53 protein-coding genes, 1 tRNA gene and 1 pseudogene (2 of these 55 cut by a window edge) are annotated in these 55,518 nt (G+C 66.5%); 28 read left to right on the top strand and 27 right to left on the bottom strand.

Annotated features, from left to right (window positions below; genetic code table 11):
* The 4 genes from WFK98_RS09150 to galE all read left to right on the top strand — a co-directional run.
* On the top strand, positions 1 to 57 hold the 3' portion of the coding sequence (locus tag WFK98_RS09150) for a glycosyltransferase family 4 protein (protein ID WP_266337699.1). The gene continues 1,257 nt to the left of window position 1, outside the view; 57 of the gene's 1,314 nt are visible here — the last part of the coding sequence; its start codon lies beyond the left edge, outside the window; it ends in the stop codon at positions 55 to 57.
* A 66-nt stretch (positions 58 to 123) separates the two neighbouring features.
* Entirely contained in the window at positions 124 to 1,314 is a 1,191-nt protein-coding gene (locus WFK98_RS09145; protein ID WP_336800005.1) for a polysaccharide pyruvyl transferase family protein, read from the top strand.
* Between the two features lie 28 nt (positions 1,315 to 1,342).
* Complete coding sequence (locus WFK98_RS09140; protein ID WP_336800004.1) at positions 1,343 to 3,136, top strand: calcium-binding protein; 1,794 nt, start codon at positions 1,343 to 1,345, stop codon at positions 3,134 to 3,136.
* Positions 3,137 to 3,167: 31 nt separating this feature from the next.
* Entirely contained in the window at positions 3,168 to 4,187 is a 1,020-nt protein-coding gene (gene galE, locus WFK98_RS09135) for a UDP-glucose 4-epimerase GalE (protein ID WP_336800003.1), read from the top strand.
* Here galE and WFK98_RS09130 read toward each other — a convergent pair.
* Entirely contained in the window at positions 4,180 to 4,989 is an 810-nt protein-coding gene (locus WFK98_RS09130; RefSeq protein ID WP_336800002.1) for an endonuclease/exonuclease/phosphatase family protein, read from the bottom strand. The two genes, galE and WFK98_RS09130, sit on opposite strands and share 8 nt — an antisense overlap.
* A 159-nt stretch (positions 4,990 to 5,148) precedes the next feature.
* Here WFK98_RS09130 and dusA point away from each other — a divergent pair, with 159 nt between their 5' ends.
* Together dusA and WFK98_RS09120 are read left to right on the top strand one after the other, a co-directional pair.
* A complete protein-coding gene (gene dusA, locus WFK98_RS09125; RefSeq protein ID WP_336800001.1) occupies positions 5,149 to 6,156 on the top strand; it encodes a tRNA dihydrouridine(20/20a) synthase DusA in 1,008 nt (335 codons plus the stop codon).
* A gap of 110 nt (positions 6,157 to 6,266) precedes the next feature.
* Entirely contained in the window at positions 6,267 to 7,262 is a 996-nt protein-coding gene (locus WFK98_RS09120) for a bile acid:sodium symporter family protein (protein WP_266337693.1), read from the top strand.
* A gap of 86 nt (positions 7,263 to 7,348) precedes the next feature.
* Here WFK98_RS09120 and WFK98_RS09115 read toward each other — a convergent pair whose 3' ends face one another.
* A complete protein-coding gene (locus tag WFK98_RS09115; RefSeq protein WP_336800000.1) occupies positions 7,349 to 7,525 on the bottom strand; it encodes a DUF1289 domain-containing protein in 177 nt (58 codons plus the stop codon).
* The gene (cobS, locus tag WFK98_RS09110) at positions 7,522 to 8,325 is read right to left on the bottom strand and encodes an adenosylcobinamide-GDP ribazoletransferase (protein WP_336799999.1); all 804 of its coding nucleotides are present in this window, start codon (positions 8,323 to 8,325) and stop codon (positions 7,522 to 7,524) included. The genes WFK98_RS09115 and cobS overlap by 4 nt, the downstream gene beginning before the upstream one ends.
* Positions 8,326 to 8,499: 174 nt before the next feature.
* On the opposite strand from cobS, the gene cobT reads away from it, so the two are divergent.
* Complete coding sequence (cobT, locus tag WFK98_RS09105; protein WP_336799998.1) at positions 8,500 to 9,525, top strand: nicotinate-nucleotide--dimethylbenzimidazole phosphoribosyltransferase; 1,026 nt, start codon at positions 8,500 to 8,502, stop codon at positions 9,523 to 9,525.
* Between the two features lie 3 nt (positions 9,526 to 9,528).
* Here the strand turns inward: cobT and WFK98_RS09100 are convergent, their stop codons facing one another.
* A complete protein-coding gene (locus WFK98_RS09100; RefSeq protein ID WP_266337689.1) occupies positions 9,529 to 11,064 on the bottom strand; it encodes a sensor histidine kinase in 1,536 nt (511 codons plus the stop codon).
* 90 nt (positions 11,065 to 11,154) lie between these two features.
* Here WFK98_RS09100 and WFK98_RS09095 point away from each other — a divergent pair, with 90 nt between their 5' ends.
* Both WFK98_RS09095 and WFK98_RS09090 read left to right on the top strand, forming a co-directional pair.
* A complete protein-coding gene (locus WFK98_RS09095) occupies positions 11,155 to 11,802 on the top strand; it encodes a uracil-DNA glycosylase family protein (RefSeq protein ID WP_336799997.1) in 648 nt (215 codons plus the stop codon).
* Between the two features lie 117 nt (positions 11,803 to 11,919).
* Complete coding sequence (locus tag WFK98_RS09090; RefSeq protein WP_266337687.1) at positions 11,920 to 12,408, top strand: Lrp/AsnC family transcriptional regulator; 489 nt, start codon at positions 11,920 to 11,922, stop codon at positions 12,406 to 12,408.
* 64 nt (positions 12,409 to 12,472) lie between these two features.
* Here WFK98_RS09090 and WFK98_RS09085 read toward each other — a convergent pair whose 3' ends face one another.
* From WFK98_RS09085 to WFK98_RS09065, 5 genes are all read right to left on the bottom strand, one after another.
* Positions 12,473 to 13,159, bottom strand: coding sequence for an ABC transporter permease (locus WFK98_RS09085; RefSeq protein ID WP_336799996.1), 687 nt, complete (start codon positions 13,157 to 13,159; stop codon positions 12,473 to 12,475).
* Positions 13,156 to 13,866: an ABC transporter permease gene (locus WFK98_RS09080; RefSeq protein ID WP_336799995.1), complete on the bottom strand. Its 711-nt coding sequence runs from the start codon at positions 13,864 to 13,866 to the stop codon at positions 13,156 to 13,158. Before WFK98_RS09080 ends, WFK98_RS09085 begins: the two co-directional genes overlap by 4 nt.
* 75 nt (positions 13,867 to 13,941) lie before the next feature.
* On the bottom strand, positions 13,942 to 14,706 hold the full coding sequence (locus WFK98_RS09075) for a transporter substrate-binding domain-containing protein (RefSeq protein ID WP_266337684.1): 765 nt from the start codon (positions 14,704 to 14,706) through the stop codon (positions 13,942 to 13,944).
* Between the two features lie 133 nt (positions 14,707 to 14,839).
* The gene (gene mobA, locus WFK98_RS09070; protein WP_336799994.1) at positions 14,840 to 15,445 is read right to left on the bottom strand and encodes a molybdenum cofactor guanylyltransferase MobA; all 606 of its coding nucleotides are present in this window, start codon (positions 15,443 to 15,445) and stop codon (positions 14,840 to 14,842) included.
* Positions 15,442 to 16,608, bottom strand: coding sequence for a benzoate/H(+) symporter BenE family transporter (locus WFK98_RS09065; protein WP_336799993.1), 1,167 nt, complete (start codon positions 16,606 to 16,608; stop codon positions 15,442 to 15,444). The genes mobA and WFK98_RS09065 overlap by 4 nt, the downstream gene beginning before the upstream one ends.
* A gap of 165 nt (positions 16,609 to 16,773) precedes the next feature.
* Between WFK98_RS09065 and WFK98_RS09060 the strand changes: the two genes are divergently transcribed.
* Positions 16,774 to 17,460, top strand: coding sequence for a GntR family transcriptional regulator (locus tag WFK98_RS09060; protein WP_336799992.1), 687 nt, complete (start codon positions 16,774 to 16,776; stop codon positions 17,458 to 17,460).
* A gap of 228 nt (positions 17,461 to 17,688) precedes the next feature.
* Positions 17,689 to 18,660: a ribosome small subunit-dependent GTPase A gene (gene rsgA / locus WFK98_RS09055; protein ID WP_266338181.1), complete on the top strand. Its 972-nt coding sequence runs from the start codon at positions 17,689 to 17,691 to the stop codon at positions 18,658 to 18,660.
* Between the two features lie 16 nt (positions 18,661 to 18,676).
* On the opposite strand, the gene aspT is transcribed toward rsgA, so the two are convergent.
* The 4 genes from aspT to WFK98_RS09035 form a co-directional block, all read right to left on the bottom strand.
* Entirely contained in the window at positions 18,677 to 20,344 is a 1,668-nt protein-coding gene (aspT, locus tag WFK98_RS09050) for an aspartate-alanine antiporter (RefSeq protein ID WP_336799991.1), read from the bottom strand.
* Positions 20,345 to 20,422: 78 nt separating this feature from the next.
* Entirely contained in the window at positions 20,423 to 21,622 is a 1,200-nt protein-coding gene (locus WFK98_RS09045) for a TCR/Tet family MFS transporter (RefSeq protein WP_336799990.1), read from the bottom strand.
* A gap of 407 nt (positions 21,623 to 22,029) precedes the next feature.
* Positions 22,030 to 22,776 (bottom strand): SAM-dependent methyltransferase, encoded by a 747-nt coding sequence (locus tag WFK98_RS09040; protein ID WP_336799989.1) that lies wholly within the window; start codon positions 22,774 to 22,776, stop codon positions 22,030 to 22,032.
* Between the two features lie 172 nt (positions 22,777 to 22,948).
* Positions 22,949 to 23,428 carry a VOC family protein gene (locus WFK98_RS09035; RefSeq protein ID WP_266337677.1) on the bottom strand — a complete coding sequence of 160 codons (480 nt, stop codon included), beginning with the start codon at positions 23,426 to 23,428 and terminating at the stop codon, positions 22,949 to 22,951.
* Between the two features lie 344 nt (positions 23,429 to 23,772).
* Between WFK98_RS09035 and WFK98_RS09030 the strand changes: the two genes are divergently transcribed.
* Together WFK98_RS09030 and WFK98_RS09025 are read left to right on the top strand one after the other, a co-directional pair.
* Positions 23,773 to 24,354, top strand: coding sequence for a TetR/AcrR family transcriptional regulator (locus WFK98_RS09030; RefSeq protein ID WP_336799988.1), 582 nt, complete (start codon positions 23,773 to 23,775; stop codon positions 24,352 to 24,354).
* Positions 24,355 to 24,380: 26 nt separating this feature from the next.
* Positions 24,381 to 25,412, top strand: a complete 1,032-nt coding sequence (locus WFK98_RS09025; protein WP_336799987.1) for an NAD-dependent epimerase/dehydratase family protein — start codon at positions 24,381 to 24,383, stop codon at positions 25,410 to 25,412.
* On the opposite strand, the gene WFK98_RS09020 is transcribed toward WFK98_RS09025, so the two are convergent.
* A complete protein-coding gene (locus WFK98_RS09020) occupies positions 25,400 to 25,795 on the bottom strand; it encodes a MerR family transcriptional regulator (protein ID WP_266337674.1) in 396 nt (131 codons plus the stop codon). The two genes, WFK98_RS09025 and WFK98_RS09020, sit on opposite strands and share 13 nt — an antisense overlap.
* 56 nt (positions 25,796 to 25,851) lie before the next feature.
* On the opposite strand from WFK98_RS09020, the pseudogene WFK98_RS09015 reads away from it, so the two are divergent.
* Positions 25,852 to 26,847 (top strand): annotated as a pseudogene (locus WFK98_RS09015) (aldo/keto reductase).
* Positions 26,848 to 26,940: 93 nt separating this feature from the next.
* Here WFK98_RS09015 and yghX read toward each other — a convergent pair.
* On the bottom strand, positions 26,941 to 27,828 hold the full coding sequence (gene yghX / locus WFK98_RS09010) for a YghX family hydrolase (RefSeq protein ID WP_336799986.1): 888 nt from the start codon (positions 27,826 to 27,828) through the stop codon (positions 26,941 to 26,943).
* Positions 27,829 to 28,050: 222 nt separating this feature from the next.
* Here yghX and WFK98_RS09005 point away from each other — a divergent pair, with 222 nt between their 5' ends.
* The 4 genes from WFK98_RS09005 to WFK98_RS08990 all read left to right on the top strand — a co-directional run bounded on the left by WFK98_RS09005 (position 28,051) and on the right by WFK98_RS08990 (position 31,443).
* The gene (locus WFK98_RS09005; protein ID WP_266338180.1) at positions 28,051 to 29,031 is read left to right on the top strand and encodes a TIM barrel protein; all 981 of its coding nucleotides are present in this window, start codon (positions 28,051 to 28,053) and stop codon (positions 29,029 to 29,031) included.
* A gap of 36 nt (positions 29,032 to 29,067) precedes the next feature.
* Positions 29,068 to 29,943 carry a MurR/RpiR family transcriptional regulator gene (locus WFK98_RS09000; protein ID WP_266337671.1) on the top strand — a complete coding sequence of 292 codons (876 nt, stop codon included), beginning with the start codon at positions 29,068 to 29,070 and terminating at the stop codon, positions 29,941 to 29,943.
* Positions 29,940 to 30,839 (top strand): ribokinase, encoded by a 900-nt coding sequence (locus tag WFK98_RS08995; RefSeq protein WP_336799985.1) that lies wholly within the window; start codon positions 29,940 to 29,942, stop codon positions 30,837 to 30,839. The genes WFK98_RS09000 and WFK98_RS08995 overlap by 4 nt, the downstream gene beginning before the upstream one ends.
* A 151-nt stretch (positions 30,840 to 30,990) precedes the next feature.
* Complete coding sequence (locus WFK98_RS08990) at positions 30,991 to 31,443, top strand: YbaN family protein (RefSeq protein ID WP_442907392.1); 453 nt, start codon at positions 30,991 to 30,993, stop codon at positions 31,441 to 31,443.
* Between the two features lie 40 nt (positions 31,444 to 31,483).
* On the opposite strand, the gene WFK98_RS08985 is transcribed toward WFK98_RS08990, so the two are convergent.
* From WFK98_RS08985 to WFK98_RS08970, 4 genes are all read right to left on the bottom strand, one after another.
* Entirely contained in the window at positions 31,484 to 33,304 is a 1,821-nt protein-coding gene (locus WFK98_RS08985) for an ABC transporter ATP-binding protein (RefSeq protein WP_336799984.1), read from the bottom strand.
* 442 nt (positions 33,305 to 33,746) lie between these two features.
* Positions 33,747 to 34,793: a Gfo/Idh/MocA family protein gene (locus tag WFK98_RS08980; RefSeq protein ID WP_266337668.1), complete on the bottom strand. Its 1,047-nt coding sequence runs from the start codon at positions 34,791 to 34,793 to the stop codon at positions 33,747 to 33,749.
* A gap of 176 nt (positions 34,794 to 34,969) precedes the next feature.
* Entirely contained in the window at positions 34,970 to 35,758 is a 789-nt protein-coding gene (locus WFK98_RS08975) for a ThuA domain-containing protein (RefSeq protein ID WP_266337667.1), read from the bottom strand.
* Positions 35,759 to 35,976: 218 nt separating this feature from the next.
* Positions 35,977 to 37,428, bottom strand: coding sequence for a DHA2 family efflux MFS transporter permease subunit (locus WFK98_RS08970; protein WP_336799983.1), 1,452 nt, complete (start codon positions 37,426 to 37,428; stop codon positions 35,977 to 35,979).
* 154 nt (positions 37,429 to 37,582) lie between these two features.
* Here WFK98_RS08970 and WFK98_RS08965 point away from each other — a divergent pair.
* A tRNA-Val gene (locus tag WFK98_RS08965) sits at positions 37,583 to 37,657 on the top strand.
* Between the two features lie 90 nt (positions 37,658 to 37,747).
* On the opposite strand, the gene WFK98_RS08960 is transcribed toward WFK98_RS08965, so the two are convergent.
* The 5 genes from WFK98_RS08960 to WFK98_RS08940 all read right to left on the bottom strand — a co-directional run bounded on the left by WFK98_RS08960 (position 37,748) and on the right by WFK98_RS08940 (position 42,603).
* Positions 37,748 to 38,143 carry a cupredoxin domain-containing protein gene (locus WFK98_RS08960; RefSeq protein ID WP_336799982.1) on the bottom strand — a complete coding sequence of 132 codons (396 nt, stop codon included), beginning with the start codon at positions 38,141 to 38,143 and terminating at the stop codon, positions 37,748 to 37,750.
* 57 nt (positions 38,144 to 38,200) lie between these two features.
* Complete coding sequence (locus WFK98_RS08955) at positions 38,201 to 39,160, bottom strand: metallophosphoesterase family protein (RefSeq protein WP_336799981.1); 960 nt, start codon at positions 39,158 to 39,160, stop codon at positions 38,201 to 38,203.
* Between the two features lie 159 nt (positions 39,161 to 39,319).
* Positions 39,320 to 39,898: a hypothetical protein gene (locus WFK98_RS08950; RefSeq protein WP_336799980.1), complete on the bottom strand. Its 579-nt coding sequence runs from the start codon at positions 39,896 to 39,898 to the stop codon at positions 39,320 to 39,322.
* A gap of 139 nt (positions 39,899 to 40,037) precedes the next feature.
* The gene (locus WFK98_RS08945) at positions 40,038 to 42,323 is read right to left on the bottom strand and encodes an NADP-dependent malic enzyme (RefSeq protein ID WP_336799979.1); all 2,286 of its coding nucleotides are present in this window, start codon (positions 42,321 to 42,323) and stop codon (positions 40,038 to 40,040) included.
* Between the two features lie 91 nt (positions 42,324 to 42,414).
* On the bottom strand, positions 42,415 to 42,603 hold the full coding sequence (locus WFK98_RS08940) for a hypothetical protein (protein WP_266337661.1): 189 nt from the start codon (positions 42,601 to 42,603) through the stop codon (positions 42,415 to 42,417).
* A gap of 348 nt (positions 42,604 to 42,951) precedes the next feature.
* Here WFK98_RS08940 and cysS point away from each other — a divergent pair, with 348 nt between their 5' ends.
* Genes cysS through cimA form a run of 3 tightly spaced genes read left to right on the top strand, consistent with a single transcriptional unit; the run spans position 42,952 to position 46,322 of the window.
* Complete coding sequence (cysS, locus tag WFK98_RS08935) at positions 42,952 to 44,463, top strand: cysteine--tRNA ligase (RefSeq protein ID WP_336799978.1); 1,512 nt, start codon at positions 42,952 to 42,954, stop codon at positions 44,461 to 44,463.
* 45 nt (positions 44,464 to 44,508) lie between these two features.
* A complete protein-coding gene (locus WFK98_RS08930; protein ID WP_266337659.1) occupies positions 44,509 to 44,721 on the top strand; it encodes a CysS/YqeB C-terminal domain-containing protein in 213 nt (70 codons plus the stop codon).
* Entirely contained in the window at positions 44,718 to 46,322 is a 1,605-nt protein-coding gene (gene cimA, locus WFK98_RS08925; protein ID WP_336799977.1) for a citramalate synthase, read from the top strand. The genes WFK98_RS08930 and cimA overlap by 4 nt, the downstream gene beginning before the upstream one ends.
* 47 nt (positions 46,323 to 46,369) lie before the next feature.
* On the opposite strand, the gene WFK98_RS08920 is transcribed toward cimA, so the two are convergent.
* Positions 46,370 to 47,146 carry a TetR/AcrR family transcriptional regulator gene (locus WFK98_RS08920; protein WP_336799976.1) on the bottom strand — a complete coding sequence of 259 codons (777 nt, stop codon included), beginning with the start codon at positions 47,144 to 47,146 and terminating at the stop codon, positions 46,370 to 46,372.
* On the opposite strand from WFK98_RS08920, the gene WFK98_RS08915 reads away from it, so the two are divergent.
* Positions 47,130 to 48,275 (top strand): FAD-dependent oxidoreductase, encoded by a 1,146-nt coding sequence (locus WFK98_RS08915; RefSeq protein ID WP_442907391.1) that lies wholly within the window; start codon positions 47,130 to 47,132, stop codon positions 48,273 to 48,275. The genes WFK98_RS08920 and WFK98_RS08915 overlap by 17 nt on opposite strands.
* Positions 48,276 to 48,299: 24 nt before the next feature.
* Here WFK98_RS08915 and WFK98_RS08910 read toward each other — a convergent pair whose 3' ends face one another.
* The gene (locus WFK98_RS08910; RefSeq protein WP_266337656.1) at positions 48,300 to 48,905 is read right to left on the bottom strand and encodes a TIGR00730 family Rossman fold protein; all 606 of its coding nucleotides are present in this window, start codon (positions 48,903 to 48,905) and stop codon (positions 48,300 to 48,302) included.
* Positions 48,906 to 49,134: 229 nt separating this feature from the next.
* Between WFK98_RS08910 and WFK98_RS08905 the strand changes: the two genes are divergently transcribed.
* The 4 genes from WFK98_RS08905 to pssA all read left to right on the top strand — a co-directional run bounded on the left by WFK98_RS08905 (position 49,135) and on the right by pssA (position 54,555).
* Positions 49,135 to 50,787: a LysM peptidoglycan-binding domain-containing protein gene (locus WFK98_RS08905; protein ID WP_336799974.1), complete on the top strand. Its 1,653-nt coding sequence runs from the start codon at positions 49,135 to 49,137 to the stop codon at positions 50,785 to 50,787.
* 134 nt (positions 50,788 to 50,921) lie between these two features.
* A complete protein-coding gene (locus tag WFK98_RS08900) occupies positions 50,922 to 52,859 on the top strand; it encodes an ABCB family ABC transporter ATP-binding protein/permease (RefSeq protein ID WP_336799973.1) in 1,938 nt (645 codons plus the stop codon).
* A gap of 159 nt (positions 52,860 to 53,018) precedes the next feature.
* The gene (locus WFK98_RS08895) at positions 53,019 to 53,720 is read left to right on the top strand and encodes a phosphatidylserine decarboxylase (RefSeq protein WP_266337653.1); all 702 of its coding nucleotides are present in this window, start codon (positions 53,019 to 53,021) and stop codon (positions 53,718 to 53,720) included.
* 1 nt (position 53,721) lies between these two features.
* Complete coding sequence (pssA, locus tag WFK98_RS08890; protein WP_266337652.1) at positions 53,722 to 54,555, top strand: CDP-diacylglycerol--serine O-phosphatidyltransferase; 834 nt, start codon at positions 53,722 to 53,724, stop codon at positions 54,553 to 54,555.
* Between the two features lie 107 nt (positions 54,556 to 54,662).
* Here pssA and WFK98_RS08885 read toward each other — a convergent pair whose 3' ends face one another.
* Entirely contained in the window at positions 54,663 to 54,854 is a 192-nt protein-coding gene (locus tag WFK98_RS08885; protein ID WP_266337651.1) for a hypothetical protein, read from the bottom strand.
* A gap of 183 nt (positions 54,855 to 55,037) precedes the next feature.
* Here WFK98_RS08885 and puuE point away from each other — a divergent pair, with 183 nt between their 5' ends.
* On the top strand, positions 55,038 to 55,518 hold the 5' portion of the coding sequence (gene puuE / locus WFK98_RS08880; protein WP_336799972.1) for an allantoinase PuuE. 431 nt of this gene lie beyond the right edge of the window; 481 of the gene's 912 nt are visible here — the first part of the coding sequence; its start codon is at positions 55,038 to 55,040; its stop codon lies beyond the right edge, outside the window.

Below are 55,518 nucleotides of genomic sequence, written 5' to 3'. Positions count from 1 at the left end.
CTCGATCGCCATGCCCATGCGCATGACGCCGAGGCCGGCCAACTCGAACGCGCGTGAGCGATCGCGCGCAAACCGCCCGAGACAGGCGCGGAATATCCCTGGGGGGATAAGGAGGAGGCCGATATGGCACGATTGCTGGTAATGATCCCATCCGGTGAGATCTATGATCACGACTCGGTACGCTGGTACCAGTACCAGAACATACAGCGCTCCATCGATCGCTATCACAACATCGGAGACGCGTTCGTCTTCGATTCCTCGCTGAAGGTGCTGAGCTTCGACAAGATCGGCGTTCTCGAGATCGACAATCCGGACTGGTCCAGTCTTGATCGGCTGCGCGACGAATACGATTACGTCCTGCTGCGCGGCTCGAACTACATTCACGGCGAGATGGAATGGCACGATGCCGCCGCCGTGCTGAAGAAGCTGGGCCTGCCGGTCCTTGCTTTCGGCATCGGCGCACAGGCTCCGGTCAAGGGGCGGATGGAACTTTCCGAGGCGACCAAGGAGGTGCTGCGGGTCATTGCCGACCTGAGCACGTCGATCGGCGTGCGCGGTGCATTCTCTGCGGAAGTTCTCGGCGACCTCGGCATCGACAATGTCCGGATCGTCGGTTGCCCGACGGCCTTCCGACGGCTCGATCCGAACCTTAGCATCAAGCTGGGGCCGCTCGCCGACATCCAGAAGATCGGCATCACGCTCCGACGCGAGGTTTCGCCGGCCTATGCGCAGGATATCGAGCGCTATCTGACGTTCCATCGCGACCTGGTGAAGTCGCTCGCCGGCCGTTTCGATTCCGTGCTGATGGCGCAGGGCGAGGTGGAGGAGAAGAAGCTCGTCTTCGGGACGGACGCGCAGAAGGAGGAGGCGATCGCCTCGCTTCGCGCGGACGGCTGGGCGTCGCGATGGTATTTCGACGAGGCGATGGAGCGGCTCTATCGCGAGCGGCTGTTCTATTCGGATGTCGTCGCCGACTATGAAGCGCTCGTCCGCCAGCAGGACCTGGTGCTCGGCTACCGGCTGCACGGCAATTTGATGGCGCTCGCGAACGGCGTGCCGTCGATCTACTTCACCTATGACAGCCGTACCGCCGAGTTCGCCGAGACCTACCGGATCCCGAGTTACGACGTCTTCGGCAACAGCGCTTTCGTGCTCGAGGACTATTGGGAGCAATGGCGCTTCGATGCGTTCAACGCGGCCTGGGGCAACGTCTATGACGAAACACGCAAATTCCTGATCGAGAACAGGATCGACAACAAGCTGGTCGACCGGTCCGCGAAGAAGACGGACGCCGGCATGCTCAGGGTTGCCTGACGAGGACAGGCGAGGGGAGGATCTAGTCATGGTCGATGTTCACGGAACACCCGGCAACGATACGATCTACGGCACCGCCGGGGCCGACAGTCTATTCGGTGAGGACGGCGACGACATCATCCACGGCAATGGCGGGCTCGACCACATCGAGGGTGGCGCCGGCGACGATCGCATCGTCGTGTCGAGCGTCTCCTCCGCGCTCGGAGGCGGCGGCTTCGACACGCTCGTCGTCGACGCGACGGAATTTCGCGCCGATGCGGCCGACGGCCCCGGCTTCATCGTCTGGCATCAGCCGAATGGAGATCTGTCGCTCGTCGACGATGGCGACTATGTCGCGCTCGATGGCGAACTGGCTACCGGCTTCGAGCGGTTGGAGTTCATGGGCTCGATCCATGACGACATCGCCTTCGGAACGGCTGGCGACGACATCCTGATCGGCGGGGCGGGCAATGACGATCTCGGCGGCTTTGGTGGCGCGGACTTCATGGATGGTGGCGACGGCAACGACCATCTCTGGCAGGACGTCCTCTACAATCTGGCCGGGCCGGCCAACCCGGGCACCGTGATGCTCGGGGGCGCGGGGGACGACACCTTTTCGGCGCGGATCGATTTCGCCTGGATCGATGGTGGCGATGGTTACGACGCCGTTTCGATCGACGCCGTCGATTCCGACGGCGACGTGACCATCGATGTTCGGCCCTGGGGCGAGATCGGCAGCAAGATCGTCAATGTCGAGAAGTTCTACGTCTCGGGCGCCTCGGGCAACGACCTTCTGCTTGGCGGCAGCGGCGATGATGAGCTGCGCGGCTATGGCGGCAATGACGTTCTGCATGGCGGCAAGGGCGCCGACTGGCTGATGGGCGGCGACGGCAACGACGTGCTGGATGGCGGCGCGGGAGCCGATCGGCTGGATGGCGGCGAGGGGCGCGACCGCGTCGACTATGGCGGCTCGACCGCCGGCGTCGACGTCAGTCTCGAGCGGGCGAGCCAGGTCGGCGGCTTCGCCCATGGCGACGTGCTGGTCTCTATCGAAGACATCTGGGGCAGCAACTACAACGACGTGCTTGCCGGCGATTCCGGCTCGAATGTCATTCATGGTGGTGCCGGCGACGACCTCATCAATGGGCGCGGCGGCTATGACCGCATCAATGCCGGGGCCGGCAACGACACGATCTACATGAACGACATGAATCCGGACTGGATCGATGGCGGCGACGGCGTCGACACGCTGCAGATCAAGACGCCGAGCTCCGGATCGTATTGGATCGACATGCAGGCCGGCACGACCTCGACCGGGGGCACGTTCCAGAACATCGAGAAGCTGACGCTGTTTGGGCCGGATTACGGGCCCAACGGCACCCTGCACGTCGTTGATTTCGACATCGTCGGCGGCAGCGGCGACGACTATGTGCAGATGCTGTCGACGGCGGGCGTCGTCACCTTCCATGGCGGCACCGGCAACGACACGGTGCACGGCGGCCGCGCCAGCGACCAGCTGTTCGGCGACGATGGCGACGACCGGCTGCGCGGCGCGCGCGGCGATGACACGCTCACGGGCGGCGCCGGCGCGGATACCTTCATCTTCGACGGCCAGTATGACGAAGGGTTCGACCGCATCACCGACTTCAGCGTCGCCGAGGGCGACCACCTCTATTTCCAGCCGGTCTCGGGGCGCGCCTTCGCCAACTATTCCGGCTTCCTCGCCCATGCCTACGACACGGCTGAGGGCGTGCATGTCGATTTCGGCTTCGGCAGCGGCTTCCTGATCGAGAACGTCACCCTCGCCGAGATCGGGCCGGACCAGATGAGCTTCTATTCATGATCACCCTCAAGCCCAACAGCAGGAACACCGAATGACCGTTCTCGTCACCGGTGGCGCCGGATATATCGGCAGTCACATGGTCTTGGCGCTCGCCGACGCGGGGCGCGATACTCTTGTCCTCGATGATCTCTCGACCGGCTTCGTCGGCCAGGTGCCGGACGGCGTGCCGCTGGTGCGGGGCGATTGCGGCGACGAGGCGCTGCTGAAGCGCCTCATCCGCGAATTCGACGTCACCGCGATCGTGCATTTCGCCGGCTCGATCGTCGTGCCGGATTCTGTCACCAATCCGCTCGGCTACTACTTCAACAACACCGTCAAGTCGCGGGCCCTGATCGCGGCCGCCGTCGAAGGTGGGGTTCGCAACTTCATCTTCTCGTCGACTGCCGCGGTCTATGGCGAGCCGGCCGTGAGCCCGATCAGCGAGACGTCGGCGATGCAGCCGATCTCGCCCTATGGCGCCTCGAAGCTGATGACGGAATGGATGCTGCGCGACACGGTGGCGGCGCATGACATCCGCTCGATCGTGCTGCGCTATTTCAATGTCGCCGGCGCCGATCCGCAGGGCCGCTCGGGCCAGTCCTTCCCACGCGCCACGCATCTGATCAAGCTCGCCTGCCAGGCGGCGCTGGGCCAGCGCAGCCACCTCGACGTCTTCGGCCAGGACTACCCGACGCCGGACGGCACCTGCGTGCGCGACTACATCCATGTCAGCGATCTCGCCGCCGCCCACATGCTGGCGCTCGATCACCTGGAGGCGGGCGGTGAGAGCCTGACGCTGAACTGCGGCTATAGCCGCGGCTTCTCGGTGCTGGAGGTGATCGAGGCGGTCAAGCGTGTCTCGGGCGTCGAGTTCGACGTTCGCCTGGCGCCCCGCCGCGCGGGCGACCCGCCGTCGCTGGTGGCGGCGACGGACTTGATCCGCTCGCGTCTCGGCTTCAAGCCGGCGCGCGACCAGCTCGACCAGATCGTCGCCGACGCCCTGCGCTGGGAACTGGCCTTGCAGCAGAACGCCCAGACGGTTGCGCCGCGCAAGCTGGCGCTCGCTATCTGAAGTCGAGCCGCAGCGCGCAGTGGTCGGAGACTTCCGGTTCGGCGACGACGTCGAACCGGACTACCTCGACGTTCGGCGTCACCAGCATGTAGTCGGCGAAACGGCCGTCCTTCTCGTAGTGGGACGTGCGCGTGCTCGTGAAGCCCCGGCTCGTGACCAGGTCGACGAGCCCGAGCCGGCTCAGCACCTCGAAGGTGTTGCTGTCGGGGAGCAGGTTGAGGTCGCCGCAGACGATCAGCCTTTCGCCGCGGTGCCAGAGGCGTTCGATCAGCCGCAGCAACGCTTCGGCCTGTGCCGCCCGCGCCGGCGTGTCGCCCTTGCCGTTCCTGTCGCGCAGCCCGTGCAACTGGAAGACCGTCACCGGAAAGTCGTCGTCATAGCTGTAGAGCCGCACGCCATGCGCGTTGCGGCCCCTTGGATGCGGTCCCCAGCCATGGGGCGAGAAGGCGCCGTGGATGAAGTCCATTGCCTGGCCGATGATCGGCAGCGAGGCGCGGACGAAGGTCGCCAGCCCGAATTCCGACGGCACGGTGCCGGCGCCGTCGAACAGTTCGCCGCGCGCGGTCGGCGAGAACATGCCGTCATGATGCGGCAGGATCGCTTGGATTTCCTCGAACAGATGGGTTCGCTGCGGCAGGATGTGTTCGCCGTCGCGATATTCGAGCCAGTCGGAATGCGCGGCCGGCGTGCGGACTATCTCCTGCAGGCAGAATATGTCGGCCTCGACGTTCGCGAGATAGCGCATGAGCGGCGCATGCAACTTGCCGCCCCAGGCATTCAGCGAAACGACGCGCAGCGTCATAGTGGGAAACCTTCCTGATGCATGAATGTCGAGGCATAGCATCGGCGCCGGTCCGGGTCACGGCCGGGCAGGGCGACCGCTGCGCCAATTGGCCAAACGGTGCCGAGATCGCCTATAGAGAGGGACAAGCACGCCCGATTTTCGGCAAGACTCATAAACATGACGCAATATCAAAGACATAAGCTTTCCGTCGCGCCGATGCTGGATTGGACGGATCGGCATTGCCGCTATTTCCACCGGCTGCTGTCGAAGGAAGCGCTGCTCTATTCGGAGATGGTCGTCGCCGAGGCGATCCTGCATGGCGACCGGCAGAGGCTGCTCGAGTTCGATCCGGCCGAACAGCCGGTCGCGCTGCAGATCGGTGGCTCAGATCCGGCAAAGGTCGCGGACGCGGCGCGGATCGGCGCCGAATACGGCTATGCCGAGATCAACCTGAATGTCGGCTGCCCGTCGGACCGGGTCCAGTCCGGAACGTTCGGCGCCTGCCTCATGCGCGAGCCGCAGCGGGTCGCCGATTGCGTCGCCGCGATGAAGGCGGCCGTCTCAATCCCGGTTACCGTCAAGTGCCGCATCGGCGTGGACGATCAGGATCCGGAGATCGCGCTCGACACGCTCGCGGATCTCGTGGTCGCGGCCGGGGTCGATGCGCTCTGGGTGCACGCGCGCAAGGCCTGGCTGCAGGGCCTGTCGCCGAAGGAAAACCGCGATATCCCCCCGCTTGATTATGACCGGGTCTATCGGTTGAAGGCGCGGTTGCCGGATCTCTTCATCGGCATCAATGGCGGCATCAAGACGCTCGACGAGGCCGAGCGGCATCTCGTCCATGTCGACGGCGTCATGATCGGCCGCGCCGCCTATCAGGAACCCGAGATGCTCGCAGCCGCCGATCGCCGGATCTACGGCATCGATCGGGTCGATCCTGAGCCGCGCGCGATCCTGGAGGCGATGCTGCCCTATATCGAGGCGCAGATCGCGGCCGGGACGCCGGTCAGCCACATGGCCCGGCACATGCTTGGGCTCTATCACGGCCGGCCGGGTGCGCGGCGTTTCCGCCAGATCCTGACGGTCGAAGGTGCCGGGCGCCATGTCGGCATCGACGTGTTCCATCGCGCCATGGATGCGGTCGACGACATTGCTGCCTCGGTCGCGGCCAATGCGGCCGCCTGAGGCGAAAGTGCTGTGTCACCAAGTGTCTTTATCGCGGCGGCACGGCTCGGTATGGATGGCATACCCATCCGCTCCGGCGGATTCTCGCCTGCAATGAAAGCACTCCCGATATGACGATCCGCGGTTTCACGATCGACGGCTTTCTGATTGCGTTGGTCCTCGTGGTCCTCGCAGCGATCGCCGTTCCCGGGCCCGGCGAGTCCGGTGGCGTTCTGCACATGGATGCCATCGCGACCTACGGCGTGGCGGTGATCTTCTTCCTCTACGGCCTGACCCTTGCGCCCGAGCGCATGCACGCCGGCATCCGCCACTGGCGGGTCCACATCGCCGTCCAGCTCTGTACCTTCGTGCTGTTCCCGATCGTCGTCCTGGTGCTCGGTACGCCGCTCAAGGGCTTTGTTCCCGAGGAAGTGTGGATCGGCTTCTTCTATCTCGCGGCGCTGCCGTCGACCGTGTCGTCCTCCGTTGCCATGACGTCGCTGGCGCGCGGCAACGTCCCGGTCGCGATCTTCAACGCGACGCTGTCAAGCCTGATCGGCGTGTTCGCGACGCCGCTCCTGATGGCATGGTTCCTGTCGTCGACCGGCGTCGGCATGCCGCTTCTGCCGGTTATTGGCAAGATCGTGCTGCTGGTGCTGCTGCCGATTATCATTGGACAGATCGCCCGTCATTGGCTCTATGCTTGGGCGACGCGCAACATCAAGGCGATCCGTCTCGCCGACCGCGCCATCATCCTGGCGATCGTCTACAACTCCTTCTCCGACTCGATCGTTGAAGGGGTCTGGGCCGGCCATGACGTCAGCCTGATCGTTGCGATCATCGTCGGCGTGATTGCGCTGTTCTTCATCATCTACGGCCTGATGATGATCCCGTGCCGCATGATGGGCCTGAACCGCGCCGACACCATTGCCTGTCTCTACTGCGCCTCTAAGAAGTCACTGGCAACCGGCGTGCCTCTGGCCAAGCTGATGTTCTCCGGCTCGCCGGCGCTCGGCCTGATCATCGCGCCGATCATGCTCTATCACTTCTTCCAGCTGCTGATCGTCAGCGTGCTGGCCAATCGGGAAGGCCGCCGCGCCGCTGCCGAGGCGCACGCCACGGCTTGATGGCGCTCCTTTGGGGTTAGGAATACGAAACGGCCGCCATTGGCGGCCGTTTTCTTGGGGGCATCCTGAGGGGCAGGGCCTGCGCGTCAGGCGTCCGCCCTGGCGTGCCTTTCCGGCCTGTCGGCCAGCCGCTGCATCACAGCCCGGCGCTCATCCTCCGTCATCCGCGACCACTGGCTGATCTCGTCAAGCGAGCGGCCGCAGCCCTCGCAGAGCTCGGATTGCGGATCGAGAACGCAGACGCTGATGCAGGGCGAGATCATGTCGCCGCGACGATCGCTATCAGATAGGCGACGAGCGCGATCTGCTGCGCGGCGCCGAGCGTGTCGCCCGTCTGGCCGGCGATCTGCGAGGCGCAGAGGAACTGGAAGGCATAGGTCACGAGCCCGGCGACGACGAGAGCGACGACGACCGGAAAGATGCCGGTGCCGATGGCGCCGCAGACCAGAGCGGCTACCACGGCGATGGCGATTGCGGTCAGGCTGGTGTCGCGCGACGGCCTTCCGGTGGCGCTGGCGAGACCCTCGAAGCGTGCCGGTGGCAGCGCCGCCCAGAGGTGGACGATGGCTGCGCGGCTAACGATTTCGGCTCCAACGAGCGCGGTGGCGACGGGCCAGGCGCCGTAGGGAAGCAGATTGGCGAGCAGGGTGGCACGCAGCAGCAGCGACAGGACGAGGGCGACGGCGCCGAAGGTGCCGATCCGGCTGTCGCGCATGATCTCGAGCTTGCGGGTCGCCGTCGTGCCACCGCCGAAGCCGTCTGCCGTATCCGCGAGACCGTCCTCATGCAGCGCGCCGGTGAGCGCGATGGTCGCCGCCAGCGAGACCGCAGCCGATGCCAGGAGCGGCAGGCCGAGCGCGTGGGCGAGCAGCAGGGCAATGGCGCCGACCAGTCCGACGATGAGCCCGACACCGGGGAAGGCGCGGGCCGCGACCGTGAAATCGGGTCGACGGTCCGACGCTACCCCGAGCCAGGTCGCCGGCAGGCGCGTCAGGAAGGCTGTCGCCGCCGCGAGTTCGGAGAGGGACGCGCGAAACAGGGTCGGATACGGGTCGTCCGTCATGGGAATTGCCCTCGGGTCGGCGGATAGCCGCACCGACTCAGCCTCATCGGTGCTTGCGGTACGCTGGTGGAGGGTTATAGATCGCCGCGCGGCCGGCCGCCAAGAGTCTCACCCGGTGTGCGTCTCGCCAGGCGTGCCGCTTCCTCCCACCCCGCACCAAAAGCCGAGATACGCATGGCCCGCTCTGCCTCCGGACTTCCCTTCGACGACATCCGCGCTCTCTTCGACGAGATGCCGGGACGCGATGAAGCGGCGGTGCTCGCCATTCGAGCCCGTGACGCGCAGCTGACCAAGCCGGCGGGTTCGCTCGGCCGGCTCGAGGAACTGGCGGAATGGCTCGGCGGCTGGCAGGGCAGGGCGCGCCCCGCCGTCACGCGGCCGCTCGTGGCGATCTTCGCCGGCAATCATGGTGTCGCCGCGCGTGGCGTCTCCGCCTATCCCGCCAGCGTCACCCAGCAGATGGTCGAGAATTTCGCTGCCGGTGGCGCCGCGATCAACCAGATCTGCATCGTCTACGATCTCGGGCTGAAGGTGTTCGACCTCGCCCTCGACATCCCGACCCGCGACATCACGGTGGAGCCGGCGCTCGACGAGGCCGGATGCGCCGCCACCATGGCTTTCGGCATGGAGGCGACCGCCGGCGGCATCGACCTCCTGGCGATCGGCGAGATGGGCATCGGCAACACGACGGTCGCCGGCGCCGTTGCCGCCGGCCTGTTCGGCGGCACGGGCCGCGACTGGGTCGGACCGGGAACCGGCGTCGACTCCGAGGGACTGGCGCGCAAGGCCGCCGCGATCGACGCGGCTCTGGAACTGCATGCGTCCCATCTCGGCGATCCGCTCGAAGTGCTGCGCCGTCTCGGCGGCCGCGAGCTCGCCGCCATGGCCGGCGCCATCCTCGCCGCCCGCATGAGCCGCATCCCGGTGATCGTCGATGGCTATGTCGCGACGGCTGCTGCCGCGGTGCTCTACAAGATGGATCCGGCGTCGCTGGACCATTGCCAGTTCGGCCATGTCTCGGCGGAGCCGCCGCATGCGAAGCTTCTGGCGGCGATGGGCAAGACCCCGCTGCTCGATCTCGGCATGCGGCTCGGCGAGGGCACCGGCGCCGCGATGGCGGCTGGCCTGGTCAAGGCGGCGGCGGAGATCCACACCGGCATGGCGACCTTCGCCCAGGCCGGCGTATCCGAGAAGGGCTGAGGCTCAGCTCGCCGAGCGCCAGAGGAGCACATTGCCCTCGCGCTCGGCCGCTGCCATCGGTTCCGGCACGAGGACGCGCGAGCGTGGGAAGGTGGCAAGGGCCGTCGTGCCCTCGCCTAGGACCGAGCGGAGCTCGAACCTGCCGCCATGCAGCGCGGTGATCGCGGCGGCGATCGGCAGGCCCATCCCCAATCCCGGCGTTGCCATCCGCACCGGGTGGTCGCCCCGGCCGAACGGCGAGAGCACGGTGGCGAGCTCGGCTGCCGGGATGCCGGGGCCGTTATCGCTGACCGAAACATACTGGCCGCCGCCCGCCGTCCAGCCGACGCGAACGGTGATTTCGCCATCCGCCGGCGCGAACTTCACGGCGTTAGAAAGCAGGTGAAGCAGAATCTGTCGGAGGCCGCGCGGATCCGCGCGGAGCTTCGGCAGATCGGGTTCGGCCTCGACGGTGAGCCTCTGGCCTCGCTCGAGAGCGCGGGCCGCGACCGTCGCTTCGCAGGAGGCAGCGATTTCGGCGAGATCAACCGGGATCTCCTCCCGCTCGTAGCGACCGGCCTCGATCCCGGAAAAGTCGAGGACCTCGTCGATCAGCGCCAGCAGATGGCTGCCGCTTGCGTGGATGTCTGCGGCATAGTCGCGATAGGTGCCGTTCTGCATCGGCCCGAGCACTTCGTTCTTCATCACCTCGGAGAAGCCGAGAATGGCGTTGAGCGGCGTGCGTAGTTCGTGATTGACGGTCGCCAGGAAGCGGGATCGAACCCGGTTGGCCTCGTCGGCGATCCGCAGCGAATGCGCTGCGGCAGCCCGTGCCGCCGTCAGTTCGCCGGTCAGCCGCGCGCGTTCGGTGCGATCGGCGACGCCGTTGCGGAGCGAGCGATGCAGGCGCTGCGACAGCGACAGGAACAGGATTTCGGTGGCGATCGCGAGGAAGGCTAGCACCAGATAGAGCGGCGCCTGGCGCGCGGCGAACAGCACGACCATGGTGAGCGCCACCGGCGCCGTCGCAGCGGTCGCGGCGGCGGGAAGCGCCGCGGCGAACGTAGTTCCCGCCGATATCACCGCCAGCATGACGCCAAGCTGAAGGACGGCGGGGTCGACGCGCTGCTCGGGAACGAGCAGAACCAGCAGCCAGGCCCAGCTCAGGCCGCAGAGCCACTCGGCGAAGACGAACAGGCTCGTCCAGAGCCGCGACGAGAGCCCGTTCGGCTTGCGGAAGCACAGGCAGAGAACGGTCAGCAAAGTCTGGGCGCAGAGCGCGACTGCCGTCCAGACTACGGTGGAAGCCGGTGGTAGCCAGGCGGAGACAAGGAAACCGGCCAGCAGGGTGGCGCCGATGCCGACAAGGCCGCAGAGGAGCCGGGTGCGGGCATAGCCGGCGAGCAGGATTCGATTGATGGCGGACGAGTCTGGGGCCGGAGCACCGGTCTTGAATGCGACTTCCGGGCAGGCCGAAGCGGCCGCGCGCCGCCGCTCGTGGCAGCCGGACGGATGCGGCAGATCTTCCTGTTCGAATGTCGCTGTGGTCAGGCCCTGCATCTCTCGACTTCCTGGAAGGAAGCACTCTAGGTTGTTGTCGAATTTGGGTTTCGAATGCTTAATGCCGGCTTGATGAACATGGTTAAGCCGATGCTGAATTCTGCCGCCGCGTCGAAATCGGAACTCGATAGGCTGCTCGCGGATATCCGCGCCTGTCGCATCTGCGTCGACCATCCGCTCGGTCGGCCCCTGCCGCATGAGCCGCGGCCGGTCGTGCGCGCCTCGGCGACGGCGCGGATCCTGATCGCCGGCCAGGCGCCTGGTACGCGCGTCCATGCCTCCGGCATGCCGTTCACCGATCCGTCGGGTGATCGGCTTCGCGCCTGGATGGGGATCGGCTCCGCAGAATTCTATGACGGGAGCCGGATTGCCATTGCGCCGATGGGGTTCTGTTTTCCGGGGCTGGACGCCAAGGGCGGCGACCTGCCGCCGCGCCGCGAATGCGCGCCGGCCTGGCGCAGCGCGCTGCTGGCGGAACTGCCCGCGATCGATCTGGTGCTGGCCGTCGGGCTGCACGCCCAGAAGTTCCATCTCGGTAGCCGCGTGCGACGCGGCCTGACGGAGACCGTCGCCGACTGGCGTGCCATCCTCGACGAGACCTCGCCGCTGTCGGTCCTGCCGCTCCCGCATCCTTCGTGGCGCAACTCAGGCTGGATCAAGCGACATCCGTGGTTCGAAGCAGATCTGATCCCGACCTTGCGGCGCCTCGTGGCCGGGCGCCTGAGCGGCCACAGTTGACAAACTCGGCCGATCTGAGCATTGATCGAAGAATAATTTTCTCAATTCAGCAACGGTATCAGTCTTGGTTAGAAAAGATTGCCTCCGTCGCTGAGTTCCAAGGCAGAGGATTCCTGAATGATCGATCGGCTCGACCGAAAAATCCTGCAAATCCTGCAGGAAGACGCCACCATCCCTGTCGCGGAAATCGGTCGGCGAGTCGGACTTTCGACGACGCCCTGCTGGCGACGTATCCAGAAGCTGGAAGAAGACGGCGTCATCACCAAGCGGGTCGCGGTCCTCGACCCGAAGAAGGTGAATGCCAAGGTCACGGTGTTCGTCTCGATCACCACCAGCCAGCACAACGAGGAATGGCTCAAACGGTTCGCGGAGGTCATCCGCGACGTTCCCGAGGTGGTCGAATTCTATCGCATGAGCGGTCAGGTCGATTATCTGCTGCGCGTCGTCGTGCCTGATATCGAGGCCTATGACCTGTTCTACAAGCGGCTGATTTCGCGGATCGACATCGCCGACGTGTCGTCGGCCTTCGCAATGGAGCAGATCAAGTATGCGACCGCGCTGCCCTTGAACTACATCCCGCTCGAAAAGGACAAGGGCACGGCATAGGTCGCTGTCGACCGTCTTCGCGGGCCTTTCGAACGCGACGGGCGGCCTCCGCCTGTCGCGTTTTCTATGCGGAGCGCAGATGGCGGGTCAGCCGGTGCTCGAGCTTGTCCCAGATCCGGCGGATGGCCTCGACGACGATCAGATAGAGCACCGCCGCCCAGAGATAGACCTGGAAATCGAAGGTGCGGGAATAGGCGAGGCGGGTGACGCCCATCAGGTCGAACACCGTGACGATCGCCGCCACCGAGGAGCCCTTCACCATCAGGATCACTTCGTTGCCGAGCGGGCGCAGCGCGATCAGCAGCGCCTGCGGCACGATGATCTTGCGGAAAATGAGGCCCGGCGAAAGACCGAGCGACATCGCCGCTTCGCTCTGGCCGATCGGCACGGCGCGAATGGCGCCGCGCAGGATCTCGGCCTGATAGGCGCCGGTATTCAGCGTGAAGGTCAGCACGCAGCAGAAGAACGCGTCGCGGAACAGCCACCAGAGCCCGATCGCCTCGAGCTGCGGCCGGAACTGTCCGGCGCCGTAATAGACGAGGAAGGTCTGCGCCAGCAGCGGCGTGCCGCGGAAGAAATACATGTAGCCGAACGAGAGGCCGCGCAGGATGCGGCTGCGGCTCATCCGGGCCAGCGCCACCGGCCAGGCCAGCAGCGCGCCGAGCGTGATCGAGATCACGACCAGCTGCAGCGTGACGACGAGGCCCTGCAGCATGCGCGGGCCGTAGGTGGCGAGCGCGTCCCAGTTCATGACGCTCTCCTGACGCCGCGATTGGCCCAGCGCTCGATCGCCGCGATGCCGATCGACGACACCATGGAGAGCGCGAGATAGGTGAGGCAGGCGACGCCGAAGAACAGGAACGGCTCCTTGGTGACACGGACGGCGATCTGCGTCTTGCGCAGGAGATCCTCGAGCGCGATCACCGAGACCAGCGCCGTGTCCTTGAGCAGGATCAGCCAGAGATTGGCGAGGCCGGGCAGGGCGAGCCGCACGAGTTGCGGCACGATGACGAGGCGCAGCGTCGCGCCGGGCCGCAGGCCGAGCGCATAGGCCGCCTCGTACTGGCCGCGGGTGATATTGTTGAAGGCGCCGAGGAAGACCTCCGACGCATAGGCGGAAAACACGACGCCGAGCGCCACCATGCCGGCGACGAAGCCGTTGATCTCGACCGGCGCGTCGCTGAACAGGCTGACGAACTTCTGCAGGACGATCTGGCCGCCGAAATAGACGATGAAGATCGTCAGCAGTTCGGGCAGGCCGCGGAAGACCGTCGTGTAGGCATTGCCGAAGGCGCGCCACCAGCGGTTCCTGCTGCGCTTGGCGAGCGCCATCAGCAGGCCGAGCGCCAGTCCGAAGGGGAGAGTCGCCAGGGCGAGGCGAATGGTGAGCCACGTGCCCGCGAGCAACTGGTTGCCCCAGCCATCGGGCTCGAAACTAAGCAACTCCAGCAGATGCACGCGGCCCGTCCCCCAAGGGTGCAGCGAAGAATGCGCGGTCGCCGGACCTCAGCGAGGCCCGGCGAGGCGCGTGGCTCAGTCCTTCCAGATCGAGAAGGGGAAGTACTTGGCGTTGATCTTGTCGTAGGTGCCGTCCGCCTTGATGGCGAGGATGGCTGCCGAGATCTGGTCGCGCAGATCTGAGTCGGACTGGCGCACGCCGGCGCCGACGCCATCGGTGGGCAGGTCCGTGCCGACGAACTCGTAATTGGCGCCGTCGGCCGTCTTCAGCCAGTCGAGGCCCGGCAGCTTGTCGACGAACAGCATGTCGATGCGGCCGGCGACCAGATCGAGATTGACCTCGTCCTGGGTCGGATAGAGCTTGATGTCGGAATCCTTGTACTTCTGCTCGAGCTCGGCCGCCTGGACGGTCGAGGACTGCGCACCGATCGTCTTGCCCTTCAGGGCCTCGGGCGACGTGTCCTTGATGCCGGCGGTCTTCGGCGCGATGAAGGAGGACGGCGACTGGTAGTAGGGGCGCGAGAAGTCGATGACCTTCTTGCGCTCGTCGGTGATCGACATGGACGAGATGATGGTGTCGAACTTGCCGGCCTGCAGCGCGGGGATCAGCCCGTCCCAGTCTTGCACGGCGAAGGTGCATTCCGCCTTCATCTGAGCGCAGATCGCCTTGGCGATATCGACGTCGAAGCCGCCGAGCTGGTTGTCGGCGCCGACGAAATTGAACGGCGGGAAGGCGCCTTCGACGGCGACCCGGATGTTCTTCCATTCCTTGGCCTGAACGGCGCCGGTGACGGCCATCAGGGCCAGGGCCGCAATGGCGGCCTGCTTGACGATACGCATGTGCATTCCCTCTGAGGTACGCTTTTCTACTGCGTCCGGTTTGCCCGCCAGAGGCGAGCGTCCGTCCTCGGCGTATATCCCACCATTTCCGGGCGGGCTGCAACTGCTGGCCGTGCAGATGGGGGAACGGCCGTTATTCCGTGGGCAGCCAGCGGGTCGCCGCCTCGAGTTCCGAAGGCGTGTTCGCATTCAGGAACGGATCCGGACCGTCGGCCGGGATGTCGTAGCCGACGACGCTGAAGCCGCAGGCGGCGAGGAAGGCGCGCACGCCCTGGCTTCTGGCGGTCGCGCGCCATCCGGCCAGCGTGTCGGCGAGTGCAACCGGCCAGAGACCGAAAACCGGGTGGTCGCGGTCGCCCGAGGCGGCGATGGCGATCAGCGGCTGGCCGGATTGCGCCGCCAGCAGGCGCGCCACCAGGTCGCGCGGCAGGAAGGGCGAGTCGATCGGCACGGTGGCGACGAAATCCGGCCGCTCCGGCAGGGCCGCCGCCCAGCGCATGCCGGCGAGGATGCCGCCGAGCGGACCGGTATCCAGCCGGTCGTCGACGAGAACGGGAAGCGCGTAGGATGCGAAGCGATCGGCGTCGCCGTTGGCGTTGATCGCGAGCGGCGCGACCTGCGGGGCGAAGCGCTCCAGCACATGCTGGATCAACGGCTTGTCGCCGAGCCGGACGAATGCCTTTTCGCGGCCCATGCGGAGCGAATTGCCTCCGGCGAGAATGACACCTGCGACGCTCATCGGCTCCATTTTCTGTTGAGGAGCATGAATGCTCCGCCCGCGATCAGGCCCCAGAATGCAGCACCGATCCCGAAAAAGGAAAGTCCCGATGCGGCCGTCACGAAGGTCACCATTGCCGCATCCCTGTGGGCGGGGACGCTGATGGCGCCCGCGAGCGCGCCGGCGAAGGCGCCGAGCAGAGCGAGGCCGGTGGCGGCCTGGATCAGCACCGGCGGCGCCACCGCGAGGAGGGCGGCAGCGAGCGTCGCGCCGAGGCCGAGCACCAGATAGAACAGGCCGCCGGCGACAGGGGCGACCCAGCGCCGCGCCGGATCGGGATGGGCGTCGGGGCCCGCGCACATGGCGGCGGTGATTGCGGCGAAATTGATCGTGTGGCCGCCGAAGGGCGCGGCGAGGATGCTGGCGATGCCCGTCGAGACGAAGACGGTGTGCACGGGCGGCTCGTAGCCATTCGCCTTCATGACCGCGATGCCCGGCAGGTTCTGCGACGCCATGGTGACGATGAAGAGCGGGATCGCCAGCGACACCAGGCCCTGCAGCGTGAACACGGGCCAGACGAACGTGATGTCGGGCGTCATGTGGTCGATCGACCAGCCGCCGGTGGGCGCCGTCCAGATGATCAACGCGACCGCGGTGACGACGGCGGCCGGCACCGCCCAGATCTTGCGGATACGCCCGACGAAGGCCCAGGCGAGGACGACCGGGATCGCCAGCGCGGGCTCCAGGCCGACCGCCTTGGCCGGGGCGAGGCAGAGCCCGAGCAGGATGCCGGCCAGCATCGCGCTCGCCAGGACCGTCGGAATCGAGGAGACGAGCCGTCCGAACGGCTTGATCAGGCCGGCGGCGACGATTAGCGCGCCGGCGAGCACGAAGGCGCCGACGGCGGCCGGGAAGCCGCCCTCGATGATGCCGGTGGCGGCGAACAGAACGGAGCCCGGCGTCGACCAGGCGATGCTGAGCGGGATGCGATAGCGCCAGCTCAGCAGGATCGACAGAATCCCTTGCGCAAAGCAGATGGCGAGCAGGCCGGAGGCGGCCTGGGCCGGCGTCGCGCCGACGGCGAGGAAGCCCTGCAGCACCACGGTGAAGACACCGGCGAAGCCGACGAAGGAGGCGATGATGCCGGCGACGATCGGCTGGGTCAGCCCGACCGTGCGTCCCACCGCGCCGTCCGTTTCGAAGTCGGGTGTCCGCGGCGCCGTTCGCAAGTCCATCGCAGGAAGCCCCTGATTGCAATCTTGTGCTGGATTGTTAGATTGGATCCAATCGACAGGCAAGGGTGGAGCGAGCTTGGCTGTCGCGAAAGCGGACCGCGGGGGAGGCATGCCATGTCGGCGGGACTGTCGGAACTGATCCAGTCATCCGGTCCGCGTTACCGGACCGCGACGGAATATGTCGAGGCGACGCTGCGCGGCGCCATTCTCTCGGGTGCGATCGCGCCGGGGACGCCGTTGCGGCAGGAAGAGCTGGCGGCGAGCTTCAAGGTCAGCCGGATGCCGATTCGCGAGGCGCTGCGCCAGCTGGAGGCGCAGGCGCTCGTCGATTTCGAGCCGCATCGCGGCGCCGTCGTCGTGCAGATCACCCTGCTCGATGCGATGGACAATTATGCCATCCGCGCCGCGCTCGAACCCCAGGCGCTCCGCCTGTCGATCCCGAACCTGACGGAAGAGGATTTCGAGATCGCCGAGGATCTGCTGGCCGAAATCGACCAGGAGCAGGATCCCGGCCGCATGGGCGAGCTCAATCGCCGCTTCCACATGACGCTCTACGCCCAGGCCGGCCTGCCCCGCCTGATCGCGCTGACCGAACAGCATCTTGCCTCGGCCGACCGCCACCTGCGCTTCCACCTCGCCGCCGTCGGAGGCGACATGGGGCAGGACGAGCATCGAGAGATCTTGGCTGCCTGCCGCGTTCGCGACGAGGCGACCGCCATCGATGCGCTGGCCCGCCATCATCGTCGGGCGAGCGAGGCGATGAAGGCCTATTTCGCGGCGCGATCGTCTGGGACGCCCTGATCGCCGGGGAGAGGACTGGGGTCGGCGAGGCACTGGTCGATCCGCTTGCCTCGGGCGGCGGCGGGGCTCTATAGATCCCGCGTCGCGCCGAAATATCGTGCCGCGAGCGCGATTTCCGTTAGCCTGGCGTTACCCCTCTGTTATCCGGGATGCTTCCATGATCGCGATCTCCTACCGCTTGGCCGGATCTTGAGCGGGACCGCGTTCGAACCGGTCGCGCTCGCCGGCATGGGCTGGTCGGATTTCTTCGCCGGGCAGATCGAAGCGGACGACGCCGGTCTGGTCCCGATGCGGATCGCGACGGTCCACCGGGCGCGGATGAGCGCCATCTCCGTCGACGGTCCTGTCCGTCTCGTCCTGCCGCCGCACACCAACACCGGCGAATATGCGGTGGGCGACTGGGTGCTGGTCGAGCCCGGGTCCGACCTCCTCCATCGTCGGCTCGAGCGGCGGACCCTGCTGCAGCGGCGGGTCGAGGGCGGGACGACTCCGCAGCTGACGGCCGCCAATGTCGACACGCTGTTCATCGTCACCTCCTGCAATGCCGATTTCAACGTCGCGCGGCTGGAGCGCTACCTGGCGCTCGCCAACCAGGCCAGCACGCATCCGGTGATCCTGCTCACCAAGGCCGACAAGGCCGAGGACGCCGAGGCCTATGCGAGCCAGGTGGCGAGCCTGCAGCGCGGGCTCGAATGCGTCACGCTGGATGGCCGCAGCGCCGAGGCCGCGGCAACGCTGGCGCGCTGGTGCGGGGCAGGGCAGACGGTGGCGCTGATCGGCTCGTCCGGCGTCGGCAAGTCGACGCTGCTAAACACGCTGGCGGGTCCCGACCAGGATGCGCCGCAGCTGACGGGAGGCATCCGCGAGAGCGACGCCAAGGGGCGCCACACCACCACCTCGCGCTCGCTGCACCGGATCGCCGGCGGCGGCTGGGTGATCGATACGCCGGGGATGCGGACGCTGCATGTGAGCGACGCGGCGGAGGGAATCGACCAGCTCTTCGCCGAGATCACCGAATTGGCTCCGAACTGCCGCTTTCGCGACTGCACGCATGAGCATGAACCGGGCTGCGCCGTGCAGGCGGCGATTCAGGCCGGCGATCTCGACCCCGACCGTCTCGACCGCTGGCGCAAGCTGCAGGACGAGAACCGCGCCAAGACGCCGGTGCTCCGGGGCCCGAAGGGCAACAAGCGCCGCTGACGCGTCGGCGGCGGCCTCAGCGCAGCATCCCGACCATGCCGACGACGACCGGGCCCATCAGCGGCAGCAGGACGTTGGAGATCGCGTAGGTCACGGTATAGCCGATCACCGGCGTCGAATTGCCCGCCAGCGACACCAGCGCGCTGATCGAGGGCGTGCTGCAATGCTGGCCGGCGATGGCACCGAGCAGGATCGGCCCCTCGATCCGCAGCAGGTAATGGCCGATATAGAGCGAGATCAGCGCCGGTAGGGCCGAGACCAGGATCGCAAGCACCGGCAGCACCACGCCATATTCCCTCAGCAGCGCGAAGGCATCCGGCCCGACGGAAAGGCCAACGGCGGCGATGAAGGTCGCGAGGCCGAAATCCTTCATGAACTGGGCGGTGTCGGCCGGGATGGCGCCATATTGCGGCCGGTGCATGTGGAGCCAGCCGAGGACGAGGCCCGCGACGAGCGCGCCGCCGCCCGTGCCGAGCGTCAGGTTGAGCGGGCCGAGGCGAAGGCTCAATTCGCCGAGCAGAAGGCCGGCGACAATGCCGAGCCCGAGCGTGACGAAATCTGTCACCGAGCGCGCCGGCAAGAGGTGGCCAAGCTCGGGCGCGGCGCGCTGGATGGCCTCGTCGGTGCCGTAGAGCGTCAGGATATCGCCCTGCTGCAACTCGGTGCCGGGCAGGGCGGGCACGGACTGGCCCAGCCTGCGGATGTTCGGGATGAATACGCCGCGGCGCTGTTCGGCGCTGGCCAGCCGGCGGAGGTCGCGGATGCGCAGCCCGATCAGTTCGCGGCGGGTCAGCACAACCTCGCGCTCGATCATCGGGGCGTTGTCCTGTGCCGGCAGCGCGACCTCCTCGCCCAGCCGCTCCCGAATGGCGATGACGGCGCGCCGGCGTCCGACGATCACGACGACATTGTCGGGCTCCAGCGCCCGATCGACCGTCGCCTTGGTGAAATCGCCCTCCCGGCCGACCTGGGTGATGGTGACGACACCGTTGATGCTGTTCTCGAAGTCGCCGACCGTGCCGCCCGCGATCGCTCCGGCGCGGAAGGCGCGCGAGACGATCTCCAGCGTCCCGTTGTCCTCGGCGTCGTCATCCTCGGCGCCGAGCTCCCGGGCCAGTTCGGCCGAGGCCTGGCGCAGGTCGATCCGGAGCAATAGTGGGCCGATCTGGGTGGTGAATACGACGATGGCGACGAGGCCGAACAGGTAGGTGACGCTATAGGCCGTGGCCATGTTGGCCTGAAGGCGTTCGATTTCCGCCGCCGGCAGGGCGAGGCGGGCGATCGCATCCGAGGCGGTGCCGAGCACGGCCGATTCCGTCGCCGAGCCGGCGAAGAGTCCCGATGCCGTGCCGTGGTCGAGGCCGAACAGGAGAATAGCGGCGGCAAGCAGAACGATGACGGTCCCGACCTCGACGAAGGAGAGGATGCCGTATCGCCAGCCGCCGCGAAGGCTGTTGAAGAACTGCGGACCGGCGGTGAAGCCGAGCGCAAAGATGAAGAGCGCGAAGGCGGTGTTCTTCAGGTCCGGTGAGATGGTGACGCCCAGTTGTCCCAGCGCCAGGGCGACGAACAGCGTCCCGCAGACGCCGCCGATCTGGATGGGTCCGAGCCGGATCTTTCCGATCAGGTAGCCGAGAGCAAGGCATAGGAATAGCGCGACAACCGGTTGTGTGATGAACGACACGACCAATTCCGGTGCTGTATGGCGATCCTGCCCGACTATTCTCCGCTCGGAGCCCTCTTGCAAGGGCCCTGCGCGGGCTCAGTCGGCCGAAGCAGCCCCGAAACCCGGTTTCGTCGTGCGCAAGCCGAGGACGAGCGGCACGGCGACGGCGTAGACGGCGACGACCGACAGCCAGACCGCGCCGGGCCATTGCGCCCGCACCAGCAGGTAGACGGTCGAGAATCCGAGCGGTGCGACGATCGAGGCGAGGCTGACCGCGGACATCAGCACGCCCTGGAACTGGCCCTGCCGGTCCTTGTCGACCTGACGCGTCGCCATCGATTGCAGCGCCGGCGCGCCGATGCCGCCGAGCGCGAAGAGCGGCATGATCGCGAAGACGATCCAGCCCTCGTTGGCAAACGAGATGACGACAAGCGCGATCGAGACGCCGGCTATGCCGGCCAGCACCGCCCCGCGCTCGCCGAGAAGCTTCACGGCCGGACCCGGCAGGAAGGCCTGCACGAGGCTCTGGCAGATGCCGAAGGCGCCGAGTGACAGGCCGATCCAGAGTCCGTTCCATTGGAACGCCTCCTTGCCCCAGAGTGCCCAGCAGGTGCCATAGGCCTCGCCGGTGGCGCTGAAGATGAAGAAGACGAGGATGATCGGCAGCAGGCTCTTCACCGAGAACACCCAGCGCAGCGGCGCAAACGGATTGAGCGCGCCGAAGTCGATCTTCTCGCGGGTCGGCGTGTGCGACTCCGGCAGGACGAGAAAGGCGAGCAGGAGGTTGCAGGCGTTGAGCGCGGCGGCGGCGAGGAAGGGAAGGCGCACCCAGCTGTCGCCCAGCGCGCCGCCAAGGACCGGCCCGACGATGAAGCCGATGCCGAACATGGCATTGAACAGGCCGAAACGGCGGGCACGCTGGTCCTCGGGCGTGATGTCGGTGATGTAGGCGGTGGCGACCGAGATGTTGGCGCTGGTGAGGCCAGCGATGGCGCGCCCGAGCAGCAGCATCCAGAGATTGGGCGCGAAGGCGAGGAACAGGTAGTTGATGGCGGCGCCGGCTAGCGAGATCAGCAGCACGGGCCGCCGGCCGAGCCGGTCGCTCAGCGAGCCGAGCACGGGCGCGAACACGAACTGCATCACCGCGTAGAGCGCGGTCATGATGCCGATCAGCGGCGCGACATTGTCGGCGTGCGTGACCTCCTGGAGCAGCGAAGGCAGGATCGGGAAGATGAGGCCGATGCCGACGGCATCGAGGACGATGGCGGTGAAGATGACGAGCAGGGGACGGGTCATGGCGCGTTCCGTTGCGCGCAGGCCGGCTGCGCCGCGCGCGGCGCCGATGGCTTGCGATGAGGCCTGACGATCAGGCGTTACGGGTCTGGGAGACGCTGGCCGGACCATGCGGCAGACATCATGGTCGGCGTGTGCTTGACCGCCTGGACGTTCATTCGTCCACCTGTTTGCTCCGCCATCGGGCGGATCAAGGGAAGCGGTCGCTTTTCGCGGCGCAACGCGTCTACGCCGAAAGGCGAGCGGCGACAAGCCCCCATGGCCGCGGCAGGAAAAGCGCCCGTCAGGAGGGGCCAAAACCAAGATCATTTCAGCGTTTCACGGAAACGCCGAAACGATCTAGCCTTTTGCTTTGTCACGTTTCCTTCACGCGAACCGGTATCCACATCACTCGAAAGCGCTCTAGAGACCTAGTGCCTCATAAGGGCAAATACGCCCCAGCCGAGATATTCGCGTGTGAAGGTGGCGTAACGTTCCGGTTCCGTAGTGAGTTGGCCCCGGACGACGGCAGCGAACTCGTCGTGGGGGTTCGCGTCGAGCCAACGGCGCATCGTCAGCCATTTCGCCGCTTCATATCGGTCCCAGCTGTCCTGGTTCGCCAGAACCATTTCCACCACGTCGAAGCCGAGCTCGCGGAATGACGCGAGCCGTTCCGGCAGCAGGAGAAAATCGGAAATCGAACCGGCGAGGCATCCCCTGGCGATGTCCTCGGTCGGCGGCAGGCGCAGCCAGTACGGTTCGCCGATGAGGATCAGCCCTCCCGGACGGAGGCTCTTCGCGAGGAGAGCGGTGGTGCCGGCGACACCACCGCCGATCCATGTGGCGCCGAGGCAGGCGGCGATATCGACCTCGCCTTCGGAGACGTAGCCGGCGGCATCGCCGTGGATGAACGCGACCCGATCCGCGACTCCGAGTTCGTCAGCCCGCTGTCTGGCCTGCTCGGTGAACAGCGGGCTCATGTCGATACCCGTGCCGCAGACCCCGTAGTCGCGGGCCCAGGTGCAGAGCATCTCGCCTGATCCGCTGCCGAGGTCGAGGATGCGCGTCTCTGGTTCGAGGCGCAGCGCCGCCCCGAGCGTCGCGAGCTTGTCGGGCGTGAACGGGTTGTGGATGCGATGGGCGCTTTCGCTGATGTTGAAGATCCGGGGGATGTCCACTTGGAAAAAAAATGCCTCTCGCGTCAACGGAATCGGTAGTCGAGCCATAACACGCGGAGATTGTGTTCCGATGTCACCCTCCCGCCGCATCCCGCGCGAATTCGGCCGGAGTGGCGGCTGTATGGGATGTGCGCCTCACTTCGGCCCTGTCCGGGGCGGACGGGACGTCGACTCAGCCCCGCCGGGCCGCCTCGATCCTGGCGATGTCGATCTTGCCCATTTCCATCATCGCCTCGAAGGCGCGCTTCGCCTCGGCGCCACCAGCCGCCATCGCATCGGTCAGCGCACGGGGCGTGATCTGCCAGGAGATGCCCCACTTATCCTTGCACCAGCCGCAGGCGCTTTCCTGGCCGCCATTGCCTACGATGGCGTTCCAGTAGCGATCGGTCTCTGCCTGGTCGTCGGTCGCGATCTGGAACGAGAAGGCCTCGCTGTGCTTGAACATGTCGCCGCCGTTCAGGCCCATGCAGGGAATGCCGGCGACGGTGAAATCGACGGTCAGCACGTCGCCCGCCTTGCCGGAGGGATAGTCGCTGGGCGCCCTGTGCACGGCATGGACCGCGCTATCTGGAAAGGTCTTGGCGTAAAAGCGGGCGGCTTCCTCGGCGTCCTTGTCGTACCAGACGCAGATCGTGTTCTTCGCAATAGCCATTGCTTGTCCTTGATGTCGACCCGATCGCGCCGGGCTGCTCAAACGACGAATGTAGACACGCGATTTCGACATGGGGCGTTCGCTCGATGTCGATTTTTCCGATTGCTTCGGACTGAGGCGCCCCGCTGCCGGGTCATGCGGGTGGTGACCGCTTCGCTCTCCGTTGTCGTCTCAACTTTGGAACTAGAACGAGAATGCGCACGATCCGGGCTCCGTTCCACCGGAACGGCTGCCGTCGGGCCTTTGCCGGTTCTCGGGAGCCGGCAATAGCATTGGCGGAGAATTGACACAGGCGCCTTGTCCAATTAATAACCATCCAGTCGGTAATTAATTGGACCAAACAGATGGCCCGGAAGCGCGTGATCGATCAGCAGGCTATTCTCGACGCCGCCGAGCGGGTGGTGGGGCGCAGCGGCGCCGTGAACCTCACGCTGGACGCCGTCGCGGCCGAGGCAGGGATCAGCAAGGCCAGCGTGATCTATGACTACAAATCCAAGCAGGCCCTGATCGAGGCTGTCGTCGATCGTGCCTTCGAGCGCGACAACGAGCATCATGCGGGCATAGAGGCGGGCCTTCCGGAGGGGCCTGGCCCGGCGATCCGGGGACGCATCGTCGCCGCAGCGGAACCGCCGCCCGAGGCGTTCCGGGCCGTGGCGCTCAATCTGAGCGCTGCCCTGACGCTCGACGATGCGCTGCGCTCGAAGATGCGGACCAACCAGGCCGAAACCATCGCCAGGATCCGGCAGACGTCCCCGTCCGAGCGGGGCGCGCTGCTAGCCTATCTGGCCCTCGAGGGGCTCAAATTCCTCGAATATCTGGACCTCCACCACTTCGCCCGCGACGAGCGCGACCGGATCCTCCGGGAAATCAACTGGCTCGTCACCGCCGTGCCGGAAGAGGCCGATCTCCCCGACACGTCTCTCTGAGACCCATTCTTCCAAGGTTTGACATCATGACCATGCTGACGGCTGCCCCACTCGACGGGGCAACGGAGAAACTCGCCCTGCTTCGGCGGATCTTCCTGACCGGTGGAAGCGGCTATGTCGGGCGCAATCTCATTCGTTATTTTTCCCGGCGCGATGTCGAGGTCGTCGCGCTGGTTCGCAGCGCCGGATCGGCCGAGCGCGTCCGCGCCCTCGGCGCCAAGCCGTGGCTTGGCGATCTGCTGAACCCGGACATCGGCGCCGGGATGGCCGGGTGCGACGTTCTCATCCACGCGGCCGCCGATACCGATCATGGTCCGGGCAGCGGCGAGCAGACCCGCGTCAACCAGGAGGGGACACGGGTCGTGTTCGAGGCCGCGCGCGCCGCCGGCCTTCGCCGAGGAATCCTGATCAGCACCGAATCCGTCCTCGCCGACGGGCGGCCGCTTGTGCATGTCGATGAGACCGCGCCATTGCCGCGCAGGCCCGCCGGCAATTATTCGCGCAGCAAGGCGGCGGCAGAACGCATGGCGCTCGCGGCCGGCGGTCCCGGCTTCGAGGTGGTCGTGCTGCGCCCGCGCCTGGTCTGGGGCCGCGACGACACGACGGCGCTGCCGCAGCTCTGCGCCGCGGCCCGTTCGGGCAAGTTCGCCTGGATCGATGGTGGCGGCTATCTCACCTCGACCACCCACATCGCCAATCTTTCCGTCGCTGTCGAACTCGCCCTGCGCAAGGGGCGGGCCGGCGAAGTCTATTTCGTCTCCGACGGCGAGCCGGTCGCATTTCGCGCGTTCGTGTCGCGCTTGCTCGAAACGCAGGGAATCGTGCCGACCGGCAAGACGGTTCCCCGCCGCCTGCTGCGCGTCGTCGCCTCGCTCGGCGATGTCGCGGCCACCCTATCCGGCGGCAGGATCAAGCCGCCGCTGACGCTGCAGGCCTATGCCACATCGGCGGTCGAGATCACGCTGGATATCGGCAAGGCGCGGCGGGAACTCGGCTATGCGCCGGTCATGTCGCGGGAGGAGGGGCTGGCGGAGCTGCGCTCGGCTCAGCACTGGTAGTCTTCGAGTCGCGGGGCGTCGGCGGGCTTGCCCGCCTTCACCCATTCGACCTTGCCGCGCAGGAAGGAAAGCGCCGTGTCCATTGCGGCCTTGCGGGTCTCGAGCCGCTGGATCTGCGATTCGAGGATCTCGATCGTCCGTTCGGACGAGCCTTCGCCCGCGCGGTACTCGTCGTTCAGCGCCTGGATCTCGCCGAGCGAATAGCCGAGCGTCTGCTGCAGGCGGATCATCCGGGCGGCGGTGACGTCCTCCTCGCGAAAGATCTGATAGGGGTTCGAGCCGCCCTTGAGGCTCCGCTCGGGTTTCAGCAGCCCCTTGGAGATGTAGAAGCGGATGGTGTCGAGCGGCAGCCCGCAGGCGCGCGCAAATTCGGAGATCAGCATTTTAGACCCTTGACCATGGAGTATGGTCTATACTTATAGGTCTGGCTTGTCAGAAAATGGAGTCCCCGATGACAAGCAAGATCGAAACGCTGCCCCAGGTGCAACTCGGCCCGAAGGGTCCGTGGATCGGAACCCAGGGGCTCGGCTGCATGGGCATGAGCGAGTTCTATGGCGCGACCGACGAGGTTGAGTCCCGTGCGACGCTAGAGCTGGCGATCGAACGGGGCGTGACGCTGTTCGACACCGCCGACATGTATGGCGTGGGCGCCAATGAGGAATTCCTCGCGCCCTTCTTCCGCGCCCATCGCGGCGAGGCGCTGATCGCCACCAAGTTCGGCTACAGCCGCACGCCCGAAAATCCGGACGACTGGAGCCTCGACAACCGGCCGGAATACATCCGCGCGGCCGTAGAGCGCTCGCTGAGGCGCCTCGGCGTCGAGGTCATCGATCTCTACTATATGCATCGCCGGAACGAGGCCGTGCCGCTGGCGGACTCGATCGGCGCGATGGCCGATCTCGTCGCGGCCGGCAAGGTGCGCTGGCTCGGCCTCTGCTCGGTTTCCGAGACCGAGCTGCGCGAGGCGGCCTCGATCCATCCGATCGCGGCGCTGCAGTCGGAATGGTCGATCTTCACGCGCGGCATCGAGGCGGGCGTGGTGCCCGCCGCGGCCGAACTGGGCGTGACGGTCGTGCCCTATTCGCCGCTCGGCCGCGGCATGCTGACCGGGCAGGCCTTTGCGAGCGTCCTGACGGCAGGTGATGCGCGGCAGTCCTTCCCGCGCTTCGCCGGCGAGAACCGGGACGCGAACATGCAACTGGTCATGAAGATCTAGCGGATCGCGGCAGCAAGGGGCGTGACGGCGGCGCAACTGGCGCTGGCCTGGCTCTACACCCGTGCCGACAGCCTTGAGGCAAGGACGGTGCCGATCCCGGGAACGCGCAAGCGCAGCCGGCTCGAACAGAACCTCGCCGCCGCGTCGATCCGCCTGAGCGCGGCCGAGATGGCGGCGCTCGAGCCGCTGGCCGCGGCGGTGCAGGGCGTCGCCGTCTAGGACGCCTGCACCGACGTCAGCAACAAAGAAGGCCCGGCGCCGGATGGGGCGCCGTGCCGTGTCGGCATCGGCCGGCGCGAAACTGCCGGATCGTCAGGCCAGGTACTTCTTGAACCAGTCGATCGTCCGCCGCCAGGCGAGGTCGGCGGCAGCTTCGTCGTAGCGCGGCGTCGAGTCGTTGTGGAAGCCGTGATTGGCGCCGGGGTAGATATAGGCCTCGTAGGTCTTGCCGTTGGCCTTCAACGCCGCCTCATAGGCCGGCCAGCCTTCGTTCACCCGTGTATCCAGCTCGCCATAGTGGAGCAGGATCGGCGCCTTGATGCGAGGCACGTCCTCGGCCTTCGCCTGGCGGCCATAGAATGGCACGGCGGCGCCAAGCTCGGGATAGGCGACCGCGGCGGCATTGGCGACGCCGCCGCCATAGCAGAAGCCGGTGATGCCGACCTTGCCGGTGGTGCGCTCGTCCTTCATCAGGAATTCGATTGCCGCGAAGAAGTCGTTCATCAGCTTCTTGGGGTCGACCTGCTGCTGCAGTTCGCGACCCTTCTCGTCATTGCCGGGATAGCCGCCCTTCGAGGTGAGGCCGTCCGGTGCGAGCGCGATGAAGCCGGCCTTGGCGACGCGGCGCGCCACATCCTCGATATAGGGGTTGAGGCCGCGATTCTCGTGCACGACGACGACCGCCGGCAGCTTGCCCTCGGCCTTGGCCGGCCGGACGAGGTAGCCGCGCACCTCGCCATGACCGTTGGGCGAGGGGTAGGTGATGTATTCCGCGACGATGTCGGGATCGGTGAACGAGACCTGCTCGGCCAAGGCGTAGTTGGGGCTCATCGTGGCCAGGATCGAGGCGGCGGTGACGCCGCCGATCGCGAATTTCGCGGCCCTGTCGAGGAATTCCCGCTTGGTGATCCTCCCATGCGCGTAGAAATCGTAGAGCTCCAGCAGCTCGGGATGGAAGTCCTTGGCGGTCAGTCGGGTCATCGGTGCCTCGTGGGGTAAGGGGCAGGGGTGCCGTCGTGGTGGAGGCCGGGATGATAGCGGCCGAGTGCCGGCAGACCAGCCCTGATTGCAGGCAGCGGCATGATCGCGGTGCACCGGCGCCCTGTCCAACCGCCTCACGATCGAGCCGAAACTTTACAAATATTGACTAATATGTGAACTTCCTTCACTCGCCTCGTCATGCAGGGTTTCGCCGTGAACAGCTTGCGCTTCGCCACTCGCCTGAACTCCTTTGCCTCGCGCGCCGAGGCGGAATGGCCGGACCAGAAGGGGAAGCCGAGCGTGCTGCAGATGGCGGCAAGGGCGGCCCGGGTGGACGGGCTCACGGATCTCGACCTGAACTATCCCGATCATGTCGGCGAGGATCCGCGTGAACTGGCGAGCAAGCTTGGCGATATGGGGCTGGCGATCAATGGCTTCGCCATGCGCTACTACACCAATCCGGCGTTCAAGCTGGGCGCATTCACCAATCCGGATGCCGCAGTGCGCCGTGAGGCAATCGATCTCACCAGGCGAGGCATCGACGCGGCGCGCGCGGCCGGATCGAACCTGATGACCATCTGGCTGGGCCAGGACGGTTTCGACTATGCGTTCCAGGCCGACTATGACCGGCTCTGGGATCACGAAATCTATGGGATTCGTGAAGTATGTGCGCATGATCCGGACTGTCTCATCAGCATCGAATACAAGCCGAACGAGCCGCGCGCCTACAGCCTGATGCCGGATTGCGCGACGACGCTGCTGGCGATCCGGGAGGCCGGAGCGCCCAATCTGGGCGTGACGCTCGATTTCGCGCATGTGCTCTATGCCGACGAGCAGCCCGCCTTCGCGGCGGCGCTGATTGCCCGCCACAGCCGCCTGCTCGGTGTGCATCTGAATGACGGCTATGCCAAGCGCGATGACGGGCTGATGGTCGGCGCGGTCCATTCGGTGCAGACGATCGAACTGCTGCGCCAGATCCGGCGCGACGGCTATGATGGCGCGATCTATTTCGACACGTTCCCTGACATGACCGGGCTGGACCCGGTGCGCGAATGCGAGGTGAACATCCGCACCGTGCGCCGCATGCTGGAGGTCGTCGACCGGCTGGAACGCGACAACCGCCTCGGCGAGGCGATCGATCGCCAGGACGCCGTCGCGTCGAACGCCATCGTGCAGGAGGCGATGCTGGCGCCGGCGAACTGATCGCGACGTCTTGTGGCGGGCTCAGAAAGAACGCGGATGACCCTCGACGACGCAAACCCGAATTCTGTCGGCCCGCGCATCCGCATGATGTTGCCGTCGCTGACGCCCCGCGAGGCGCATGTCGTGGAATCCGTCCTCGCCATGCGCGATTTCGGGCCGGATACGGCGCTGAAGGCGATCGCCGACTCGACCGGCGTTTCCGAGGCCATGGTGGTCAAGATTGCCAAGAAGCTTGGCTTCGACGGCTATCGCGGCCTCCGTTCGGCGCTCTCGCAATATAACCGCCTGCCGGCCGCCGCCATGCACCAGGAAGTGTCGCCGGAAGATACGTCGCGCGAGATCGTCCAGAAGGTGTTCCGCACCTCGATCCGTGCACTGGAGGAGACGCTGGCGATCCTCGATCTCGACGCGTTCGATCGCGCCGTCGAAGCGATCTACGGCGCCCGCCAGAGGGATTTCTATGGCGTCGGCGGGTCGGCGCAGATCGCGCGCGACGTCGCCCACAAGTTCCTCCGCATCGGCCTGCGCGCCAGCGTCCATGACGACGCGCACATGATGCTGATGTCGGCGGCGCTGCTCGGCGAGCGCGACATCGCGATTGGCTTCTCGCATTCCGGCAACACGGCCGCGGTGATCGAGGCGCTGCAACTGGCGCGGCGGAACGGCGCCCGCACGCTCGCCATCACCAACTACGACCGCTCGCCGCTCGCCCGCCAGGCCGAAATCGTGCTGTGCTCTACCGCGCTCGGCTCGCCGTTGATGGGCGAGAACGCCGCCGCCCGCATTGCGCAGCTCAACATCCTCGACGCCGTCTTCGTCGCCGTCGCGCAGCGGGATTACCAGCGGGCCGAGCGGAATCTCGAAAAGACCATGTCGGCCGTCGCCGCCAATCGGAAAGACCGAACTCCATGAACCAGAGCGCGCCCGCGGTCGTCGTCTTCGGCAGCCTGCACTATGACATCATCGTCCGCGGCCCGGCGCGCCCGCGCAAGGGCGAGACGATCGCCGGCCAGTCCTGGCAGCCGAAATGCGGCGGCAAGGGCGGAAACCAGGCCGTCGCGGTGGTGGAGGCGGGCGCGCGCTGCGTCATGGTCGGCGCCGTCGCGGCCGACGACTTCGGCCGGACGCTACTGCAGAACCTTGACGATCAGGGCGTGGATCGTCGCTTCGTCCGTGTCATCTCCGGCGGATCGAGCGGCATGAGCGTCGCTATTTTTGACGGCGAGGGCGACTATGGCGCGGTGATTGTTTCCGGCTCCAACCTGATGCTGTCGGAGCGGGACGTTGCGGCGGCGCAGGATGCCTTTGCCGCAGCAGCCGTCCTCGTGCTGCAGAACGAGGTGCCAGATGCCGCCAATGTCGCCGCCGCCCAGGCGGCGAAGCGGGCGGGCGCCCGGGTGATCCTGAACGCGGCGCCCGGACGCATACCGTCACCGGCGCTCGCGGCGGCCGTCGACATCATCGTCGTCAACGCGATCGAGGCGGAATTGCTCGCCGGTGTGCCGGTCGTCGAGAGCCTCCAAGGTGCGCTGGCTGCGGCGAGGATCCTTTCGCGAAGTTATCCAGTCGCCGTCGTGACCGCCGGCGGGGAGGGCGTCGCCTGCGTCACGGCTTCGGGCGAGGAAATCGCCATCGCGGCGATCAAGGTCAAGCTGGTCAGCACGCATGGCGCCGGCGATGCGTTCATCGGCATGCTCGCGGCGAGCCTTGCTGGCGACGATCTTCTGGCGGTAGCGCTCGACAAGGCCAACCGTGCTGCGGCGGAGCTGGTGAGCCGCCCCCTGCCGGGAGCCGCTACCGCCGGATAGGGACGCGCGGGCTGCGGCCCCACCTCCGTTGCAAGGATGGCGCTTGGGGCGTGCAAACGTCGCCGGCTATCTTGCCTGATAGGCCGACGCATGCCATTCGCCGGGAAAGCGCCGGCGCGAACGCGCGGACAGGCCACCGGGCAAAGCTGAATTGAACCAGGACAATCCCAACTCGGCGCCGGAACGAGGAGCGCGCCCCCGTTCGGTGCTGCATGCCGGCCGACGGGCGGCATATATCGTGCTCGGCTTCTTCTTCGTGGCGCTTGGCATCATCGGCGCGCTGCTGCCCGTCATGCCGACGACCGTCTTCCTCATCCTGGCCGCATGGAGCTTCGGCAAATCGTCGCCGCGGCTCGAGGCCTGGATGCTGAACCATCCGAAATTCGGCCCCGTCCTGCGCGCCTGGCGCGAGAATGGCGCAATCCCGCGCAAGGCGAAGTGGCTGGCCTGCGGCGGCATCGCGCTCGGCTATGCCGGCTTCTGGTGGGGCGCGCAGCCGTCCTGGTGGCTTGGCCTGCTGGTGGCGGCCGGCATGCTGGCCTGCGCGCTCTGGATCGTCACGCGCCCGGAGCAGGCTGCCGCCCGGCCGGTCGATAGCCCTTAGAGCTGGGATGGGCCGGCATGCTGCCGGCCCATCTGCTTCGTCAGGCCGCGAGGCCTCGCGCGAGGTCCATCGCCTGCCGTTCGAACAGCTTGCGATAGATGCCGTTGTCGAGGCGCACGAGTTCCTCATGTGTGCCTTCTTCCGCGATCGTGCCGCGGTCGAAGACGAGCAGCCGGTCGAGCGAGCGCACCGTTGACAGGCGGTGGGCGATGATGATCGCCGTGCGGCCTTCCATCAGCCGTTCCATCGCCTCCTGGATCAGCGCCTCCGATTCCGAATCGAGGCTCGACGTCGCCTCGTCGAGGATCAGGATCGGCGCGTCGGCCAGGAAGGCGCGGGCAAGCGCCACGCGCTGGCGTTCGCCGCCCGAGAGCTTGACGCCGCGTTCGCCGACCAGCGTGGCGTAGCCCTGCGGCAGGCGTTCGATGAAGTCATGTGCATTGGCGAGCTTCGCCGCCGCGATGATTTCGGCCATCGAGGCACCGGGCCGGGCATAGGCGATGTTGTCGGCCAGCGAGCGATGGAACAGGATCGGCTCCTGCTGGACGATCGCGATCTCGCCGCGCAGCGAGGACTGCGTGACATGGGCGATGTCCTGCCCGTCGATCATGATTCGGCCGTCCGTGACGTCGTAGAGACGCTGGATCAGCTTGACGAAGGTCGTCTTGCCCGAGCCGGAATGGCCGACCAGGCCGATCTTCTCGCCTGCTTGAATCGTGACGTCGAAGTCCTTGTAGAGCGGCGTTTCATGGCCGGCATAGTGGAAGGTGACGTCCTCGAAGCGGATCTCGCCGGCGCCGACCGTCATCGGCCGGGCGTCGGGCCTGTCCTCGATGCCGAGCGGCTGCGCGTGCAGGGCGACCAGTTCCTCCATGTCGTTGACCGAGCGCTGCAGGTTGCGGATGTGCACGCCGACATCGCGCAGATAGCCCTGCAGCAGGAAGAAGGCCGTCAGCACGAAGGTGACGTCGCCCGGCGTCGCCTGGCCATGCCACCAGAGCAGCAGCACGGTGCCGATGATCGCGCCGCGCAGCAGCACCAGCAGGATGCCCTGCGCGGTGCCGTTGTTGGTGCCGCGGATCCAGGTGCGCGATGTCCGCGAGCGCCACTTGGCGACGACGCGAGACAGGCGCGCATCCTCGCGCGCCTCGGCGCCGAACGCCTTGACGACCGCGTTGCAGGAGACCGCGTCGGCGAGCGCGCCGCCGAGCTTGGTGTCCCACTGGTTGGCGAGGCTTGCCGCTGGTGCCACGTAGAACAGCGATAGCGACACCGTCATGCCGATGTAGAGCAGCGAGCCGGCGGCGATGATGAGGCCCATCACCGGCCAGTAGGAGCCGAGCAGGATGGTGGTGCCGACCAGCATGGCGAGCGAAGGCAGCAGCGCCAGCAGCAGCGTATCGTTCAGCAGATCGAGCGCCCACATGCCGCGCGTGATCTTGCGCACGGTCGAGCCGGCGAACGCGTTGGCATGCCAGTTGGTCGAGAAGCGCTGCACGCGGTGGAACGCGTCGCCCGCGATGTCCGTCATCATGTTCAGCGTCAGCCGGATGATGGCGAGGAAGCCGCAATGGCGCAGCGCCATCATGCCGACGCCGAGCGCCATCAGTGCGCCGAAAGCGGAAAGCGCCGCCGAAAGCGCCGCGTCGCGGTCGGTCGATCCGCTGGCAATGGCGTCGACGAGGCGGCCGGCATAGAGCGGCAGCAGCACGTCGGCGAGCGTCGCCGTCAGCATGGTCGCGGCGAGGCCGGCGATCAGCAGCGGCTGCTTGCGCCAGTGCGCAAAGGTGAAGCCCAGAACGTCGGAGAAGGCGTTGGCCCGCCATCGGATGCGGAAGCGGGGAAATCTGAATCGAGTCATGATGGCAATCCGGACGCGTCGAAGACGCCGATCCGGTCCCGAAAAAGGAGAAAAATGAACTGCGAGCGACACGCAATCGGTGCGCGGGCTCGCGGCTAAACGGTCTGGTATCGAAGGGGCGGGTTCTCAGAGAGCCGCGGAAAGGAACCGGGGCAAGGCCCGCGGAACGTCCGAATTAGCTGCGGGGAAAACCCGAAACCGGCTTTACCGGGGCGACGATCATATGCAGCGATGCCATGCAAATCCCCCGTGCTCGGAGTTGAAGAGGCGCTTTTTATAGCTGCGACGTCCCGGATTACAAGTCCGCCGCGCAGGGTTTGCGGATCGCGTGTCGGCGCCGCAACACCAAAACGGGCGCATTGGGCGCGAAAATTGCCGCCAAAATGCGATCGGCCCGGGCAAAGCCGGGCCGATCTCGGTCGTTTCCAGTCGGATGGGACGATCAGCCGATCTTCTTGCCGCGAGCGACGTCCTGGTCGAAGCAGAGGTCCAGGATGCGCTGGATCTCGGCGGCCCGGCGGAAGCTCGGGTCGCCGTTGACGCCCGAGTTGCAGGCCTTGACGAAGCGCTCGTAGGTCGTGACGACCGGCGGGCACTCGACCGGCTTCCAGGTCTGGGTGTCGATGTCGGCGCCGGTGCAGATCTTCAGCGACGAAGCCTTGCCGTCTGTCTTCACCTCGAGCGCGCCCTCGGTGCCGAACAGGAGCAGCGTCAGGTCGTTGGCGTGGCCGGTGGCGAAACGGGTGGCCGTGATGGTGCCGATCGCGCCATTGGCGAATTCGGTCATCATGATCGCCGAGTCGTTGGCGTCGAGCTTGTATTCGCCAATCTGGTCGCCATCCGCCTTGTGGAAGGTCTTCAGGCGGCTTTCGACGGTGGTGACGTCGCTATCGGCGCCGAACGAGGCGAAGTCGACGATGTGGACGCCGATGTCGCCCAGCACGCCCTTGGAGCCGTGTTCTTCCGACAGGCGCCAGAGCCAGCGCGACTCGGTGCGCCAGTCGCCCCACTGCTTGCCGACCAGCCAGCTCTGCAGATAGGAGGCCTCGACATGGCGGATCTTGCCGATCTTGCCGGCCGCGACCAGCTCGCGCGCCTTCTGCAGCGCGGGCGAGTTGCGGTAGGTCAGATTGACCATGTTGATGACGCCCTTGGCCTCGGCCGTCTCGGCCATTTCGAGGGCGTGCGGGTAGTCGGTCGCCAGCGGCTTCTCGCAGAACACATGCTTGCCGGCGGCGAGCAGCTTCATCGTCGTGGCGTAGTGGACGGCGTCCGGCGTCACGTTGGTGGCGGCGTCGAACTCGCCCCAGGCGATCGCCGCATCGAGATCGGCGAACAGGTTGGTGATGCCGTGTTCCTTGCCGAAGGCGGCGCGGCGCTCGGCATCGGTCTCGACGGCGGCGACGACGGAGGCGCCCGGCGCGGCCTTGAAGGCCACGGCATGGTTGGCGGCCATGCTGCCGGTTCCGAGGATGAGAATCTTGACCATGATGATCGCTCTTGGGTGACTTGGCTTGCGGGATCGGGTCCCGAGGGGGCAGGCGAGGGACTATCTTCCGAAAGGAAGAGGGCGATGGCGGCCGGGGCAGGAAGGGCGAACCCTGCGCGATCGCGCCGGCGTCCCTTGGGGAGACGGCCGGCGGTCCGTTGCCATCGCCTTCTGGCTTAGTGGAAGCCTTCTTCGCCGCGCTTGTGCAGCGTTTCGCCCTTGATGGTGAGCGGGCCGTTCGGGGCCTGGTCGGCCGGGGTATTCGGCGCCTTCTCGATGCCGACCCAGGCCGGAGCGGGGTTGTAGGCCCACTTGGCGGCGTTCTTCAGCACCTGCTTGACGTCGGCGTTGTAATAGATCGGGTAGGTCTCGTGGCCGGGCGAGAAATAGAAGATCTTGCCGCCGCCGCGCTGCCAGGTCAGGCCCGAGCGGAACACTTCGCCGCCTTCATACCAGGTGACGAAGACCGTCTCCTGCGGCTCCGGAACCGTGAAGGGCTCCCCGTACATCTCGGTCTGCTCGATCTCGAAATAGTCGGACAGGCCTTGAGCGATCTGGTGGTTGCGGTTGATCACCCAGACGCGCTCGAGCTCGCCGGCCTCGCGCCACTTGAGCGAGCAGGGGGTGCCCATCAGGCGCTTGAAGATCTTCGAGAAGTGGCCGGAATGCAGGACGATCAGGCCCATGCCTTCCCAGACGCGCTTGGCGACGCGCTCGACGACGGCGTCGGAAACCTCGCCATGCGCCTTGTGGCCCCACCAAATCAGCACGTCTGTCTCCGCCAGGCGCTTCTCGGTCAGGCCGTGCTCCGGCTCCTGCAGCGTCGCGGTCGAAACCTCGATGACGGGGTCCTCGTCCAGGCCCTTGGCGATCGTGGTGTGCATGCCTTCCGGATAGATCTTCCGGACGACTTCGTTTTCCTGCTCGTGGACGTTCTCGCCCCAGACAACAACGCGGATCGTCATGACCTTGGTCTCCCTAGACGGTTCCTTGGCGCGCCGGCCGTCCGGCGCATGCGATTTCGGTATTTGCCCTGGGGCCCCGGATGGAGGGAGGCCGGGGTGACGGAGGTCTTCCCAAAGCGCTTTGGATCGTAAACCAGCCCACTCTAGCCTGCATCCCCGTGGAAGCAATATCCACCGCTCGTGCCGAATCTGTCGCAGGTCCGGCCAGCTTCCAGCCCTCAGTGCGCTGCGTCCTCGGCCGGCGCACGACCGGTCAGGTCATCGCCCGCGTCGCGCGGCAGCCGGGCGCAGACGAAGGCGGCGAGCAGCGAGATGCTGGTGACTGTGAGGAAGGCGGCCGAGAAATCCGCCATCACCGGCGTTTCGCGGCCGGACAGCGCCACTGCCATGTGGAGCACCGCCGCCGACACGCAGATGCCGGCTGACAGCATCATCTGCTGCATGGTGGTGTAGAAGCTGGTAGCCGCGCTCATGCGGTCACGCTCGACCTCGGCATAGGCGATCGTGTTGTAGGCGGTGAACTGCAGCGACTGCGAGAAGCCGCCGATCAGCAGTACGACATAGATGGCGGCGAGGGGCCAGTCCGGGCGGAAGGTGGCGTAGATCGCCAGGAAGGCGCTGGCGACGACGCTGTTCCAGATCAGAGTGTTGCGGAAGCCGAAGCGGCGCAGGATCGGCGCGGCCGAGGCCTTCATCGCCATCGCGCCGGCGGCCGAGACGAAAGTGACGAGGCCGCTATGGGCGGCCGACATGCCGAAGCCGAGCTGCATCATCATCGGCAGCAGGAAGGGCATGGCGCCGGCGGTGATGCGCGCCAGGCCGCCGGCGAGCACGGACAGGCGAAACGTCTTCAGCCGCATCAGCGTCAGGTCGAGGATCGGCGCGGCGTGGCGGCGGGCATGGGCGATATAGAGCGCGCCGGTGACGACGCCCAGGGCGAGCAGCACCAGCGCCGTGCGCGGCGACGCCGCGCCGCGACCGCCCGTCTCGAAGGCGAAGAGAAGCGAGGCGAGCGACGTGCCCGACAGGAAGAGGCCGATGACGTCGAACGGCCGTCGGATCTCCTCGCGCACATTGTCGATGTAGTGGCTGGCGAGCAGGATGCCGATCACGCCGAGCGGCAGGTTCACGTAGAAGATCCAGCGCCAGTCGAGATAGGTGACGATGAAGCCGCCGACCATCGGGCCGATTACCGGGCCGATCAGCGCCGGCACCATCACCCAGGCCATCGCCGAGACGAAATCGGCGCGCGGGACGCTCTTCAGGATGACGAGCCGTCCGACCGGAACCATCATGGCGCCGCCGAGCCCCTGCAGCACCCGCGCGAACACCAGGAAGGGCAGGCTGTGGGCCTGGGCGCAGAGCAGCGAGCCGGCCATGAAAATCGCGATCGCGGCGCCAAAGACGTTTCGCGCGCCGAAGCGGTCGGCGATCCAGCCGCTCGCCGGGATGAAGACGGCGAGGCTGAGCAGATAGCCGGTCAAGGCCACGCTCATGTCGAGCGGCGATACGCCGAAACTCTTCGACATGGTTGGCAGCGCCGTCGCGAGCACTGTGGCATCGAGCTGTTCCATGAACAGCGCGCTGGCGACGATCAGGGCGGTGATGCGGTAGGCGGGGGCAGGCGCGCGGGAGGTGGTCTCCGCGCCGAGGACTGTATCGCTTGGCATAACGGGCGTTTCGTAAGGTGGGCGATCTATCTGACCGATAGACCCGAAACGCGCAATTCACAATCCCGTGGTATAAGCGGTCGGCCCGGCTTGACTTGGTCCGTCGTGGCAATCTATATCCCGGCCACCTTCCCGGAACGAGCTTCCGGCGGTAGGGCGGTTAGCTCAGCGGGAGAGCATTCGCTTCACACGCGAAGGGTCACTGGTTCAATCCCAGTACCGCCCACCATTTTCCTTATCTTCCAATCGATATTCCCCGCACCGGGCCGTGTTCGCTTCTTGCGGATCGCGGCGCAGGGCTATCCGCGCTATCGGACCTCTATTTCCGCTTGGTCACCACGATGGTGCCCGTCATGCGCGGGTGAAGCGCACAGAAATAGGGGAGCTTTCCGGGCTTCTCGAAGGTGAAGGAGAACTGCTCGTCAGTATCGAGCGGCGGCGAGCGGAACGACTTGTCGGTGGCGGCGACGAGATGCGGGATGTCGTCGTGATTGACCCAGGTCACGGTCGTGCCAGCCTTTACCGTCAGCTCGGCGGGGGTGAAGGTGAAGTTCTGGATCTCCACCGTCGCAGCATTTCCGGCGGCGAGGGCGGCAGGTGCGGTCGCGAGCCAGAGCAGCAGGGTCGGCAGCGCGACCAGGCTGCGGCGCGGCTGCGGCGAGCGGCTCGCTGATTCTCTCCTCGCTATGGGACGAGGCGTTATGCATGCGCGCATGACGAAGTCCTCCTTTCGAGAGTGCGGGCGCCCTGTCGGACGGCCCGGGCCTCTCCGTCAGCCGGCGAGCGGACGGTCGATGATGGCGAGCGGCTGCGCGCCGCGGACAAAATCGACCGTCGCGATGCCGAGATATTTGCGGAGATCGCCGGCCGGCACCTTCATCGGGCCCGGCGCCGGCGCCGTGCCGGGGGCCGGCTGCGGAAAGGCGGTCGAGCGGGCGGTATGGAAGGTGACGTTGCCCTCGACCTTCTGCATCACCTGGTGAATGTGCCCGTTGAGCACGGTCACCGAGCCGAAGCGCTTCAGGTTGGAAAGCGCCTCCGCGCCGTCGTCGGTTCCCCAGCCCCATTCGGGATAGACGCTCCACAGCGGGATATGGGCGAAGACGACGACCGGCGTCGAGGCGGACTGGCCGGCGAGGTCGGCCTTCAGCCAGGCGAGCTGCTGGGCGCCGAGCTTGCCGAGGCCGCCGGCGGCGAGGCCTGCGACGTTGACGAGGCCGACGAAATGCACGCCGTCCTGGTCGAAGCTATACCAGCCCGCGCCCTTCGAGCCCTTGCCGTAGCGGTCGAGATAGGCCTTGCCCTGCTGTTCATCGAGAAGGTCGTGCTCGCCGGGGACGTAGAATACCTGCATGCCGGCCTCGCCGATCAGCTTGTCGGCGTTGTCGAACTCCGAGGGCTTGGAGAGGTGGCTGATATCGCCAGTGTGGATCATGAAGCTCGGCTTGACGGGCAGCGTCTTGATCCGGTCGATCGCCTCCTGCAGCGTCGCCAGCGCGTCCGGATTGGCCGGCTTGTCGAAGCCGACATGGCTGTCGCTGATCTGCAGGAAGGTGAAGGGCGATGCGGGCGCCTCGGCGGCCAGCGCCCTGTCGAGGCCGATCCCCAGCGGCAGGCCCCCGGCGAGGCTCCAGAGAATTCCGGTTCCGGCCCAGTTCATGCATTTGAGGAAGCCCCGGCGGTCGATGCCGTCCTCGTCAAGCAAGGCCCTGTCCTGATCGGATGTGCTCATGATTCGCTCCTGATCCTGGTGCGGCGGCAAGCACGCGCCATGGATGCCAGATAGAGCGAGGCCGGCATTTGTCCCGCCGGGGCGCTGCCTCGGCAGTTCGCGCGAAGCCTGCCGGTCCTCTCATCCAGTGAGAGCTGTCCGCAGTGCGTGGCGGGCTCCTCAGAGTGCGGTCGCGGTCGGGCCGGCGCCGGCGGCGCGGGGCACGATGGTGACCTCCATCGCCTTGATTTCCTCGTAGCGCTTCTTCTCACGCGCGAAGGGGCGCCAGTCATAGAGAAGCAGTTCGGCCGGTCGCCACAATCCGACCCAGCCGGCGATGATGAAGCCCTCGCCGAACAGCCGGCCGAGCGCGTGGCGGGTGAAGATGACCTCTTCGAACAGCAGGGACAGGCTCAGGCAGATTGCCCAGAACACGAGGCCGATCTTGAGCGCCCTGCGTCCCTCCAGCCAGATCTCGCGGGTCTTCTGTACGTCGAGGCGGATCTGGGCGTCGCAGTAATTGGTGATCGCCGTCCGCACCCGTCCCTGCAGGGCCGGCTCGATCGTCGCTTCCGGCAGGTGGATGACGATGCGCCGGATCTTTCGCGAGTCCGGACGGGAGTTCATCGTGTCGATCAGCTGATCGATGCCCGACGCTTCGATGTTCTCGCCGAGGAACGGATCGACTTCCGGCGTCTGGAAGAAGTTATGGATGTCGCTCAGATAGAGATCGACGCTGTCGTCAGCCGGACGGGTCATCGCGACTTGGCTCTTTTCGAGAGGGAAGGTGCCACGAAGAAGAATGGCCGGCCCAATCTGGGCCGGCCATGATTTAGATCAGGTTGACGCGTGCCTGCCCATCCGCATCCGCATGCGCATGCGGTGTCGGGCGCCTCGATCAGACGCTCTGCGCCTCCACGGCGGCCAGCGCCGTCATGTTGACGATGCCGCGTGACGTCACGGACGGAGTCAGGATATGGGCGGGCTTGGCGGCGCCGAGCAGGATCGGGCCGACATGCAGCGCGTCGGTCATCACCTTGACGACGTTCATCGTGATGTTGGCGGCGTCGAGGTTCGGGAACACCAGGAGATTGGCTTCGCCGGTCAGCTTCGACTTCGGCATCACGCGGGCGCGCAGCGTCTCGGAAAGCGCCGAGTCGCCGTGCATCTCGCCATCGACCTCGAGCTCGGGCGCCGTCTCCCACAGGATCTGCGTCGCCGCCCGCATCTTGGCGCTGGAGGCATTGTCGCGCGAGCCGAAGTTGGAGTGCGACAGCATCGCCGCCTTCGGGGTGATGCCGAAGCGGCGAATGTGGTCGGCGGCGAGGCGGGTCACTTCCGCGATTTCCTCCGCCGTCGGGTTCTCGTTGACATAGGTGTCGGTGAGGAACGTCGTCGCGCCCGAACTGATCAGCAGGCTCATCGCCGAATAGGCGTGGCTGCCCGGCCGGAGGCCGATGACGTCGCGGATCACGCGGAAATTGGTGCGGAACTGGCCCTCGAGACCGCAGAGCAGCGCATCGGCATCGCTGCGGATCAGCGCCAGTGCGCCGATGACGGTCGAATTGGTGCGGACGATGGTGCGCGCCGCTTCCGGCGTGATGCCGCGCCGGCCCATCTTGTCGAGATAGAGCTCGACATACTCGCGATAGCGCTTGTCGTCCTCGGGATTGATGATCTCGCAATCGGTGCCCGGCTTGAAGCGCAGGCCGAAGCGCTTGACGCGGGTCTCGATCACCGAAGGGCGGCCGATCAGGATCGGCTGCGCCAGGCCGTCTTCCAGCGCCACCTGGGCGGCGCGCAGCACGCGCTCGTCCTCGCCATCGGCATAGATGACGCGCTTCACGTCCTGCTTGGCGGCCGCCACCATCGGCTTCATCAACAGGCCCGACTTGAAGACGAAGCGGGTCAGGCGGTCCATATAGGCGTCGAAATCGGCGATCGGCCGCGTCGCGACGCCGGATTCCATCGCCGCCCGCGCCACCGCCGGCGCGATCCGCAGGATCAGGCGCTGATCGAAGGGCGACGGGATCAGGTAGTCCGGTCCGAAGGTGAGCTGCACGCCGCCATAGGCCTGCGCGGCGATGTCGGACGGCTCCTCCTGGGCGAGGGCTGCGATCGCGTGGACCGCGGCCTGCTTCATCTCCTCGTTGATCGTCGTCGCGCCGACGTCGAGCGCGCCGCGGAAGATATGAGGAAAGCAGAGTACGTTATTGACCTGATTGGGAAAATCCGAACGGCCGGTGCAGATCATCACGTCGGGCCGCGCGGCGCGCGCGTCGTCCGGCATGATTTCCGGCTTCGGATTGGCGAGCGCCAGGATCAGCGGCCGCTCGGCCATGCGGGCGACCATGTCGGGCTTCAGCACGCCGGCGGCGGAGAGGCCGAGGAAGACGTCGGCGCCGTCGATGATGTCGGCGAGCTTCCGCTTGTCGGTCTTCTGGGCAAAGACGGACTTCCACGGGTCCATCAGCGCCTCGCGGCCCTCGTAGACGACGCCCTCGATGTCGGCGACCCAGATATTCTCAAGCTTCGCGCCGAGCGCGACCATCTGGTTCAGGCAGGCGAGCGCGGCGGCGCCGGCGCCCGAGCAGACGATCTTCGCTTCCGATATGGGCTTCTGCTTCAGCTTCAGACCGTTGATGACGGCGGCGCCGACGATGATCGCCGTGCCGTGCTGGTCGTCATGGAAGACGGGGATCTGCATCCGCGCGCGCAGCTTGCGCTCGATCTCGAAGCATTCCGGCGCCTTGATGTCTTCGAGGTTGATGCCGCCGAAGGTCGGTTCCAGCGCCGCCACCACGTCGACAAAGCGATCGATGTCGCGTTCGTCCACCTCGATGTCGAACACGTCGATGCCGGCGAACTTCTTGAAGAGGACGGCCTTGCCCTCCATCACCGGCTTCGAGGCGAGGGCGCCGATGGCGCCGAGGCCGAGCACGGCGGTGCCGTTGGAGATGACCGCGACCAGATTGCCGCGCGCGGTATAGTCGAAGGCCTTGGCAGGGTCCTTCTCGATGGCGAGACAGGGGGCCGCGACGCCCGGCGAATAGGCAAGCGCCAGGTCGCGCTGATTGCCGAGGGGCTTCGTCGCCCGGATCTCAAGCTTTCCCGGTTGTGGGAAGCGGTGAAAGAACAGCGCGCTCTCGTCGAGATCGGCGCCGGCCGGGCTTTTGTCGGTCATTGTCTTGCCTGCGAACGATACGGATGGTGGGCAGCTTGCCTGCCGCGATCCGTCGTAGCCGATCAGGGCCAGCGAGGCGAGCGATTGAATGTCAGAATGAGGCGAAGCCGGCGCGGTTGGCTGCTACGCCGCAGGCGACGCCCTTGCTCATGCACATGCTGAGGGCGGACGCGCGCGGATCCCGGATGTCGGTGTGGGTCGGGCGCTGGACCATTTCGGCGAGGCCGATACCGATCAGCGTCGCAAAGAGGGTGACGGCGAAGAACGAACGAGTGGCCATGACGCAATACTCCAAAAGCCGGTCGATGCTCGGATCCTGCGCCCCCGCCGCTGAACCCGACCTGAAACCTGCGTTCAGATATCGTTCGGAATAATTGCGATTTGATTAAAATTGTCCCGATCTTAGGGTTTTGGTGACGTTGATGGCGGGACTGTGGATGGCTTCCGCCTTGACGCTCCGTCCGAATTCCGTCATCACGCTGGCATGACGGCTTTTCCGCGTTTCAACGGCATTACCTGCTGCGGGATTATTACCGGCTAGCGCTCGCTGGCTGAGGCCGTTCCTCTGTTCCGTTCCGATAGAGATGAACGCCTTGGCAGGCGGGCTTTTGTTCATCGGGATCGTTCAATGACGCTGCGCCTCTACAATACGCTGACGAAGGACAAGGACGAGCTGAACCCGCTCTTCCGCGATCCCGCGACGGGCAAGCCGCATGTTCGCATGTATGTGTGCGGTCCGACGGTCTACGACTTCGCTCATATCGGCAATGCGCGGCCGGTCATCGTCTTCGACGTGCTGTACCGCCTGCTGCGCCATGTCTATGGCGCCGATCGCGTCACCTATGTCCGCAACATCACGGACGTCGACGACAAGATCAACGCGCGCGCCGCCGTCGACTATCCCGAACTGCCGCTGAACGAGGCGATCCGCCTGGTCACGGAAAAGACCGACGCGCAGTTCCAGGCGGATGTGGCGGCGCTCGGCTGCCTGCCGCCGAGCGAGCAGCCGCGCGCCACCGAACACATCGACGGCATGAAGGCGATGATCGAGCGGCTCGTCGAGCGCGGCGTCGCCTATGTCGCGGAAGGCCATGTGCTATTCTCGCCCTCGGCGATGGACGCGCTCAACGGCAAGCTGCCGCGCTATGGCGCGCTCGCCCGGCGTTCGCTCGACGAGATGTTGGCCGGGGCACGGGTTGACGTAGCACCTTACAAGAAGGAGCCGATGGATTTCGTGCTCTGGAAGCCTTCGGCCGACAACGAGCCGGGCTGGCCGTCGCCGGCCGGCATCGAGGGGCGCGGCCGTCCCGGCTGGCACATCGAATGCTCGGCCATGTCGATGGCGAAGCTTCTGGAGCCGTTCGGCGGTGGGCTTTCCTGCGACGATCCGCAGAAGAACACCTTCGACATCCATGGCGGCGGCATCGATCTCGTCTTCCCGCACCACGAGAACGAGATCGCGCAGTCCTGCTGCGCCTTCGACGCGCCGCGCATGGCCAATATCTGGATGCATAACGGCTTCCTGCAGGTCGAAGGCGAGAAGATGTCGAAGAGCCTCGGCAACTTCGTCACCATCCGCGAACTGCTGGAAACCGGCAGCTTCGGTTCGAATGTCTGGCACGGTTATGTGCTGCGCTTCGCCATGCTGACGACGCATTACCGCCAACCAATCGATTTCACCGCCGAGCGGCTGGTCGAGGCGCGCAAGCAGCTCGCAGATTGGATTCATTTCGTCCGCGGCGCCGATCCAACTGACAGCAACGAGCCGCCGGCAGAGCTGGTCGAGAAGCTGGCGGACGATCTGAACTTCTCCGAGGCCAAGGCGCTGATGGCGGCCTGGGCGCGGCAGAAGGGGGATGTCGAGGCGGCGACCAAACTTTCGCGTTCGATGCGCTTCCTCGGCCTTTGGAATGGCGAGGCTTCGGCCGAGATCTATTCTTACGGCCATGCCGTGACGGACGGTCCCGCCGACGCGGAGATCGAAGCCTATATCGCCGCCCGTCTCGACGCGCGCCGCGCCAAGAACTTCGCCGAGGCGGATCGCATCCGCCAGGTGCTCGACGGCATGGGCATTGCGCTCAAGGACGCCAAGGATCCGGCGACCGGCGAGATCGTCACGACATGGGAAGTGAAGCGCTGACGGCCTGAGGCCGATCCCGCCGTCCCCAACAGGAAAGACACCACGATGACCCAGATTCCGCTCGACGAAGACCTGATCGATCAGCTGATCGCCGACCGCATTGCCGCCCGCCAGGCGAAGGACTTCGCCAAGGCCGACAGCATCCGCAAGCAGCTCGACGCCATGGGCCTCGTCATCATCGACGGCAAGGACGAGGTGACCGGCGAGTTCTGGACGACATGGGACCGCAAGGCGGCGCCGGAAGAAGACGCGGAATGACGAAAGAGCGCCTCTATCTTTTCGATACGACGCTGCGCGACGGCGCGCAGACGAATGGCGTCGACTTCTCGGTCGAGGACAAGGTCCTGATTGCCGACCTGCTTGACCAGCTCGGCGTCGACTATGTCGAGGGCGGCTATCCCGGCGCCAACCCGACCGATACGCGGTTCTTCTCCGAGAGGCGCACAAAGCGGGCGACCTTCACCGCCTTCGGCATGACCAAGCGGGCAGGGGTCAGCCTCTCCAACGATCCCGGCGTCAACACGCTGCTCGCTTCCGCATCGGACGCGATCTGCTTCGTCGCCAAGAGCTGGGACTACCAGGTCAAGGTCGCGCTCGGCGCAACCGAGGAAGAAAACCTCGACGGCATCCGCCAGTCGGTCGAGGCGGCGATCGCGGCCGGCAAGGAAGCGCTTGTCGATTGCGAGCACTTTTTCGACGGCTACAAAGCCAATCCGGCCTATGCGCTGGCCTGCGCCAGGACGGCCTATGACGCCGGCGCGCGCTGGGTCGTGCTGTGCGAGACCAATGGCGGCACGCTGCCGGAAGAGGTCGAGGCGATTGTCCGCGAGGTCGCCAAGGTCATTCCGGGCGATCATCTCGGCGTGCACGCCCATAATGACACCGAGCAGGCTGTCGCCAATTCGCTGGCCGCCGTGCGCGGCGGCGCGCGCCAGATCCAGGGCACACTGAACGGCATCGGCGAGCGCTGCGGCAACGCCAACCTGACCTCGATCATCCCGACGCTGATGCTGAAGCCGTTCTATGCCGACCGCTTCGAGATCGGCGTCTCGACCGAGTCGCTGCGCGGGCTGACGGCGCTTTCGCATCGCTTCGACGAGATCGTCAACCGCGCGCCCAACCGTCAGGCGCCCTATGTCGGCGCCTCGGCCTTCGCCACCAAGGCGGGCATCCATGCCTCGGCCATCGTCAAGGATCCGAGCACCTACGAGCATGTGAAGCCGGAATCTGTCGGCAACCATCGCCGCGTGCTGGTTTCCGATCAGGCCGGCCGCTCGAACCTCCTGGCGGAACTGGCGCGGCTCGGCATCTCGGTCGACAAGAGCGATCGCCGCCTCGACGCGCTGCTCGCCGAGGTGAAGGAGCGCGAGGCGGTCGGGTATTCCTATGAAGGCGCCGACGCCTCGTTCGAGCTGCTGGCCCGGCGCACGCTTGGGCACGTGCCGGACTATTTCACCGTTGAAAGCTTCCACGTCACCGTCGAGCGCCGCTTCAACGCGATCGGCAAGCAGATCTCGGTCTCGGAGGCCGTGGTGAAGCTGATCGTCGGCGGTGAGCGGCTGCTGACGGTCGAGGAAGGCAACGGCCCGGTCAACGCGCTCGACCGCGCGCTGCGCAAGGATCTCGGCGTCTATCAGGACATCATCCGGGATCTCGAGCTGATCGACTACAAGGTCCGCATCCTGAACGGCGGCACGGAGGCGGTGACGCGCGTGCTGATCGAGACGCGCGACGGCACCGGCGACAGCTGGATGACGATCGGCGTGTCGGAAAACGTCGTCGACGCCTCCTTCGAGGCGCTGCTCGATTCGATCATCTACAAGCTGATCCGCGCCGGCGCGAAGCCCGCCGCCGCCTGAACGAGCGGGGCGCCCGCACGGGCGCCCTTCGCCGCAGCCGGGCGAATCTACTGGATGGCAGCTATGCCCGCCATGATGAGGTCGACGCCCGCAAGGAACTGCTCGCGGTCGTCATGGTCGCGCATCTGCGCCGCCACATGACGCAGGAACGGATATCCGGGGGCCGGCAGCGCAGACCATCGATCGGCGACTTCGCCGAGAAAGGCTGACCGATCCGTCCGCTCCTCATCGCGCGCCATGCGCGCGTGGGCGGCGTTCTGTCCCCCGACGCCGATGACGTAGCTGAGCAGGGTCGAGGCGGCGTCGAACTGCGCCCGTTCCGGCACGCCAAGCGTTTGCAGCCGTCCGCCAATTCCCTCGAATACCAGCAACAGTGCCGGCCGCCACGGCTCGCGCGTCAGTTGGGCGCCGACCCAGGGGTGGGCGTCGATCGCATCGAACACGCCCAGAGCGATAGCCCGGATCGCCGCGCGCGGCTCCGCTTCCGGGACGATGCCGGTCATGACGCGGGCGACAATCTCGTCGGTCGCCGCCGCCAGCAGCTCGCCCTTATCGGCGACGTGCCAGTAGATGGCGCCGCTTCCCGTCGCCAGTCGCGCCGCCAGCGCGCGAAATGTCAGCGCGGTCTCGCCGTCGGCGTCGAGGATCTCGATCGCCGCTTCGACGATCCGCTGCTTCGAGAGCGCGTCGGCGCGCCGTTCGGTTCGAGGGGGTACGGTTTTCATGCCGGCATCTTGACATGCATGGAACGCCATTCCAATTACGATGAATGGAACGTCGTTCCAATCTGATCCTGAAAGGAACTCGATGATGGCAGCGGTCACGATCGTCGGCGCGGGCCTGGGCGGCCTAACCCTCGCACGCGTCCTTCACCTGCACGGCATCCCGGCGACAATCTATGAGGCGGATCCCTCGGCTGGCGCTCGCGCCCAGGGCGGTATGCTCGACATTCACGAAGCGGACGGGCAGAGGGCGCTGCGGGCGGCGGGGCTCTATGATGCGTTTCGTGCCCTGGTGCATGAGGGCGGCGAGGCGACGCGTGTGCTCGATCGGGACGGCACCGTCCTGCTCGACCAGCTGGACGACGGCACGGGCGGGCGGCCCGAGGTGCTGCGCGGTGAGTTGCGGCGGATCCTGCTCGAATCCCTGCCGCCGGGCACGATCCAGTGGGGCAGGAAACTCGTCGCCATCACGGCGCTGGGCGGAGGCCGGCATGAACTCGGCTTCGCCGACGGATCGAAGGTCGTGGCCGAAGCGCTCGTCGGCGCGGACGGCGCGTGGTCCAGAGTGCGGCCCCTGCTGACGGACGTGAAGCCCGACTATATCGGCACGAGCTTCGTCGAGACCTATCTGCACGATGCCGACGCGCGGCATGCCGCCACGGCCGAGGCGGTCGGCGGCGGCGCGCTGTTCGTGCTGGCGCCGGGCAAGGGGATCTTTGCCCATCGTGAGCCGAACGGAATCCTGCACAGCTATATCGGGCTGAAGCGCCCCGAGGCGTGGTTCGACGCCATCGACCTCATCGACGCCGGCGCGCTGATGGCGCGGGTCGCCGCGGAGTTCGAGGGCTGGGCGCCGGCGCTGACCGCGCTGATCACGGAAGGCGAGACCGCGCCGGTGCTGCGGCGGCTGTATGCCCTGCCGGTCGGGCTAGAATGGGAGCGCGTGCCCGGCGTTACGCTTGTCGGCGATGCCGCGCACCTGGCGCCGCCGGCCGGCGAGGGCGCGAACCTGGCGATGCTGGACGGCGCTGAACTCGGCGAGGCGATCGTGGCGCACGCCGGCGACATCGAGGCCGCCTTCGCCGCCTATGAGGCGGCGATGTTCCCGCGCAGCGCGTCGGAAGCCGCGGCTGCCCATCAGGTGCTGGCGCTTTGCCTCGGCGAGCGCGGACCCGCGGGCATCGTCGACTTCCTCACCGGCGCGCGCGAGACGCTCGTGCCCGCATCCTAGCCGCTTTGGAAGAGGGCCGATCGCTCAGAGGTCGGCGATCGGCATCGGCTCGACGACGGGCGCCGGCTCGACCGTGCGGGCAATCGCTTCGCGCAGCTTCGGCAGCACCTGCTCGGCGCTGTCGACGACGAGGTAGTTGACCTCGAAGCCGCGCCGGATGAAGCCGGAATCGGCCATGTGTCGCAGAAGCGCGATCAGGGGATCCCAGAAGCCATTGATGTTGGCGATCAGCACGGGCTTGCGGTGGCGGCCGAGCTGGGCCCAGGTCATCATCTCGACCAGCTCCTCGAGCGTGCCGATGCCGCCCGGGAGGGCGACGAAGGCGTCCGAACGCTCGAACATCATGCGCTTGCGCTCATGCATGTCCTCCGTGACGATCAGTTCATGCGCCGTTTCCAGCATCACTTCGCGTTCCTTCAGGAACTGCGGGATGATGCCTGTCACATGGCCGCCGGCGGCCATGACCGAGCGGGCGGTAATTCCCATCAGGCCGATGGCGCCGCCGCCATAGACGAGGCCGAGGCCTTCCTGGCCCATGAGATCACCGAGACGCTCGGCAAATTCGGCATAGACGGGTCGATCTCCGGTGGAGGAACCGCAGTAGACGCAAATCGAGGAAAGCTCTGTCATAGGGCCTTCCTCGCATCCGTGGCGGCGACCGTCAAGCGGTCGGCAAATGCGTCACAGAGCCTCGGAAACTGCGGTTTCGCTGCCTTGTCGCGCGGGGGAAAGCAGGTATAACAGTTTCGTGAGATGCCGGGGAAACAGCCAGGGAATCGGCGGATCCGGCAGGGGAATGAGTGCCCGCCGGGCGCGGAACGCGAAACCGTTCCGTTTTGAGCGACAGGTTTGAGCATCGATGGCTGAAAATACACCCTCCGGGCCGAAGACTTCCGGCCGCGTCGCCGGCGTCGTGGCGATTGCCGCTATCCTGGTCGGGGGCTACTACGGCCTTGTCGTCAAGCCGAGTTCCACGCCGGGCGCCGGCTCCACGGCTTCGGCGGACGCCAAGTCTGCAGATTCCAAGTCTGCGGATGCAAAGCCGGCTGCTGATTCCTGCACCGCCGACGCGTCCAAGACTACCGATACATCCAAGGCAGCCGAGGCCGACAAGCCCGCCGATGCGTCCAAGCCCGCCGACGCGGCTGCGAATGCCTCTGCGGATGCTTCGGGCGCCGCGAAGCAGGCCGAGGCGCCGGCCGAGAGCGCCGCGCCGAGCTTCGACATCGTCCGCGTCGAGCCGACCGGCGAGACCGTCGTCGCCGGCCTCGCCGCGCCGAAGGCCAAGGTCGAGCTGCTGGACGGCTCCGCGCCGATCGCGACCGCCGAGGCCAATGAGCGCGGCGAATGGGCTATGGCGGTGGAGAAGCCGCTCGCTGCAGGCACGCACGACCTTTCGATCCGCACCACCTCGGCCGACAAGAAGACCGAGACCCTTTCCGAGCAGACCGTCGCCGTGCAGGTGCAGGAGCCGGGCAAGGGCGAGGCGCTCGTCGTCCTGAACACGCCGGACGCCGCCAGCAAAGTCCTGCAGAAGCCGGATGCCGGCGCCGAGACCAAGGTGGCCGCCGCGACGCCGGAACCGGCTGTACCGCAGGCGGGGGGCACCGCGACCACGACCCCGGAGGCCGCCGCGAAGCCCGAGACCGCCGCGCCCTCCGCCGCTGCGCCGGACGCTGCCGGCAAGGCCGAGGTGGCCGGCACGGATGCGGCGAAGACCGAATCCGCCGGCACCGAGACTGCAAAGGCAGAGGCGCCCAAGGCCGACGCGTCGGCCAAGGCGGGCGATACGCTCGCCGCTTCCGACAAGGTTGCCGCACCGGCGGACGCCGCTGCGCCTGTCGCCGGTTCGACGGAGCAGGCTGCCCCGGCGACCGGTGCCACCAAGACTGACGTCGCCAAGGCAGAGTCCCCCGCCTCCGACGCGCCCAAGGCCGCCGAAGCAGGCTCCGACGCGACGAAGACCGCCGATGCGGCTCCTGCCAGCACCGAGCCCAAGGTCACTGTCGATGCTGTCGAGGCTGAAGACGGCAAGACTTTCGTCGCCGGCTCGGCCAAGACCAATGCGCCGGTTCGCGTCTATGTCGACGACAAGCCGGTTGGCGAGGCAAAGCCGGGTGAAGGCGGTCGCTGGCTGCTGGAGACGCCGAAGTCGATCGAGCCGGGCCGTCGCGTCGTACGCGTCGACCAGGTCGATACCAGCACCGGCAAGGTGGTCGCCCGCGCCGAGGTTCCGTTCGATCGCACCGCCGATGTCGCGGCGCTGTCGCCGGTCGTGGCGGGCGGTGGCGGCGCAGGTGGTGCATCGGCGGACGGCAGCGTGCCCGCGCCGCAGAATGTCATCATTCGCCGCGGCGACAATCTCTGGAGCATTTCGCGCCGCCTCTATGGCCGCGGTATCCGCTTCTCGACGATCTACGAGGCGAACAACGATCAGATCCGCAATCCCAATCTGATCTATCCCGGCCAGACCTTCGTGTTGCCGACCGGCGACGCGAACTGGACGAACTGAGCCGCAAGCACCATGTGAGCGGAGCGCGCCATCGCGCGCTCCCGTTTTCCACCGCGCCCGGGCAGGCTCCGAGGCGCGGTTTTGCCGTTGCGCCAGCGCGCGGCGGCAGTCGGCCATGATCTGGAGAGACGCCAATGAGCGCGAACAACAGCGCCACCCCGCAGCCTGCCAAGGCCGTGCCGGACGAAGATAAGGACGCTACCGCGTTCTCCACGATCGCCAGCCTCTGGCCCTATATCTGGCCGAAGGACCGGACCGATCTGAAGCTCCGGGTCGCCGGCGCGCTCGTCATCCTGGTGCTGGCCAAGGTGCTGACGGTCTGCATCCCGTTCCTCTACAAATGGGCGACCGATGCGCTCGTGGCGCCGGCCAATGCCGCCGGCGACAAGGGCGGCCTCGCACTGATCATCACCGTGCCGATCATGCTGGTGGTCGCTTATGGCGTCGGCCGCATCCTGCTCAACGCCTTCAACCAGATGCGCGACGCGCTGTTCGCGCGCGTCAGCGAGAACGCGATCCGCAAGCTCGGCCGGCGCGCCTTCGTGCACATGCATCGCCTGTCGCTGCGCTTCCATCTACAGCGCCGCACCGGCGGCCTGTCGCGGACGATGGACCACGGGATGAAGGGCATCGACTCGATCGTCGACCACATCATCCTGAACACCTTCCCGACGCTGCTTGAGTTCCTGCTGGCGGCCGTGGTGATCGCCTGGCAGTTCAACCTGACCTATGTCGCCGTCATCGCCGTCACCATCGTCGCCTATGTCTGGTTCACCATCGTCGCCTCGAACTGGCGCATCGCCATTCGTCGCGAGATGAACGCCTCCGACACGGACGCCAACGCCAAGGCGGTCGACTCGCTTCTGAACTACGAGACGGTCAAGTATTTCGGCAACGAGCAGATGGAGGCCGAGCGTTACGACCGCTCGCTCGCCCGCTACGAGGCTGCCTCGATCAAGACCTGGACGTCGCTCGCCTGGCTGAACTTCGGCCAGACGGTGATCTTCACCACCGGCATGACCATCTGCATGGCGCTCTCCGGCGCGGCGATCATGCGCGGCGAGCAGACCATCGGCGATTTCGTCATGATCAACGCATTGCTGGTTCAGCTCTCGTTCCCGCTGAACTTCATCGGCACGGTCTATCGCGAACTGAAGCAGGGCCTCGCTGATGTCGAGGCGATGTTCCGGCTGCTCGACATGCCGGAAGAGGTGCAGGACAAGCCCGGCGCTCCGGCGCTCGTCGTCAAGCAGGGTGCCGTTCGCTTCGAGAATGTCTCGTTCCACTACGATCCGGCGCGCGAAATCCTGAAGGGTGTCGATTTCGAGGTTCCGGCCGGCAAGACGGTCGCCATCGTCGGTCCGTCCGGCGCCGGCAAGTCGACGATCTCGCGGCTGATGTTCCGCTTCTACGACGTCACCGCCGGCCGCATCACCATCGACGGCGTCGATATCCGCGAGGTGCAGCAGGCGAGCGTCCGCGCCGTCATCGGCATGGTTCCGCAGGACACGGTGCTGTTCAACGACACCATCGCCTACAATATCGGCTATGGCCGGCCGAGCGCGACGCGCGAGGAAGTCCGCGAGGCCGCGCAGATGGCGCAGATCGGCGCCTTCATCGAGTCGCTTCCGGAAGGCTATGATTCCGAGGTCGGCGAGCGCGGCCTGAAGCTCTCCGGCGGCGAGAAGCAGCGCGTGGCGATCGCTCGCACGATCCTGAAGGCGCCGCCGATCCTGGTGCTGGACGAGGCGACCTCGGCGCTCGATACCCATACCGAGCGGGAAATCCAGGGCGCGCTCGATCGCGTGTCGTCCGGGCGCACCACGCTGGTGATCGCACACCGGCTTTCCACAGTTGTGACCGCCGACGAGATCATCGTGCTGGAGGCCGGCCGGATCATCGAGCGCGGCCGCCACAACGAACTGATGCAGAAGGGCGGACTTTACGCTTCCATGTGGAATCGCCAGCGCGAAGCGGACGAGGCGGCCGAGCGCCTGCGCCAGGTCCAGGAGACCGATACGCTGGGCGTCGTGGTGCGCGGACAGAAGGCCGGTCTGGAAACCGTCGGCTAGGGTCCTCTCCATTCCAGGAGGCGTCAGCCGTCCTCACCTCTCCCTCAGGGAGAGGTGAGCGCGCGCCGTCTCGACAGCGGGAAAGGGCATGGGGCGGCTTCACTCGCCGGCCCATCCGTGATTTACCGGACGCAGCTTATTCAGGAGACAGGGCAAAGCATGGATTCTGTGCTGAAATCGATCCGGGCGAATTTCGTGCCGATTCATCGCGAGGGATATCCCTTCATCGCGATCCTCGCCTTCGTCTCGCTGTTTCTGGGCTGGCTCTGGGGGCCGTTGTTCTGGCTCGGCCTAATCCTGACGGCTTGGTGCGTGTATTTCTTCCGCGATCCGCCGCGCGTGACGCCGATCGATCCGGATCTCGTCATCAGCCCGGCCGATGGCCGCGTCTCGGCGGTCGGTCCGGTCGTGCCGCCGCCGGAGCTCGAGCTCGGCACCGCGCCGCGCGTGCGCATCTCCGTTTTCATGAACGTTTTCAACTGCCACGTGAACCGCGCCCCGGTCGCCGGCCGCGTCCAGCGCATCGCCTACAAGCCCGGCAAGTTCCTGAATGCCGAGCTCGACAAGGCGAGCGAGGACAATGAGCGCAACGGCCTCGTGATCGAAGGCGCGCATGGTTCGCTCGGCGTGGTCCAGATCGCCGGCCTCGTCGCCCGCCGCATCGTCTGCTTCACGCGCGAGGGCCAGCAGCTCGCCGCCGGCGAGCGCTTCGGCCTGATCCGCTTCGGCTCCCGCCTGGATGTCTATCTGCCCGAGGGCGCCGTTCCGCTCGTCGCCGAGGGCCAGACGGCGATCGCCGGCGAGACGGTGCTGGCGCGCTTCGGCGCGGCGGGTGGGGCGACCGGCGTGCGGATCGACTGAGATGGAAACCATCTTTCCGCCGTTCGACCCCGACGACGAGGAGGGCCATCGGCCCCGGCTGCGGCAGGTTCGCCAGATCCCGATCCGGATGATCCTTCCCAATCTGGTGACGCTGCTGGCGCTTTGTGCCGGCCTGACGGCCATCCGCATGGCGATCGAGGCGCGCTATGGCGAGGCGATCGCGATGATCGTCGTCGCCGCCGTGCTCGACGCCATAGACGGGCGCGTGGCGCGGCTGCTGCGCTCGACCTCGCGCTTCGGCGCCGAGCTCGATTCCCTGACCGACTTCGTCAATTTCGGCGTCGCGCCGGCGATCCTGCTCTATGTCTGGGCGCTGGACGAGGTCCGCTCGCTCGGCTGGATCGCGGCGCTCGTCTTCGCCATTTGCGCCGCGCTGCGGCTCGCGCGCTTCAATGTCTCGATCGACAATCCGAACAAGCCGGAGTGGCAGGCGAACTTCTTCGTCGGCGTGCCGGCGCCGGCGGGGGCGCTGCTCGTCCTGCTGCCGGTCTATCTCGAATATCTCGAACTGCCGCACGGCCGCTTCACCGCGCCGGTCGTGGCGGTCTATACGATCGCCATCGGGCTCCTGATGGTCAGCAGCCTGCCGACCTGGTCGGGCAAGAAGTTCGGCGCCCGCGTTTCGCGCGAGGTCGTGCTGCCGCTATTCGTGCTGGTGGTGGTGCTGGCGGCCTCGCTGCTCAGCTATCCCTGGCATGTACTGACGGCGGGCGCGATCGTCTATCTCGGCGTGCTGCCGGTCGGCTGGCGCGCCTGGCGCAAGCATGAGCGCGAGGATCGCCTGGCGGCGAGCATCGGGGCGGATAGTCCCTAGCGGCATCCGCTCGTTGCACCGTCCGATCCCTCGGCTGCGAGCAAAAGAAAAAGGCCCGATCAACGCTTCCGCGGATCGGGCCCTTTTTCTATCTGCGTCTGAAGATGTCAGCCGTGGCTGGCGACTGCCTGCATGCGTTCGCCGAACGGGACATGACCGAAATCCGTATTGGCGCTGCTCGGCGCCATCAATTCGAGAACGCGGCGCATCTGGGCGATCTGGAGATCCAGCGCCGCCATGAAGCGCGGATCATCGGCCGGGAGGCTGGCTGCCTGGAACTGCGGGTGCGCGGACTGCATCGGGTCTTCCTCGGGCAAGGGCGGCAGCTGCGGTCGCTACCAATTGTCTTGAATTTGAGCCATGTAGGTTAACGTCCTGTGAATCGGCGGGCCGTGTTAACGCTGAAATTGCAGGCTTGCCGCGACACCCGGGCTTTGGTGGTGCGGCGACGATAACCATTCCGCCAGCTTACCGGGAACAGCATGACGACTTCCTATCCGCGTGACCTCATCGGTTATGGCCGCAACACTCCCGACCCGAAATGGCCGGGCGGCGCGAACGTGGCCGTGCAGTTCGTCGTCAACTACGAGGAGGGTGGCGAGAGCAACATCCTCGATGGCGACAAGGCCTCGGAATCGCTGCTTTCGGAGATCGTCGGCGCGCAGCCCTGGGTCGGCCAGCGCAACCTCAACATGGAATCGATCTACGAATATGGCTCGCGCGCCGGCTTCTGGCGTTTGTGGCGCATGTTCACCTCCCGCCAGGTGCCGGTCACCTGCTATGGCGTGACGCAGGCGATGGCCCGCAATCCCGAGGCGGTCGCCGCCATGAAGGAGGCCGATTGGGAACTGGCCAGCCACGGCCTGCGGTGGCTCGAATACAAGGACTTCTCCGAGGAGGAGGAGCGTCGCCACATCCACGAGGCGATCCGCCTGCACACCGAGGTCGCCGGCTCTCGGCCGC

This window comes from Kaistia sp. MMO-174 (genome assembly GCF_037147815.1).
Taxonomy (GTDB): Bacteria; Pseudomonadota; Alphaproteobacteria; order Rhizobiales; family Kaistiaceae; genus Kaistia; species Kaistia nematophila.
Note: the sequence above shows the minus strand (reverse complement) of the source record. Positions and strands in the feature narration are given on the sequence as shown.

What these genes read in the sequence shown, in the direction of transcription:
- WFK98_RS09145 (WP_336800005.1), top strand. Translation starts at nt 124, where the DNA reads ATGGCACGATTGCTGGTAATGATCCCATCCGGTGAGATCTATGATCAC.
- WFK98_RS09140 (WP_336800004.1), top strand. Translation starts at nt 1,343, where the DNA reads ATGGTCGATGTTCACGGAACACCCGGCAACGATACGATCTACGGCACC.
- galE (WP_336800003.1), top strand. Translation starts at nt 3,168, where the DNA reads ATGACCGTTCTCGTCACCGGTGGCGCCGGATATATCGGCAGTCACATG.
- WFK98_RS09130 (WP_336800002.1), bottom strand. Translation starts at nt 4,989, where the DNA reads ATGACGCTGCGCGTCGTTTCGCTGAATGCCTGGGGCGGCAAGTTGCAT.
- dusA (WP_336800001.1), top strand. Translation starts at nt 5,149, where the DNA reads ATGACGCAATATCAAAGACATAAGCTTTCCGTCGCGCCGATGCTGGAT.
- WFK98_RS09120 (WP_266337693.1), top strand. Translation starts at nt 6,267, where the DNA reads ATGACGATCCGCGGTTTCACGATCGACGGCTTTCTGATTGCGTTGGTC.
- WFK98_RS09115 (WP_336800000.1), bottom strand. Translation starts at nt 7,525, where the DNA reads ATGATCTCGCCCTGCATCAGCGTCTGCGTTCTCGATCCGCAATCCGAG.
- cobS (WP_336799999.1), bottom strand. Translation starts at nt 8,325, where the DNA reads ATGACGGACGACCCGTATCCGACCCTGTTTCGCGCGTCCCTCTCCGAA.
- cobT (WP_336799998.1), top strand. Translation starts at nt 8,500, where the DNA reads ATGGCCCGCTCTGCCTCCGGACTTCCCTTCGACGACATCCGCGCTCTC.
- WFK98_RS09100 (WP_266337689.1), bottom strand. Translation starts at nt 11,064, where the DNA reads ATGCAGGGCCTGACCACAGCGACATTCGAACAGGAAGATCTGCCGCAT.
- WFK98_RS09095 (WP_336799997.1), top strand. Translation starts at nt 11,155, where the DNA reads ATGCTGAATTCTGCCGCCGCGTCGAAATCGGAACTCGATAGGCTGCTC.
- WFK98_RS09090 (WP_266337687.1), top strand. Translation starts at nt 11,920, where the DNA reads ATGATCGATCGGCTCGACCGAAAAATCCTGCAAATCCTGCAGGAAGAC.
- WFK98_RS09085 (WP_336799996.1), bottom strand. Translation starts at nt 13,159, where the DNA reads ATGAACTGGGACGCGCTCGCCACCTACGGCCCGCGCATGCTGCAGGGC.
- WFK98_RS09075 (WP_266337684.1), bottom strand. Translation starts at nt 14,706, where the DNA reads ATGCGTATCGTCAAGCAGGCCGCCATTGCGGCCCTGGCCCTGATGGCC.
- mobA (WP_336799994.1), bottom strand. Translation starts at nt 15,445, where the DNA reads ATGAGCGTCGCAGGTGTCATTCTCGCCGGAGGCAATTCGCTCCGCATG.
- WFK98_RS09060 (WP_336799992.1), top strand. Translation starts at nt 16,774, where the DNA reads ATGTCGGCGGGACTGTCGGAACTGATCCAGTCATCCGGTCCGCGTTAC.
- rsgA (WP_266338181.1), top strand. Translation starts at nt 17,689, where the DNA reads ATGGGCTGGTCGGATTTCTTCGCCGGGCAGATCGAAGCGGACGACGCC.
- WFK98_RS09045 (WP_336799990.1), bottom strand. Translation starts at nt 21,622, where the DNA reads ATGACCCGTCCCCTGCTCGTCATCTTCACCGCCATCGTCCTCGATGCC.
- WFK98_RS09035 (WP_266337677.1), bottom strand. Translation starts at nt 23,428, where the DNA reads ATGGCTATTGCGAAGAACACGATCTGCGTCTGGTACGACAAGGACGCC.
- WFK98_RS09030 (WP_336799988.1), top strand. Translation starts at nt 23,773, where the DNA reads ATGGCCCGGAAGCGCGTGATCGATCAGCAGGCTATTCTCGACGCCGCC.
- WFK98_RS09025 (WP_336799987.1), top strand. Translation starts at nt 24,381, where the DNA reads ATGACCATGCTGACGGCTGCCCCACTCGACGGGGCAACGGAGAAACTC.
- WFK98_RS09020 (WP_266337674.1), bottom strand. Translation starts at nt 25,795, where the DNA reads ATGCTGATCTCCGAATTTGCGCGCGCCTGCGGGCTGCCGCTCGACACC.
- yghX (WP_336799986.1), bottom strand. Translation starts at nt 27,828, where the DNA reads ATGACCCGACTGACCGCCAAGGACTTCCATCCCGAGCTGCTGGAGCTC.
- WFK98_RS09000 (WP_266337671.1), top strand. Translation starts at nt 29,068, where the DNA reads ATGACCCTCGACGACGCAAACCCGAATTCTGTCGGCCCGCGCATCCGC.
- WFK98_RS08995 (WP_336799985.1), top strand. Translation starts at nt 29,940, where the DNA reads ATGAACCAGAGCGCGCCCGCGGTCGTCGTCTTCGGCAGCCTGCACTAT.
- WFK98_RS08985 (WP_336799984.1), bottom strand. Translation starts at nt 33,304, where the DNA reads ATGACTCGATTCAGATTTCCCCGCTTCCGCATCCGATGGCGGGCCAAC.
- WFK98_RS08980 (WP_266337668.1), bottom strand. Translation starts at nt 34,793, where the DNA reads ATGGTCAAGATTCTCATCCTCGGAACCGGCAGCATGGCCGCCAACCAT.
- WFK98_RS08975 (WP_266337667.1), bottom strand. Translation starts at nt 35,758, where the DNA reads ATGACGATCCGCGTTGTTGTCTGGGGCGAGAACGTCCACGAGCAGGAA.
- WFK98_RS08970 (WP_336799983.1), bottom strand. Translation starts at nt 37,428, where the DNA reads ATGCCAAGCGATACAGTCCTCGGCGCGGAGACCACCTCCCGCGCGCCT.
- WFK98_RS08960 (WP_336799982.1), bottom strand. Translation starts at nt 38,143, where the DNA reads ATGCGCGCATGCATAACGCCTCGTCCCATAGCGAGGAGAGAATCAGCG.
- WFK98_RS08955 (WP_336799981.1), bottom strand. Translation starts at nt 39,160, where the DNA reads ATGAGCACATCCGATCAGGACAGGGCCTTGCTTGACGAGGACGGCATC.
- WFK98_RS08950 (WP_336799980.1), bottom strand. Translation starts at nt 39,898, where the DNA reads ATGACCCGTCCGGCTGACGACAGCGTCGATCTCTATCTGAGCGACATC.
- WFK98_RS08945 (WP_336799979.1), bottom strand. Translation starts at nt 42,323, where the DNA reads ATGACCGACAAAAGCCCGGCCGGCGCCGATCTCGACGAGAGCGCGCTG.
- WFK98_RS08940 (WP_266337661.1), bottom strand. Translation starts at nt 42,603, where the DNA reads ATGGCCACTCGTTCGTTCTTCGCCGTCACCCTCTTTGCGACGCTGATC.
- cysS (WP_336799978.1), top strand. Translation starts at nt 42,952, where the DNA reads ATGACGCTGCGCCTCTACAATACGCTGACGAAGGACAAGGACGAGCTG.
- WFK98_RS08930 (WP_266337659.1), top strand. Translation starts at nt 44,509, where the DNA reads ATGACCCAGATTCCGCTCGACGAAGACCTGATCGATCAGCTGATCGCC.
- cimA (WP_336799977.1), top strand. Translation starts at nt 44,718, where the DNA reads ATGACGAAAGAGCGCCTCTATCTTTTCGATACGACGCTGCGCGACGGC.
- WFK98_RS08915 (WP_442907391.1), top strand. Translation starts at nt 47,130, where the DNA reads ATGATGGCAGCGGTCACGATCGTCGGCGCGGGCCTGGGCGGCCTAACC.
- WFK98_RS08910 (WP_266337656.1), bottom strand. Translation starts at nt 48,905, where the DNA reads ATGACAGAGCTTTCCTCGATTTGCGTCTACTGCGGTTCCTCCACCGGA.
- WFK98_RS08905 (WP_336799974.1), top strand. Translation starts at nt 49,135, where the DNA reads ATGGCTGAAAATACACCCTCCGGGCCGAAGACTTCCGGCCGCGTCGCC.
- WFK98_RS08900 (WP_336799973.1), top strand. Translation starts at nt 50,922, where the DNA reads ATGAGCGCGAACAACAGCGCCACCCCGCAGCCTGCCAAGGCCGTGCCG.
- WFK98_RS08895 (WP_266337653.1), top strand. Translation starts at nt 53,019, where the DNA reads ATGGATTCTGTGCTGAAATCGATCCGGGCGAATTTCGTGCCGATTCAT.
- pssA (WP_266337652.1), top strand. Translation starts at nt 53,722, where the DNA reads ATGGAAACCATCTTTCCGCCGTTCGACCCCGACGACGAGGAGGGCCAT.
- WFK98_RS08885 (WP_266337651.1), bottom strand. Translation starts at nt 54,854, where the DNA reads ATGCAGTCCGCGCACCCGCAGTTCCAGGCAGCCAGCCTCCCGGCCGAT.